General features: G+C 69.4%; 46 protein-coding genes. 28 read left to right on the top strand and 18 right to left on the bottom strand.

Translation table 11 applies throughout. From position 1 onward, the window contains the following. Positions 1-118: 118 nt before the first annotated feature. Genes ureC through ureA form a run of 4 tightly spaced genes read right to left on the bottom strand, consistent with a single transcriptional unit; the run spans position 119 to position 2,698 of the window. A complete protein-coding gene (ureC, locus tag E8D38_RS22515; protein ID WP_140635844.1) occupies positions 119-1,846 on the bottom strand; it encodes an urease subunit alpha in 1,728 nt (575 codons plus the stop codon). Then, positions 1,846-2,151, bottom strand: a complete 306-nt coding sequence (locus tag E8D38_RS22510; protein WP_140635842.1) for an urease subunit beta — start codon at positions 2,149-2,151, stop codon at positions 1,846-1,848. Before E8D38_RS22510 ends, ureC begins: the two co-directional genes overlap by 1 nt. Before the next feature lie 5 nt (positions 2,152-2,156). Further along, a complete protein-coding gene (locus tag E8D38_RS22505) occupies positions 2,157-2,336 on the bottom strand; it encodes a hypothetical protein (protein WP_140635840.1) in 180 nt (59 codons plus the stop codon). A 59-nt stretch (positions 2,337-2,395) separates the two neighbouring features. Next, positions 2,396-2,698, bottom strand: coding sequence for an urease subunit gamma (gene ureA, locus E8D38_RS22500; protein WP_140635838.1), 303 nt, complete (start codon positions 2,696-2,698; stop codon positions 2,396-2,398). Between the two features lie 131 nt (positions 2,699-2,829). Here ureA and E8D38_RS22495 point away from each other — a divergent pair, with 131 nt between their 5' ends. After that, the gene (locus tag E8D38_RS22495; RefSeq protein WP_140635836.1) at positions 2,830-6,327 is read left to right on the top strand and encodes a hybrid sensor histidine kinase/response regulator; all 3,498 of its coding nucleotides are present in this window, start codon (positions 2,830-2,832) and stop codon (positions 6,325-6,327) included. After that, positions 6,308-7,252: a response regulator transcription factor gene (locus E8D38_RS22490; protein WP_140635834.1), complete on the top strand. Its 945-nt coding sequence runs from the start codon at positions 6,308-6,310 to the stop codon at positions 7,250-7,252. The genes E8D38_RS22495 and E8D38_RS22490 overlap by 20 nt, the downstream gene beginning before the upstream one ends. 52 nt (positions 7,253-7,304) lie before the next feature. Here the strand turns inward: E8D38_RS22490 and E8D38_RS22485 are convergent, their stop codons facing one another. Together E8D38_RS22485 and E8D38_RS22480 are read right to left on the bottom strand one after the other, a co-directional pair. Next, a complete protein-coding gene (locus tag E8D38_RS22485) occupies positions 7,305-8,516 on the bottom strand; it encodes a Fic family protein (protein WP_140635832.1) in 1,212 nt (403 codons plus the stop codon). A 134-nt stretch (positions 8,517-8,650) separates the two neighbouring features. After that, positions 8,651-9,550, bottom strand: a complete 900-nt coding sequence (locus tag E8D38_RS22480; protein ID WP_140635830.1) for a LysR family transcriptional regulator — start codon at positions 9,548-9,550, stop codon at positions 8,651-8,653. A 99-nt stretch (positions 9,551-9,649) separates the two neighbouring features. Between E8D38_RS22480 and E8D38_RS22475 the strand changes: the two genes are divergently transcribed. The 4 genes from E8D38_RS22475 to E8D38_RS22455 all read left to right on the top strand — a co-directional run bounded on the left by E8D38_RS22475 (position 9,650) and on the right by E8D38_RS22455 (position 14,605). Then, positions 9,650-10,996, top strand: a complete 1,347-nt coding sequence (locus E8D38_RS22475; protein ID WP_140635828.1) for an acyclic terpene utilization AtuA family protein — start codon at positions 9,650-9,652, stop codon at positions 10,994-10,996. Next, positions 10,993-11,376 carry an AtuA-related protein gene (locus E8D38_RS22470; protein ID WP_140635826.1) on the top strand — a complete coding sequence of 128 codons (384 nt, stop codon included), beginning with the start codon at positions 10,993-10,995 and terminating at the stop codon, positions 11,374-11,376. Before E8D38_RS22475 ends, E8D38_RS22470 begins: the two co-directional genes overlap by 4 nt. 39 nt (positions 11,377-11,415) lie before the next feature. Then, positions 11,416-12,387, top strand: a complete 972-nt coding sequence (locus tag E8D38_RS22465) for a Bug family tripartite tricarboxylate transporter substrate binding protein (RefSeq protein WP_140635824.1) — start codon at positions 11,416-11,418, stop codon at positions 12,385-12,387. A gap of 94 nt (positions 12,388-12,481) precedes the next feature. Next, a complete protein-coding gene (locus E8D38_RS22455; protein ID WP_181179339.1) occupies positions 12,482-14,605 on the top strand; it encodes an alpha/beta hydrolase domain-containing protein in 2,124 nt (707 codons plus the stop codon). A gap of 82 nt (positions 14,606-14,687) precedes the next feature. Here E8D38_RS22455 and E8D38_RS22450 read toward each other — a convergent pair whose 3' ends face one another. The 8 genes from E8D38_RS22450 to E8D38_RS22415 all read right to left on the bottom strand — a co-directional run bounded on the left by E8D38_RS22450 (position 14,688) and on the right by E8D38_RS22415 (position 24,067). Continuing rightward, positions 14,688-15,491: a carbonic anhydrase family protein gene (locus E8D38_RS22450; RefSeq protein WP_140635817.1), complete on the bottom strand. Its 804-nt coding sequence runs from the start codon at positions 15,489-15,491 to the stop codon at positions 14,688-14,690. A 184-nt stretch (positions 15,492-15,675) separates the two neighbouring features. Next, a complete protein-coding gene (locus tag E8D38_RS22445) occupies positions 15,676-18,795 on the bottom strand; it encodes an efflux RND transporter permease subunit (RefSeq protein ID WP_140635815.1) in 3,120 nt (1,039 codons plus the stop codon). Between the two features lie 38 nt (positions 18,796-18,833). Next, the gene (locus E8D38_RS22440) at positions 18,834-19,982 is read right to left on the bottom strand and encodes an efflux RND transporter periplasmic adaptor subunit (RefSeq protein ID WP_140635813.1); all 1,149 of its coding nucleotides are present in this window, start codon (positions 19,980-19,982) and stop codon (positions 18,834-18,836) included. A gap of 27 nt (positions 19,983-20,009) precedes the next feature. Continuing rightward, a complete protein-coding gene (locus E8D38_RS22435) occupies positions 20,010-21,446 on the bottom strand; it encodes an efflux transporter outer membrane subunit (protein ID WP_140635811.1) in 1,437 nt (478 codons plus the stop codon). Between the two features lie 138 nt (positions 21,447-21,584). Then, positions 21,585-22,217, bottom strand: coding sequence for a LysE family translocator (locus tag E8D38_RS22430; RefSeq protein WP_140635809.1), 633 nt, complete (start codon positions 22,215-22,217; stop codon positions 21,585-21,587). Between the two features lie 13 nt (positions 22,218-22,230). Continuing rightward, positions 22,231-22,686 (bottom strand): GNAT family N-acetyltransferase, encoded by a 456-nt coding sequence (locus E8D38_RS22425; protein WP_140635807.1) that lies wholly within the window; start codon positions 22,684-22,686, stop codon positions 22,231-22,233. Between the two features lie 13 nt (positions 22,687-22,699). Continuing rightward, a complete protein-coding gene (locus E8D38_RS22420) occupies positions 22,700-23,071 on the bottom strand; it encodes a nuclear transport factor 2 family protein (protein WP_140635805.1) in 372 nt (123 codons plus the stop codon). A gap of 57 nt (positions 23,072-23,128) precedes the next feature. Next, a complete protein-coding gene (locus tag E8D38_RS22415; protein ID WP_140635803.1) occupies positions 23,129-24,067 on the bottom strand; it encodes a hypothetical protein in 939 nt (312 codons plus the stop codon). Positions 24,068-24,201: 134 nt separating this feature from the next. Between E8D38_RS22415 and E8D38_RS22410 the strand changes: the two genes are divergently transcribed. The 3 genes from E8D38_RS22410 to E8D38_RS22400 all read left to right on the top strand — a co-directional run bounded on the left by E8D38_RS22410 (position 24,202) and on the right by E8D38_RS22400 (position 26,612). After that, on the top strand, positions 24,202-24,906 hold the full coding sequence (locus tag E8D38_RS22410; RefSeq protein WP_140635801.1) for a response regulator transcription factor: 705 nt from the start codon (positions 24,202-24,204) through the stop codon (positions 24,904-24,906). Positions 24,907-24,913: 7 nt separating this feature from the next. After that, a complete protein-coding gene (locus E8D38_RS22405) occupies positions 24,914-26,218 on the top strand; it encodes an ATP-binding protein (RefSeq protein ID WP_140635799.1) in 1,305 nt (434 codons plus the stop codon). Between the two features lie 61 nt (positions 26,219-26,279). Then, positions 26,280-26,612, top strand: a complete 333-nt coding sequence (locus E8D38_RS22400) for a hypothetical protein (protein WP_140635797.1) — start codon at positions 26,280-26,282, stop codon at positions 26,610-26,612. A gap of 29 nt (positions 26,613-26,641) precedes the next feature. Here the strand turns inward: E8D38_RS22400 and E8D38_RS22395 are convergent, their stop codons facing one another. After that, on the bottom strand, positions 26,642-27,877 hold the full coding sequence (locus E8D38_RS22395) for an alpha/beta fold hydrolase (RefSeq protein ID WP_140635795.1): 1,236 nt from the start codon (positions 27,875-27,877) through the stop codon (positions 26,642-26,644). A 58-nt stretch (positions 27,878-27,935) separates the two neighbouring features. Between E8D38_RS22395 and E8D38_RS22390 the strand changes: the two genes are divergently transcribed. The 3 genes from E8D38_RS22390 (at position 27,936) to E8D38_RS22380 (ending at position 30,403) form a co-directional block, all read left to right on the top strand. Beyond that, entirely contained in the window at positions 27,936-28,559 is a 624-nt protein-coding gene (locus E8D38_RS22390) for a YdeI/OmpD-associated family protein (protein WP_140635793.1), read from the top strand. A 174-nt stretch (positions 28,560-28,733) separates the two neighbouring features. Further along, positions 28,734-29,090: a helix-turn-helix domain-containing protein gene (locus E8D38_RS22385; protein WP_181179337.1), complete on the top strand. Its 357-nt coding sequence runs from the start codon at positions 28,734-28,736 to the stop codon at positions 29,088-29,090. Continuing rightward, positions 29,084-30,403: a type II toxin-antitoxin system HipA family toxin gene (locus E8D38_RS22380; RefSeq protein WP_425462811.1), complete on the top strand. Its 1,320-nt coding sequence runs from the start codon at positions 29,084-29,086 to the stop codon at positions 30,401-30,403. The genes E8D38_RS22385 and E8D38_RS22380 overlap by 7 nt, the downstream gene beginning before the upstream one ends. 3 nt (positions 30,404-30,406) lie before the next feature. Here E8D38_RS22380 and E8D38_RS22375 read toward each other — a convergent pair whose 3' ends face one another. Next, positions 30,407-32,905, bottom strand: a complete 2,499-nt coding sequence (locus E8D38_RS22375) for a hybrid sensor histidine kinase/response regulator (protein ID WP_140635789.1) — start codon at positions 32,903-32,905, stop codon at positions 30,407-30,409. Between the two features lie 205 nt (positions 32,906-33,110). On the opposite strand from E8D38_RS22375, the gene E8D38_RS22370 reads away from it, so the two are divergent. The 6 genes from E8D38_RS22370 to urtE all read left to right on the top strand — a co-directional run bounded on the left by E8D38_RS22370 (position 33,111) and on the right by urtE (position 39,835). Continuing rightward, positions 33,111-33,308 (top strand): hypothetical protein, encoded by a 198-nt coding sequence (locus tag E8D38_RS22370; protein WP_140635787.1) that lies wholly within the window; start codon positions 33,111-33,113, stop codon positions 33,306-33,308. Then, positions 33,305-34,585: an urea ABC transporter substrate-binding protein gene (urtA, locus tag E8D38_RS22365; RefSeq protein WP_140635785.1), complete on the top strand. Its 1,281-nt coding sequence runs from the start codon at positions 33,305-33,307 to the stop codon at positions 34,583-34,585. The genes E8D38_RS22370 and urtA overlap by 4 nt, the downstream gene beginning before the upstream one ends. A gap of 148 nt (positions 34,586-34,733) precedes the next feature. Then, the gene (urtB, locus tag E8D38_RS22360; protein WP_246099611.1) at positions 34,734-36,326 is read left to right on the top strand and encodes an urea ABC transporter permease subunit UrtB; all 1,593 of its coding nucleotides are present in this window, start codon (positions 34,734-34,736) and stop codon (positions 36,324-36,326) included. Positions 36,327-37,113: 787 nt separating this feature from the next. Further along, positions 37,114-38,256, top strand: coding sequence for an urea ABC transporter permease subunit UrtC (gene urtC / locus E8D38_RS22355; RefSeq protein ID WP_140635781.1), 1,143 nt, complete (start codon positions 37,114-37,116; stop codon positions 38,254-38,256). Next, entirely contained in the window at positions 38,253-39,137 is an 885-nt protein-coding gene (gene urtD, locus E8D38_RS22350) for an urea ABC transporter ATP-binding protein UrtD (protein ID WP_140635779.1), read from the top strand. Before urtC ends, urtD begins: the two co-directional genes overlap by 4 nt. Before the next feature lie 5 nt (positions 39,138-39,142). Beyond that, a complete protein-coding gene (gene urtE / locus E8D38_RS22345; RefSeq protein ID WP_140635777.1) occupies positions 39,143-39,835 on the top strand; it encodes an urea ABC transporter ATP-binding subunit UrtE in 693 nt (230 codons plus the stop codon). Positions 39,836-39,845: 10 nt separating this feature from the next. Here the strand turns inward: urtE and E8D38_RS22340 are convergent, their stop codons facing one another. After that, positions 39,846-40,085, bottom strand: a complete 240-nt coding sequence (locus E8D38_RS22340) for a hypothetical protein (protein WP_140635775.1) — start codon at positions 40,083-40,085, stop codon at positions 39,846-39,848. A 207-nt stretch (positions 40,086-40,292) separates the two neighbouring features. Between E8D38_RS22340 and E8D38_RS22335 the strand changes: the two genes are divergently transcribed. From E8D38_RS22335 to E8D38_RS22295, 9 genes are all read left to right on the top strand, one after another. Continuing rightward, a complete protein-coding gene (locus E8D38_RS22335; protein ID WP_140635772.1) occupies positions 40,293-40,859 on the top strand; it encodes an ECF-type sigma factor in 567 nt (188 codons plus the stop codon). Further along, positions 40,856-43,582 (top strand): serine/threonine-protein kinase, encoded by a 2,727-nt coding sequence (locus E8D38_RS22330; RefSeq protein WP_140635770.1) that lies wholly within the window; start codon positions 40,856-40,858, stop codon positions 43,580-43,582. The genes E8D38_RS22335 and E8D38_RS22330 overlap by 4 nt, the downstream gene beginning before the upstream one ends. 16 nt (positions 43,583-43,598) lie before the next feature. Further along, positions 43,599-43,931, top strand: coding sequence for a hypothetical protein (locus E8D38_RS22325; protein ID WP_140635767.1), 333 nt, complete (start codon positions 43,599-43,601; stop codon positions 43,929-43,931). An 88-nt stretch (positions 43,932-44,019) separates the two neighbouring features. Then, positions 44,020-44,391 carry a GFA family protein gene (locus E8D38_RS22320; RefSeq protein ID WP_140635765.1) on the top strand — a complete coding sequence of 124 codons (372 nt, stop codon included), beginning with the start codon at positions 44,020-44,022 and terminating at the stop codon, positions 44,389-44,391. Positions 44,392-44,507: 116 nt separating this feature from the next. Continuing rightward, positions 44,508-45,536, top strand: a complete 1,029-nt coding sequence (locus E8D38_RS22315; RefSeq protein ID WP_140635763.1) for a PEP-CTERM sorting domain-containing protein — start codon at positions 44,508-44,510, stop codon at positions 45,534-45,536. A gap of 79 nt (positions 45,537-45,615) precedes the next feature. Then, on the top strand, positions 45,616-46,059 hold the full coding sequence (locus E8D38_RS22310) for a MerR family transcriptional regulator (RefSeq protein ID WP_140635761.1): 444 nt from the start codon (positions 45,616-45,618) through the stop codon (positions 46,057-46,059). Next, positions 46,056-46,502 (top strand): nuclear transport factor 2 family protein, encoded by a 447-nt coding sequence (locus E8D38_RS22305; protein WP_140635759.1) that lies wholly within the window; start codon positions 46,056-46,058, stop codon positions 46,500-46,502. The genes E8D38_RS22310 and E8D38_RS22305 overlap by 4 nt, the downstream gene beginning before the upstream one ends. Positions 46,503-46,628: 126 nt before the next feature. Then, a complete protein-coding gene (locus E8D38_RS22300) occupies positions 46,629-47,639 on the top strand; it encodes a hypothetical protein (protein ID WP_140635757.1) in 1,011 nt (336 codons plus the stop codon). Next, complete coding sequence (locus tag E8D38_RS22295) at positions 47,626-47,880, top strand: DUF7453 family protein (RefSeq protein ID WP_140635755.1); 255 nt, start codon at positions 47,626-47,628, stop codon at positions 47,878-47,880. The genes E8D38_RS22300 and E8D38_RS22295 overlap by 14 nt, the downstream gene beginning before the upstream one ends. Here E8D38_RS22295 and E8D38_RS22290 read toward each other — a convergent pair. Then, positions 47,877-48,536, bottom strand: coding sequence for a dihydrofolate reductase family protein (locus E8D38_RS22290; RefSeq protein WP_140635753.1), 660 nt, complete (start codon positions 48,534-48,536; stop codon positions 47,877-47,879). The two genes, E8D38_RS22295 and E8D38_RS22290, sit on opposite strands and share 4 nt — an antisense overlap. A 342-nt stretch (positions 48,537-48,878) precedes the next feature. On the opposite strand from E8D38_RS22290, the gene E8D38_RS22285 reads away from it, so the two are divergent. Beyond that, entirely contained in the window at positions 48,879-49,958 is a 1,080-nt protein-coding gene (locus tag E8D38_RS22285; RefSeq protein WP_219851830.1) for a M20/M25/M40 family metallo-hydrolase, read from the top strand. Positions 49,959-50,201 lie beyond the last annotated feature (243 nt).

Genomic DNA, 50,201 nt, shown 5'->3' with positions numbered 1-50,201 from the left:
CAGGGGCGCACTCGTTGTTGCGAAGCCTTGATGTGGGGCCTGCCACATCGGCGGCTTCGCGCCTAGATTGCGCCCCTGGCAGGCACTCACGGGGGTGCCATTTCACTGACGCAGTGGACTAGAACAGGAAGTAGCGCTGCGCCATCGGCAGCACCGTGGCCGGCTCGCAGGTGAGCAGCTGGCCGTCGGCGCGCACCTGGTAGGTCTGCGGGTCCACCTGCATCGCGGGCAGCCAGGCGTTGTGCACCATGTCGGTCTTGCGCACACTGCGGCAGCCCTTCACCACGGCCAGCTGCTTGTGCAGCCCGTAGGCCTCGGCCGCGCCGCTCGATAGGGCCACGTGGCTCACGAAGGTGAGCGAGGTGCGCGCCAGCGCGCCGCCGTAGCTGCCGAACATCGGCCGGTAATGCACCGGCTGCGGCGTCGGGATCGACGCATTCGGGTCGCCCATCGCGGCTGCGGCGATGAAGCCGCCCTTCAGGATGAGCGACGGCTTCACGCCGAAGAATGCCGGCTTCCACAACACCAGGTCGGCCCACTTGCCCACCTCGATGCTGCCCACCTCGTGAGAGAGGCCGTGCGAGATGGCCGGGTTGATCGTGTACTTGGCGACATAGCGCTTCACCCGCGCGTTGTCGTGGCGTTCGCTGTCGCCGGGCAGCTTGCCGCGCTGCTGCTTCATCTTGTGCGCCGTCTGCCAGCAGCGCAGGATCACCTCGCCCACCCGGCCCATGGCCTGCGAGTCGGAGCTGAACATGCTGATGGCGCCCAGGTCGTGCAGGATGTCCTCGGCTGCGATCGTCTCGCGGCGGATGCGGCTTTCGGCGAAGGCCAGGTCCTCGGCGATCGACGCATCGAGGTGGTGGCACACCATCAGCATGTCGAGGTGTTCGTCGAGCGTGTTGACGGTGTAGGGCCGGGTCGGGTTGGTCGAGCTCGGCAGCACGTTGGCTTCGCCCACCACCTTCAGGATGTCCGGCGCATGGCCGCCGCCCGCCCCTTCGGTGTGGAAGGTGTGGATGGTGCGGCCCTTGAAGGCGGCGATGGAGTCCTCGACGAAGCCGCTCTCGTTGAGCGTGTCGGTGTGGATGGCGACCTGGATGTCGGTCTCCTCGGCCACGCCCAGGCAGGTGTCGATGGCCGCCGGCGTGGTGCCCCAGTCCTCGTGCAGCTTGAGGCCGATGGCGCCGGCGTCGACCTGCTGGCGCAGCGCCTGCGGCCGGCTCGCGTTGCCCTTGCCGAAGAATCCCAGGTTCATCGGGAAGGCGTCGGCCGCGGCCAGCATGCGGGCGATGTTCTCGGGCCCTGGCGTGCAGGTGGTGGCGAAGGTGCCGGTGGCCGGGCCGGTGCCGCCGCCGATCATGGTCGTCACGCCCGACATCAGCGCCTCTTCGATCTGCTGCGGGCAGATCCAGTGGATGTGGGTGTCGATGCCGCCGGCGGTGACGATCATCCCCTCGCCGGCAATGATCTCGGTGCCCGGGCCGATCACGATGTCCACCCCCGGCTGCACGTCGGGGTTGCCGGCCTTGCCGATGGCGGCGATGCGCGAGCCGCGCAGGCCGATGTCGGCCTTCACGATGCCCCAGTGGTCGAGGATCAGCGCGTTGGTGATCACGCAATCGACCGCTTCGCCGGCGCCCGGGCCGTTGACGCGCTGGCTCTGGCCCATGCCGTCGCGGATGGTCTTGCCGCCGCCGAACTTCACTTCCTCGCCGTAGCCGCCGGCGCGCAGGGTGTGGTCGGCCTCGACCTCGATCACGAGGTCGGTGTCGGCCAGCCGCAGGCGGTCGCCGGTGGTGGGGCCGTACATCTCGGCATAGGCGCGTCGCTGGATCTTCGCCATCACAACGCTCCCTGTACCAGGCCGCGGAAACCCCACACCTCGCGCTCGCCGGCGTAGTCGACCAGGTCCACCGTGCGCTGCTGCCCGGGCTCGAAGCGCACCGCGGTGCCCGACGCGATGTGCAGCCGCATGCCGCGGGCGGCGGCGCGGTCGAACCTCAGCGCGCCGTTGGTCTCGGCGAAGTGGTAGTGCGAGCCGACCTGGATCGGCCGGTCGCCGGTGTTCTCGACCACCAGCGTGAGCGTGCGCCGGCCGGGGTTGAGGTCGTGCTCGCCGGGGTCGGTGAAAAGTTCGCCGGGGATCATGGTGCTCACTTCCTGCCGATCCACCAGGCCGCAGCGGCGACCAGGAGTGCCAGCGCGACGAAGCCGAACACGTCGGTCGCATGCCAGTGCGCCGCACCGGGTTGGTGATGTCCTTCATGGGCCTGGGCGGCCACGCTCGTGGCGAGCAGGGCGGCGCCTCGGAGGAGGGCGGCAGCTTGTTTCATGGGGTTCGCTCCGTTGAGGGTTCGTTGTCGTGCACCACGGCGGGTGGTGTGCCGGCAGCCTATGCAATCGGCTGGTGCACGGTCACCAACTTGGTGCCATCGGGGAAGGTGGCCTCGACCTGGATCTCCGGGATCATCTCGGCCACGCCTTCCATCACGTCGGCGCGGCTGAGCACGGTCTTGCCTTCGCTCATGAGGGCGGCCACCGACTTGCCGTCGCGGGCGCCTTCCATGATGGCCGCGGTGATCAGGGCCACCGCCTCCGGATAGTTGAGCTTGAGCCCGCGGGCCTTGCGGCGCTCGGCCAGCAGGGCCGCGGTGAAGATGAGGAGCTTGTCTTTTTCGCGAGGCGTGAGTTCCATGGCGCGTGGCTGTGCAAGTTCGCGGCCATCTTAGGCAAAGGCGGCAAAACGGCAATGCGCCCGAAGGCGTAGGCACAGGCTTTGCGATTCATGCCGGCCCCGTATCAACCCCAGGTCTTCGACCGCTCGGCATGGAATCCGCCTCGTTCACCGCCGAGTCCGCCCCCTCGCCCCCCGCGCCGGTCTCCGGCGAGGCGGTGCAGCGCGTCATCAAGATCCGCCGCGACTACAACAGCTGGGTCGCGCGCGAGACCATGGAGGACTACGCGCTGCGCTTCACGCCGCGCGCCTTCCGCAAGTGGTCGGAGCTGCGGGTGGCCAACACCGCCTTCGGCGCGGCCTCGTTCCTCGTGCTCGAGGCGGTGGGTGCGACGCTGCTGGTGCAGTACGGGTTCATCAACGCCTTCTGGGCCATCGTCGCCACCGGCCTCATCATCTTCCTGGCCGGGCTGCCCATCAGCCACTACGCGGCGCGCCACGGGGTCGACATGGACCTGCTCACCCGCGGCGCCGGCTTCGGCTACATCGGCTCGACCATCACCTCGCTCATCTACGCGAGCTTCACCTTCATCTTCTTCGCGCTCGAGGCGGCCATCATGGCCTACGCCCTCGAGCTGGCCTTCGACATCCCGCCGGCGCTGGGCTACCTGATCTGCGCGCTGGTGGTCATTCCACTGGTCACCCATGGCGTCACCGTGATCAGCCGGCTGCAGGTGTGGACCCAGCCGCTGTGGCTGGTGCTGCTGGTGCTGCCCTTCGTCTACGTGCTCAAGGAAGACCCCCAGGTGCTGGCCGGTCTGGTGGGCTACGGCGGCGACAACCAGCAGGGCGGCCGGTTCGACCTGCATCTCTTCGGCGCCGCCATGACGGTGGGCATCGCCCTCATCACGCAGATGGGCGAGCAGGTGGACTACCTGCGCTTCATGCCCGAGCGCACCGGGCGCAACCGCATGCGCTGGCTGGCCGGCATGCTGATCGGCGGGCCGGGCTGGGTGGTGCTGGGGGTGGCGAAGATGCTGGGCGGCGCGCTGCTCGCCTACCTGGCCATCAGCCACTCGGTGCCGCCTTCGCGTGCGGTGGACCCGAACCAGATGTACCTCGCCGCCTACGAGTACGTGTTCCCCACCGTCGGCTGGGCGGTGGCGGCCACCACGGTGTTCGTCGTGATCTCGCAGCTCAAGATCAACGTCACCAACGCCTACGCGGGTTCGCTCGCCTGGAGCAACTTCTTCTCGCGCCTCACGCACAGCCACCCCGGGCGGGTGGTGTGGGTCGTGTTCAACACGCTCATCGCGCTGATGCTGATGGAGCTCGAGGTCTTCCAGGCGCTGGGGGGCGTGCTGGGGCTGTATTCCAACATCGCCATCTCCTGGATGATGGCGGTGGTGGCCGACCTGGTGGTCAACAAGCCGCTGGGGCTGTCACCGAAAGGCATCGAGTTCAAGCGTGCGCACCTGTACGACGTGAACCCGGTCGGCGTGGGCGCCATGGGCATGGCCTCGGTGCTGTCGGTGGCGGCCCACCTGGGCGTGTTCGGCCCCGGCCCGCAGGCGTTCTCGGCGGCCATCGCGATGGTCACCGCGTTCGTGACCGCGCCGCTGATCGCGTGGTGGACGAAGGGCCGCTACTACATCGCGCGGCGGCCCGAAACCCCGGGCGGCGGCGCGCAGGACGGCCCCTACCTGCGCCTGCGCCAGTGCGTGATCTGCGATCGCGAATACGAAACCGACGACATGGCGCACTGCCCGGCCTACCAGGGGCCGATCTGCTCGCTGTGCTGCTCGCTCGACGCACGCTGCGACGACCTCTGCAAGCCCGATGCACGCCTGTCGGTGCAATGGAACGGCGCCCTGCGCGCGGTGCTGCCGCGTGCCATTTGGCCCTACCTCGACACCGGCCTCGGCCACTACCTGCTTGTGATGGCGGTGGTGGTGCCGCTGCTGGGCCTGCTGCTGGGGCTCATGTACTACCAGGAGCTGCGCGTGCTGGGCGAGCAGGCGGCTGCGCATGCGCCGGGACTCAAGCTCACCTTCGTGAAGGTGTATGCCGCGCTGCTGCTGGTGGCCGGCATCGTGGCCTGGTGGCTGGTGCTCACCCACAAGAGCCGGCAGGTCGCGCAGGAAGAATCGAACCGGCAGACCCACCTGCTGATGCGCGAGATCGAGTCGCACAAGCGCACCGACCTGCAGCTGCAGCATGCCAAGCGGGACGCGGAGCGCGCGCAGCATGCAGCCGAGCTCGCCAACCAGGCCAAGAGCCGCTACATCACCAACATCAGCCACGAGCTGCGCACGCCGCTCAACAGCATCCTCGGCTATGCCCAGCTGCTCGAGGAAGACGAGGCCATGCCGCCCAGGCGCCGGCAGGCGGTCGGCGTGATCCGCCGCGGAGGCGACCACCTGCTGTCGCTCATCGAGGGAACGCTCGACATCGCCCGCATCGAAGGCGGCAAGCTGACGCTCGACGTGAAGCCGATGCGCTTTCGCGAATGCGTGGAGGAGATCGCGCGGATGTTCGAGCTGCAGGCCTCGGCCAAGGCCATCGACTTCCGCCACGACCTGGGCGAGCTGCCGGCGGTGGTGCGGGCCGACGAGAAGCGCCTGCGGCAGATCCTCATCAACGTGCTCGGCAATGCGGTCAAGTTCACCGGGGCCGGCCACGTGGCCTTCCGAGTGCACTACTCGGGCGAGATGGCCCGTTTCGAGATCGAGGATTCCGGCCCCGGCATGAGCCCGCAGGAGATGGAGCACATCTTCGAACCCTTCGTGCGCGGCTCGGCCCACACCGGCGGCTCGCTTGCCGGCGGCTCGGGCCTGGGGCTCACCATCAGCAAGATGCTGACCGACCTCATGGGCGGCGAGATGACCGTGAGCAGCACGCCCGGCGTGGGCACGCTGTTCCGCATCAAGCTCTTCCTGCCGCAGGTGCGCGCGGCGGTGGCCGAACGCGAGCTGCCGCGTACCGGCCGCACCGGCTATGCCGGCGCGCGCAGGCGCGTGCTGGTGGTCGACAACGAGGAGGTCGACCGCGAGCTGCTGGCCAGCGTGCTGCAGCCGCTGGGCTTCGAGCTGCAGCAGGCCGCCAACGGCGAGGAATGCCTGGCGCTGCTGGAGGCGGGCCTCGCGCCCGATGTCATCCTGATGGACCTCGCGATGCCGGGGCTCGACGGCTGGGGCACCCTGCGGCAGATCCGCCTGCGCGGCCTCTCCAGTGCGCCGGTGGCCATCGTGTCGGCCAACGCCTTCGACAAGGGGCTCGAAAACGACGTGGGCATCCGGGCCGAGGACTTCATCGTGAAGCCGGTGCGCGTGAGCGAACTGCTCGACTGGCTGGGCGCCCGCCTGTCGCTGCAGTGGCAGCACACCGCGCCCCCGCCCCCGGCCGCGCCGGCGGTGGCGAAGCCGGCGGCGCAGGCGTATCCGCCGGCACAGCACCTGCGTGCGCTCGAAGAGCTCGTCAATCTCGGCTACTTCCGCGGCATCGTCAGCAAGCTCGACGAGATCGAAGCGGCCCATCCCGACAGTACTGACTTCGTGACCCGGCTGCGCCTGCTCGCCCGCGGGTTCCAGCTCGAAGCCATGAGTGCCCTCATCCAACAGGCCCTGCCCGATGTCGAACCGACTGCCTGACCGCTCGAGCGCCGACGTGGTGCTCATCGTCGACGACGTGCCGGACAACCTGTCGGTGCTGCACGACGCGCTCGACGAGTCCGGCTACACCGTGCTGGTGGCCACCAGCGGCGAAACCGCGCTGCAGCGTGCCGGGCAGGCGCTGCCCGACGTGGTGCTGCTCGACGCGGTGATGCCCGGCATGAGCGGCTTCGAGGTGGCGCGCCGGCTCAAGGGCGAGGCGGCCACCGCCCACATCCCGATCATCTTCATGACCGGCCTCACCGACACCGAACACGTGGTGGCCGCCTTCGAGGCCGGCGGCGCCGACTACGTGACCAAGCCGATCCGGCCCAAGGAGGTGCTCGCGCGCATCGCGGCCCATGTGCAGAGCGCCCGCCACACACGTCAGGCGCGCAATGCGCTCGACGCTTTCGGGCATGCCGCCGTGACGGTGCGCGCTTCCGACGGCCGCCTGGTCTGGCAGACGCCGCTGGCGCGCAGCCTGCTCACCCGCTATTTCGCGAGCGCCGAGCCGCAACTGCCGGAAGCGGCGACCGACTGGGTGCAGGCGCAGTCGCAGGCCCAGCTCGCCGGGCTGGCCACGTCCAGCTTCACCGTGGCCCACGGCGCCAACCGCCTCGTGCTGGCCCTGCATGAGCAGACCGGCGACGGCGAATGGCTGGTGGTGATGCGCGAGGCCTCGGACGCAGCGGTCGTCGAGGCCATGACCCACACCTTCCGGCTCACGCTGCGCGAGGCCGAGGTGCTCTACTGGGTGGTCAAGGGCAAGACCAACCGAGACATCGCCGACATCCTCGGCATGAGCGCGGCCACGGTGAAGAAGCACCTGGAGCATGTGTTCGACAAGCTCGGCGTGGAAACGCGCACCGCGGCGGCGGGGCTGGCGATCGGCAGGGTGCGGCAGCTGGCGGCGAACGGGTGAGAGTTGCCTTCAGTGGGGGGGCACGCGAGGCTCCAAATAGTGTCAACAGGCCCTAGTCCGCGGGCGGTGCCGTGGCTGCCTCCGGGTAGAGGTTGGGAAACAGGACGTTCAGCGCATCCATCGGAAAGCCGATTTCAAGTTCGCCCTTGGGGGTGCGGCTGAGCAGCAGGCCGTCCTTCAGCAGTCGCGACAGCAGCTTGCGCGCCGTGCGCTCACCCAGGCCGGTCATCTGAGCGAACTCGCCCCGTGACAAGGGACCGGCCGCGAGCAGGTGCAGCAGCGGCAGCACCGCCTCCTGGCGGTAGTCGGCATGTGCTGCACTGCGGCTGCGCAACAGCACGAGCCCGGCGATGCGCTCCTTGAGTTGCGCGATGTCGAGCATGCGACTCATGTAGCTCACCTGGTCAGCGCAAAGCTCGATGAAGAACAGGCACCACTGCCTGAGCATCTTCTCGCTGAGGTTGCCGCGTCCGTCGAGGTCGCCCTGGCGCGCCATGTCGGCATTGGCGAGGAGCTCGTAGTAGCGCTCTCGCTGACGCGCCAGGCCACGGCTGACCGACCAGAGCCCACCGCTCAGCGGCAGCAGCGCGCAGTGGGTCTGCAGGCGGCACGCTCGACCGTTGCCGTCCGAGAACGGGTGGGTCCAAGCCATGCGGTGGTGTGCCGCCGCCACGGCGTAGAGCGAAGCATCCAGCCCCCATTGCCGGCCATAGACGGCGTCGGCGCGATCAAGGAACCGGGGCAACGAAGCCCACGTCGGCGGTTGATGGCGACCGATGGAAACGTCCTCGATCCGCAGTGCTCCTGGCTCGACCAACCGGCCGTCAGGTGTGCGACGGTCGTCCTCGCTCAGTCGCCCGTACAAGCTCGCGTGCGCCTGACGCAGGAAGGCGCTGGTAAGTGCCGAAGACCCGGCGGCGATCTGCTGCTCCAGCTCCCGCTCTGCCTCTATGTGTGCGACGGCGATGCGTTGGCGGTGTGCGACGTCCGGCTTGGCGGAGAAGTCGCGCTTCAACGCCCGGTCAATGTTGACCGGGTGAGTGCCCTGCCCCTCGATGAGGTTGGAGTAGTACGAGTTCATCGTGCGCACGAGCTCGTGCAGCCGGGTTCGGCTCGTCGCGTGTACGGCCCCCTGCAACTGGAACGCCTTCTCGATCACCCCCCGTGTTTCGACCGCCAGCTGTTCAAGGCCCTGCTGAGGCAGCAGCGGCTCGAACTGATGGGCTTGGTCAAACACGCTCAGGGTGATGGGTTTTACGGACATGAGTTGCCGATCAGTAGATTGCCTTTGTGTTGTAAAAATTTCTTATTTGACAGTAGCTTATGTGAAAGATGCTGGGTCGGCAAGACAGCTTTCTGCCGGTGAAGTTGCCGATGTTTTTGCCGGTGGTGCGTTGCCTAGCCCACCTTCGGCCTGCGCAACATCACCAGCTCGAACAGCGCCTGCGCCGCCATCGAAAGCGACCGGTCCCGCCGGCGGATCAAGAACAGCTCGCGCTTGAGCCCGGGGGCGAACAGCGGGCGTGTCACCAGCGCCGGGTGCTCGAAGTGGAACAGCGTCAGCGCCGGCACGACGGTGATGCCCAGGCCCGCGCGCACCATGCCGGCCACCGTGCTGAGCTGCTCCAGTTCCAGCACCGAATGGATCTGCGCCGGCCGGATGGCGGTGTCGATGTGCTGGCGCACGCTGCTGTTGCGGGCCAGGTGCACGAAGGGCTGGCCCGGCAGGTCGGCCAGGGTGATGCGGCGCCTGTTCGCAAACGGGTGGTCGCCGCGGCAGACCACATGGAAGCGGTCTGAACAGAAAGGCTGCGCCAGCAGCTCCGGCGCACTGGCGCGCACGGCCGCCAGCGCGAAGTCGGCACGGCCCGCCCGCACCCGCTCGACGCACTCGTCGGACAACGCATCGGCCACGTCGAGCTCGATGTGCGGATGGTCCGCATGGAACTGCGCCAGCACCTCGGGCAGCCAGCCCGCGGCCAGCGCCGGCAGCGCGGCCAGCGACACCCGGCCGCGGCGCCGCGCCACGTGCTCGCCCAGGTCGGCCACCGTGACCTCCACGTCACGCAGCAGCCGCTGCGCACCGTCGAGGAAGAGGCTGCCTTCGGCGGTGAGCTCCACCGTGCGGGTGGTGCGGTCGAACAGCCGCGCGCCCAGCGCCGACTCCAGCGAGCGGATCAACGCGCTGAAGGCCGGCTGCGACAGGTGGCAGCGCGCCGCGGCCCGAGTGAAGTTGCGCGCTTCGGCCAGCGCCACGAAGGCGCGCAGCTGGCGCGTGGAAAGGTTCGGGTCACTCATCTGCGAAGCCGATCAATTCATCCAAACAAACGAATTCTCCTTTCAACGCGGCCCTCCTAGAGTGAGGTCCATCCCGCGCTTCCGCGGTGGAACGGACCCATGACAACGCCCTTGCTCGTCGGCAATGCGGCCGGCTTTTCCGGCGACCGCACCGACGCCGCCCGCCCCGTGGTGGACACGCTCATCGCCCGCGGCGGCCCGGCGGTGCTGATCTTCGAGACGCTGGCCGAGCGCACGCTGGCGCTGGCGCAGCTGGCCCGCCAGGCCGACCCCGAGGCCGGCTACGAGCCCCTGCTGGTCGACATGCTCCAGCCGGTGCTGGCCGACTGCCTGGCCCATCGCATCCGCATCGTCGGCAACTTTGGCGCAGCCAACCCGCAGGCCGCGGCGCGCCGGCTGCTGCGGCTGGCAAGCGAGCTGCGGCTGCGACGCCCCAGGGTGGCCGTGGTGAGCGGCGACGACCTTGCAGGGCCGGAACACGAAGCCCTGCTGCGCGAGGCCCTGCGCCCGGCCTCGGCCGGCCTGCAGATCGCCAGCGCCAATGCCTACCTGGGCGCGCAGGCCATTGCCGCCGCGCTGCGCGAGGGCGCCGACATCGTGGTCACCGGCCGGGTGGCCGACCCCTCCCTCACCGTGGGCCCTGCGCTCGCCCACTTCGGCTGGGCCGAAGACGACTGGGATCGGCTGGCCGGCGCCACCATGGCCGGCCACCTGCTCGAATGCGGCGCGCAGGTGTGCGGCGGCTACTACGCCGACCCCGGCTTCAAGGACGTGCCGGACCTGGCCCATGTGGGCTATCCGATCGCCGAGCTGTTCGACGACGGCAGCTGCCTCGTCGGCAAAGCGGCGGGTACCGGAGGCTGCGTCGACGAGCACACGGTCAAGGAGCAGCTGCTGTACGAGCTGCACGACCCGCGTGCCTACCTCACGCCCGACGTGGTGGCCGACATCGGCGAGGCGCGTGTCGAAGCGGCCGGCCCGGACCTCGTGCGCCTGTGTGGCGTGCGCGGCCATGCCCGGCCGGCCACGCTGAAGGTCAACGTGTTCCATCCGCACGGCTGGCTGGCCGAAGGCGAGATCTCGTATGCCGGCCGCGGCGCAGAGGCGCGGGCCCGGCTGGCCGCAGACGTGCTGCGCTCGCGGCTTGCCGGCTGCGGGCCGCTGCGGGTGGACTTCATCGGCGTCTCCAGCGTGTTCGCCGACGACGCCGGCCGCTGGCTCGCGGCGCAGCCCGAAGGCGACGCACGCGACGTGCGCCTGCGCATGGCGATGAACCACGACGACCGGCGCACCGCCGAGCGCCTGCTGCGCGAGGTGACGGCGCTCTACACCTGCGGCCCCGCCGGCGGCGGCGGCGTGCGCACCGCGCTGCGCCAGCGGCTGGGCACGGTGTCGTGCCTGGTGCCGCGCGAGCGCGTGCCGCAGACCTGGGAGTTCATCGGATGAATGCGAACGACACGCTGGCCGTGCCGCTGCACTGCCTCGCCCACGGCCGCACCGGCGACAAGGGCGATCGCTCCAACATCAGCGTCATCGCCTGGCATCCGGCGCTGTACCCGCTGCTGGTGGAGCAGGTCACCGAGCAAGCCGTGGCCCGCCAGTTCGCCCACCGCCGCCCGCAACGCGTGATGCGGCACCTCCTGCCTCACCTGCAGGCGATGAACTTCGTGCTCGACGGCGTGCTCGACGGCGGCGTGAACGATGCGCTCAACCTCGACAGCCACGGCAAGGCGCTGTCGTTCCTGCTGCTCGACCTGCCGGTGGCCGTGCCGCAGGCGCTGCAGCCGCTGCTCAGGAACCCCTCGCCGCTTTCCCCGCCCCCCTGATCCTGATCCCCCGCTCGACATTACAACGGAGACAAACGCATGACCTCTCTCACCCGCCGCCCGCTGCTCGCGCTGGCCGCTGCCATGGCCTTCGGCCAGCCCTTCGCCGCGCAGGCCGCCTACCCCGAGAAGCCGATCACCTTCGTCGTGCCCTTCGCGGCCGCCAGCGCCACCGACCAGCTCGCACGGGCACTGGGCCAATCCGTCGCCGCGCAGACGAAGCAGTCCGTGGTGGTGGACAACAAGGCCGGCGCCAGCGGCATGCTGGCCGCGCAGCAGGCCGCCCGCGCACCGGCCGACGGCTACACGGTGCTCATCACCACCAACACCACGCAGGCGGCCAACCAGCACCTCTACAAGAAGCTGGCCTACGACCCTGTGAAGGACTTCGCGCCGGTCACCGGCCTGGGCAAGGGCGGGCAGGTGATGGTGGTACGCGCCGATGCGCCCTTCAAGAGCGTGGCCGACGTGGTGGCCCGCGCGAAGCAGCAGCCTGGCAAGCTCAGCTTCGGCAGCGGCAGTTCGTCGAGCCGGGTGGCCGGCGAGATGTTCCAGCAGCTGTCGGGCACCGAGATCCTGCACGTGCCCTACAAGAGCAACCCGCAGGCCCTCACCGACCTCATGGGCGGCCAGTTCGACTTCATGATCACCGACACGGCGACCGGCCTGCCGCAGGTGAAGGCCGGCAAGCTGAAGGCGCTGGGTTTTTCGACGCAGAAGCGCAGCCCGCTGCTGCCCGACGTGCCCACCATCGCCGAAGCCGGCGTGCCCGGCTACGACATGGGCTACTGGTTCGCCGCCTACGTGCCGGCCGGCACGCCGCAGCCGGTGGTGGCGCGGCTGAACGAACTGCTCACCCAGGCCGCCAGGAGCGCCGAGGCCCGGGCCTTCTTCGAGGGCAGCGGCGTCGAGGCGTGGACCACCACGCCCGACGAGCTGGCGAAGTTCCAGGCGGCCGAAACCCAGAAGTGGGGCAAGGTCATCAAGGCCGCGGGCATCGAGCCCGAGTAAGCCGGCGCCTGACCCCATTCCTTGAAAAGCCGGCGGCACAGCCGGCGGGGCGCAGCCGTGCCCGAACCGTCCTTCGAGAACACAGGAGACAACCATGAAGACACTGCATCGCAGCTCGGCCGGCGCCGCAGCGCTGGCCCTCATGCTGGCCGCCTGTGGCGGCGACGACGACGCCCCCGCCACGCCAGCAGCGACCCCGCGCGTCACGCTGGCGATCACCGCGACCGAGGACTTTGCCGGCAGCTACGGCACCGTGGGCGCCTATGAGCGCGTCACCGGCACGCTGAGCGGCGAGGTGGATCCTCACGAACCGAAGAATGCGGTGATCCAGGACCTCGAGCTCGCGCCGGTCAACAGCCGCGGCATGGTGGAGTTCAAGGCCGACTTCGTGATGCTCAAGCCCAAGGACATGAGCCGCGCCAGCGGCGTGCTGCGCTACGACGCCCCCAACCGCGGCAACATCCTCACCATGCCCAACCCCACCGCCGTGCCGGGCGATGCGGTGTACCTCGAGCGCGGCTATGTGCTGCTGTATTCCGCCTGGCAGGGCGACGTGCCCAAGAGCAACCCGAACCGCCTCACCGTCACCGTGCCGGTGGCAAAGAACCCGGACGGCTCGTCGATCACAGGCCCCTACAAGACCGAGCTCGTGCCGGCCGCGGCCACGCCGGTGATGAGCCTGCCCGGCGGGGTGTTCAACGGCAGCATGATTCCCTACGAGCCGGCCAGCCTCGACAACACCTTGCCCGGCTATTCGCTCACCCGCCGCCGCAACGAGACCGACCCGCGCATCGTCATACCGGCGGGCGACTGGAAGTTCGCCGCCTGCGATGCCGCGGCCAACCCCTTCCCGGGCACGGCCGATGCAACCAAGGTCTGCCTGAAGGGCGGCTTCGACCCGCAGTACCTCTATGAGCTGGTGTACGTGGCCAGGGACCCCAAGGTCATGGGGGTGGGCCTCGCGGCGCTGCGCGACACGGTGAGCTTCTTCCGCGGCAAGGCGGCCGACAGCGACGGCAACCCCAACCCGCTGGCCGGTCGCATCACCCATGCCATCGGGCAGGGCACCTCGCAGTCGGGCAACGCGATGAAGACCTTCCTGCACCTGGGCTTCAACCAGGCGCTCGACGGCAGCAAGGTGTTCGATGGCGTCTATGCGCATGTGGCCGCACGCCAGACGCATATCAACACCCGCTTCGCCGTGCCGGGCGGCGGTGGCGGCCTGCGCACCGACCACACCGCGTTCGGCCAGACCGCACCGCGGGCGCTCGCGGCGGACTATGTGGACGAGCTCACCGGCCGGCAGGGCGGCGTGATGAAGCGCTGCGCCGCCAGCAACACCTGCCCGAAGTTCTTCCTCGGCCTGTCGGGCACCGAGTTCTGGCAGCTGCAGGGCTCGCCGGTGCTGACCGATGCCTTCGGCCAGCGCGACCTCGTGCAGCCCGACAACGCGCGCATCTACTACTACGCCAGCACGCAGCACGGCGGGCCGGGCGGCACCGCGAGCATCAACTACACGCCCGGCCGCAACCTGTACCCGGCCGGCACGGTGGTGCACTTCAACGACACCTTCCGTGCGCTGTTCATGGCGCTGGAAGACTGGGTGGTGCGCGACGTCGCGCCACCCGCCAGCCAGGTGCCCAGGCTCGCCGACGGCACGCTGGTGCGGCCGGACCAGCTGGTGTTCCCGGTCATGCAGGGCCTGGAGTGGCCGGTGAACGGCACGCCCACCGCGGTGCCGGCGTTCAACTACCTGGCGCGCTACAACGGCTTCCCGCTGCTCGACTTCGGACCGGAGTACCGCCCGCAGGACGAGTCGGGCATCGCGACGCTGCTGCCGCCGGCCTACCTCAACAAGGACTACGCCATCCTCGTGCCGCAGGTGGATGCGACCACCGGCCTCACCGTGGCCGGCATCCGCAGCGTGGAGGCGAGGGTCCCGCTGGGCACCAGCATCGAGTTCAACTACCCGGCTGCAGCCGGCGTGGTGGACCTGTCCAACCTCACCGGCGCCTTCATTCCCTTCCACAAGACCGAGGCGCAGCGCCTCGCAGCGGGCGACACCCGGCCTTCGCTCGAAGCGCTGTACGGCGACCAGGCCGGCTATGTGGCGGCCGTGACCGCCGCGGCAGACGAACTGGTGGCGCAGCGGCTGCTGCTGAGGCGGGATGCGGACGCCATCGTGGCGCGGGCGGCGGGGCAGGTGGTGTTGCCGTAGGAGGCGGTTGAAACACCGGACCGCTCAAATGACAAAGGCCCTCTCGAGGGCCTTTGTCTCTCTGTCAGGGAAAGCAGGCGGCTCAGTGGTGAACGTGGTAGACCTTGCGCCCGTTCAGCGGCTGCGTCTCGCGGGAGTTGCCTTCCTCGAAGAGCCGCTTGAAGGTGTTGATCTGCTGCCGGGTCAATTCCACCGGCTTTGTCAGCACCACCCACTGCACGTTCTCGGGGAAGACGTCGGCGCTGAGCTGGTCTTCGATCGAGCCGCCTTGCGCGCTGCAGTTGGTGAAGGTCGAAGGAGCGGTCAGCGAGCCGGAGTAGCGCCAGGAGGCGTCCAGCTTCGGCAGCACCTTGTTCAGGTCGAAGTTGGTGATGCTCACCGCCGACTTCGTGGAATCCTCCGGCAAGTCCTTGCGGTCGAAGATCTTGCTCAGCTCGTTGTGAGCGTCGGAGTCCGGCTTGATCATCGCGCCGATCACGAGCAGGGCCTCGGGGTCGCAGGGCAGCGCACCGGTGCGCAGATGCACGAAGTGCACTTCCATCGGCGCCCCCTTGTCGTTCACCTTGTGCTCCGAAGGCGTGTGGAAGTGGAACTGCAGCAGGTCGTACTGCTGATGTCCGACCATCACGTATGAAGAGCCCGACGGCGTGGCACGCAGCGTGGCCCATTCCTTGTGCACCAGGGGCACGCGGTTCGGGTTGTACGTGTTCACCACGTTCAGCGTGGCGCTGGACTGGTAGACCGCCGTGATCTGCGGTGCGTGGTGGACATCGACGACGTCCTTCTTGTCGATGTTGATCGGGCTCTGGCGAACGCCTTCCGCGTATGCGCCAGCTGTCAGTGCCATCGCGACGGCCAGGACCGTCGAGCGGAATTTGATGTTCATGTCTGTGCGTAGATGAGTTGAAAGAACCGTCGCTCAGCAGGACTCTTGCGGATCCGGTCAGTGCAAGGCCGACTCCCTTCGCATGCCATTTTTGGCGAGGCTCAATTGGCGGTCATGACGCTTGTCTGACCAGTCGATTACCCTGGCATGGCCGGCAGCAGATGCTTCGCGGTGAGATGCATCGCTACGTGGTCGAGCCGGCCAGGGGGGCGGGCTGAGCCGCCGCGGCCTGGGCCCGCCTGCCGCGCAGCCCCAGCCGCGCCGCCAGCCGCCCGATCCAGGCCTGCAGGTCGTCCACGTAGGTGAACACCGCAGGCACCACCAGCAGGCTCAGCAGCGTGGAGGTGATGAGGCCGCCGATCACCGCAATCGCCATCGGCGAGCGGAACGCCGGATCGGCGCCCATGCCCAAGGCCAGCGGCAGCATGCCCGCACCCATGGCGATGGTGGTCATGATGATCGGGCGACTGCGCTTGTGGCAGGCATCCACCAGTGCATCGAAGCGGCCCATGCCCTGCTGGCGCGCGACGATGGCGTATTCCACCAGCAGGATGGAGTTCTTCGTCACCACGCCCATCAGCATGATGAGGCCGATCATCGAGGGCATCGACATCGCGTTGTTCGTGACCAGCAGCGCCACGAAGGCACCGCCGATGGACAGCGGCAGCGCGGCCAGGATGGTGGCCGGCTGCATGAAGTCCTTGAACAGCAGCACCAGCACGCCGTAGATGCAGAACACGCCGATCGCCATGGCGATGGAGAAGCTTTCGAACAGCGCGTTCATCTCCTGCGTGTCGCCCAGTTCGGCCAGCTTCACGCCCGGCGGCAGGTTGCGCAGCGAGGGCAGCTGCAGCGCCTCCTCGTACGCCTCGCCCAGGCTGCGGTTGCCCAGTTCCACGTCGAGGGTGACGTTGCGGCTGCGGTCCAGGCGGTTGATCTGGGCCGGGCCGCTTTCCATGGTCACGCGGGTCACCGTGCCCAGCATCACCGGCTGGCCGTTCTTGCCCGGCACGGTCAGCCGCTCGATGGCGGCGAGGTCGCCGCGGGTCGCGTCGGGCAGCTTCACCCGCACCGGGATCTGCCGCTCGCTCAGGTTGAGCTTGGGCAGGCCCTGGTCATAGTCGCCGGCGGTGGCAACACGCACCGTCTCGCCGATCTTCGAGGTCGTCACGCCCAGGTCGGCGGCCCGCGCGGTGTCGGGCCGCACGATGATCTCCGGCCGCACCAGCGCGGCGCTGGAGCTCACCGCGCCCACGCCCTTGAGCGTGCGCAGGTCGCGAACCGCGGCCTGGGCGGCCGCGTCGAGCGCCCTGGCGTCTTCGCTGCGCAGCACGATCTGCATCTTCACGCCGTTGTCCATGGCACCGATCTGGAAGCGCGCGCCTGGCAGCTCCGACAGCTCATGGCGGATCAGGGCTTCGATGTCCTTGATCGACTCCCTGCGCTGGTCGCGGTGGGCGAGCGTCAGCGTGAGCACCGCGCGGCGCGGCTCGGCAGCGGCGCCCTGGGTGAAGGCATTGCCGGTGGAGCCGCCGCCGATCGAGCTGAACACCGACTTCACCTGCGGCGAGGTCAGCGCGGCGAGCCGGGCCTTTTCCGCCACGCTCCAGGTCTCGGCCAGGGTGCTGCCCGGTGGCAGCTCGATGTTGATCTGCGTCTGGGCGCGGTCGCTGGCCGGCACGAAGCCGGTGGGCAGCAGCCCGATCAGCGACACCGAGCCGGCAAAGAAGGCGGCAGCGCCGATGGCGGTGGCGCGGCGGTGATGCAGGCACCACCGCATGGTGCGCATGTACAGCGCCATCAGCCAGCCGTCCTCGCCCTGTTCGTGCTTCACCGGCTTGAGCAGGTAGGCGGCCATCATCGGCGTGAGGAAGCGCGCCACCACCAGCGATGCGAGGATGGCCACCACCGCCGTCCAGCCGAACTGCTTGAAGAACTTGCCCGGGATGCCGCCCATGAAGGCGGTGGGCAGGAACACCGCCACCAGCGCAAAGGTGGTGGCGATCACCGCCAGGCCGATCTCGTCGGCCGCCTCCGTGGCCGCCTGCTTCGGCGTCTTGCCCATCTGGAGGTGGCGCGAGATGTTCTCGATCTCGACGATGGCGTCGTCCACCAGGATGCCGACCACGAGTGCGAGCGACAGCAGCGTCACCGTGTTGAGGGTGAAGCCGAAGTACTGCATGCCCAGGAAGGCCGGGATCACCGACAGCGGCAGTGCGGCCGTGGCCACCAGGGTGGCGCGCCAGTCGCGCAGGAACCACCACACCACCAGCACCGCCAGGATGGCGCCCTCGTAGAGCAGGTGCATCGAGCCGTCGAAGTTCTCCTGCACCGGCGTGGCGTTGTCGATCACCTCGTCGATCTGCACGTTGCGGTGTTCGGCAGCGAGCTCGGCGATCGCCTTGCGCGCGCCCTTCATCACGTCGATCTCGCTGGCGCCCTTGGAACGGAAGATCTCGATGCCCACCACCTTGTGGCCGTCCTGCAGCGCGACGCTGCGGCGCTCGGCGATGGTGTCGCTCACCCGGGCCACCTGGTCGAGCCGCACGCTGCGGCCGTCGGACAGCGGCACTTCCATGGCGGCCAGTTCGGCGGCCGAGCCGGCGGTGGCGATGGTGCGCACCGTCTGCTCGGCGCCGCTCACGTCGCCGCGGCCGCCGGGCGCTTCCTGCTGTACCTGCCTGAGGCGCTGCGACACGTCGAGCGCGCTCACCTTGAGTGCGGCCATGCGTGCGGCGTCGAGCTCCACCAGCACCTCGCGGTCCACGCCGCCCACGCGCTTGACCGAGCCGATGCCGGGCACGCTGAGCAGCTTCTTGGTCAGCGTGTTGTCGACGAACCAGGAAACCTCCTGCTCGTCGAGCTGTTGCGAAGAGGCGGTGTAGGTCATCACCACGCGGCCGGCCACGCTGGCCTTGCTGACGGTGGGCTCGCGCAGGTCGGCCGGCAGGTCGGAGCGGATGTTGGTGACCGCATCGCGCACCTCGTCCAGCGCCTCGGCCGGGTCCTTCTCGATCTCGAATTCGACCGCGAGGCTCACCGTGCCGTCGCGCACCGTGGTGTGCATGTGCTTCACGCCGGCCACGGTGGCGATGGAGTCCTCCATCTTGCGCGCCACCTCGGTTTCGAGCTGCGCGGGAGCGGCGCCCTCGAGCGTGGCCGAGACGTTGACGATGGGCAGCTCGATGTCCGGGAAGTCCTGCACGGCGCTGGACTTGAACGACATCACGCCGGCCAGCGTGAGCAGCGCGAACAGCATGATCACCACCACCGGGTTGCGGATGGCCATTGCCGAGACGTTCATGTGTGTCCCCTGGGGTTGGGTGGAACGATGTCGTGTGTTCAAAGCGCAGTGCGCGGCCGGGCCGGCAACGGTGCGGCGCCGGCCGCCGCAGGGGCCTGCGTCACCTTCACCAGGTCGCCGTCGCTCAGGAAGCCGGCGCCCGCGGCCACCAGCATCGCGTCGGGCTGCAGGCCTTCGACCACCTCGACGCGCTGGCCGCTGCGGCGCCCGGTGGTCACGCGGGTCTGCACCACGCGGTGGTCCGGGCTCACGCGAAAGAGGTAGCTGAAGCCGTCGCGCACCACCAGCGCCTGCTGCGGCACGGTGAGGGCCGGCGTCTGGCCGAGCAGGAATTCGCCCTGCGCGAACATGCCGGCCTTCAGCGGCGTCTTCGCGGGCAGGTCCACGTACACCAGGCCGGAGCGCGTGTGCGCATCGACGGTGGGCGCCACCATGCGCACGGTGCCCTCCACCTGGCTGCCGTCGGCCGCGGCGATGCGCGCGGGGGTGCCGGGCGACAGCCGCGTCAGCTCCGCCGACGTGACCTCGGCGCGCCATTCGAGCCGGCCGCCGCGGATGAGCCGGAAGAGTTCCTGGCCGGTGCCGGTGACCGCCCCCACGGTGGCGTTGCGGGCCGAGATCACGCCGTCGTCCGGCGCCAGCACCTGCGTCCTGGCCAGGCGCAGCGCCTGCGCACGGGCCGCAGCGCGCTGCGCTTCGACGCGGGCCTGGGCCGTCTGCTCGGCGGTGAGGTACTGGTGGATCTGCTGCGCGCTGAGGGCGCCGCTTTCCTGCATCGACCGGGCGCGTTCGGCATTGGCCTGTGCGTCGGCCGCGGCGGCTTCCGCCTCGGCCACCGCCGCCCGGATCTGCGCCAGCTCGGCCGCCGTGGTGTCGGCGTCATAGGTGGCGAGCACCTGGCCGCGGCGCACCACGTCGCCCACGTTCACATGCACCGCCACCAGGCGCAGGCCCGGCACTTCGGCGCCGATGCTGGCTTCCTGCCAGGCGGCCACGCTGCCGTGGGCGCTGAACTGCTGCGCCAGCTGCAGCCGCTGCGGGGTTTCAAGGGTCACGGTCAGTGCCGGCCTGGCAGGCTCGGGTGCCTCTTCCTTCCTGGAGGCCCGGGCGTTGATGAGCAGGCCGGCGGCGGCCAGCAGCGCCACCGACACGGTGGCGGCGACGAGGATGCGTTTCGGGTATTTCATGGTGTCGTTCCGGTGGGGGTGTTGGGGTCAGCGCGGGGTGCCCTGCGCCAGCGGCTCGGGCCGGTCGGCCCAGCTGCCGCCGAGTGCGCGGTACAGGGAGATCCAGGCGACCACGCGCTCGCGCTGCAGCTCGGTCAATGCGTTCTGCGCCTGCAGGTCGCTGCGTCGCGCGTCTTCCAGCTCGAACAGGCTGGCCAGCCCGCCGCGCTGGCGCGTCTGCGCCGCCACGAACGAGGTGCGGAAGCCCTCGGCCGCGATGCGAGCGTCTTCCGCACGTTCGGCCGTGCCCTGCAGCGTGACCAGCGCCTGCTCCACTTCACGCACGGCCATGCGCAGCCGTGCGCGGTACACGGCGCCGGCTTCGTCGTAGCGGGCGCGCGCGGCCAGCAGGTTGGCGCGGCGGGTGCCGCCGTCGAAGAGCGGCAGCGAGACCGTCAGCGGCCCCAGGCTCCACAAGGTGCCGTCGCTGGTGCCGAAGCCGGTCTCGATGCGGCTGGCGCCGATGCTGCCGCCCAGGCTCACCCGCGGGTAGCGGGCCGCTTCGGTCTGCGAGAGGTCGGCGCTGGCGGCCACCACGTCGCGGGCGGCGGCCAGCAGGTCGGGCCGCTGGGCCAGCGCCTGTGCCGGCACGCTGTGCACCGCAATGGCGGCCGGCTGCGGCACGCGGGCGGTGGCGCCGGCCAGCTGCGTGCGCAATGCCGGCTCGTCCAGGCCGGTGAGCGCCACCAGCGACTTGACGTTGAGTTCGCACTGCGTGCGCTGCTGCGTCACGTTGTTGCGGCCCTGGGCCGCCGTGGCGCGCGAGAGCGCCGCGTTCGCTGCCGGCTGAAAGCCGCCGCGTGCACTCTGTTCGGTCAGGCGGGCCGTCTCTGCGCGCGAGGTGGCGTCGGCTTCGGCCTGCTGCAGCTGTGCTTCGCAGGCGCGGTGGTTCACATAGCTGGTGGCCACCTCGGCAGCCACCGACACGCGGGCGTCATGCCACTGCGCGTGAGCGGCCTCGAGCCGTGCCTGCGCGGCCGAGGCACCGGCCCGGTTGCCGCCGAAGAGGTCGATCTCCCATGCCGCCTGCAGCCCGGCCGACTGCGTGTTGGCCAGCGGCGCGCCGAGCTCCTGGCGGCCGCGGGCGAAGCTGCTGCTGGCGTTCAGCGTGGGGCCGAGCGCGGCGCCTGCGGCGGTGCGCGAAGCCCGCGCCTGCTCGATGCGCGAGGCGGCCTGGGCGACGCTCGGGCTGGCTGCCTGCGAGGCGGTGATGAGCCGCCCGAGCAGCGGGTCGTCGAACTGCTGCCACCAGGCGTCGAGTTCGCCGAGCTGGCCGCCATGCGGCAGCGGCGCATGCCATTGCGGCGGCAGCGAGGCCGCCGGAGCCGGGGCCTCGCTGTTGGAGCCGGCGAACAGGGCGCAGCCCTGGAGGCAGGCCGAAGCGGCCAGGCCTGCGACGTGGCGGCGGTTGAGCTTGAAGGGCATGGGGCCTCCTCGTGGTGGGACGGGAGGCAGTGTGGGCAGCGCTCATATCAGCCTGGCTTCAGCCGCGGCACGCGCGCATTTCATCGGTAGCCGGCGCCTTCCTGGCTGCAATACAGCCGGCGCGCGGTCGATCGCGGCTCAGGCGTTGCGGCGATACAGCGCCAGCGAGCCCGCCAGCGCCAGCAATACGCCGCCGCACAGGCGGTCGAGCCAGAGCACGCCGTTGGCACGCAGCGCGCGGATCGCCTGGGCACCTGCGGCAGCGTAGGCCAGCATCACGAGGAAGTCGATGCTGCCGAACACGACGGCCAGCGCGAGGTACTGCGGGACCTGCGGTTCGGAGGTGGCGATGAACTGCGGCAGGAAGGCCGAGAAGAACAGGTAGCCCTTCGGGTTGGTGACGGCGACCAGGAAGCTGCGCAGGAAGATGGACTTGCGCGAGGCTGTCCGGCCTGTGGCTGCGGCGTCGTCGGCAGGCAGCGTCAATGCGCCCCTGGAGCGCAGCATGCGCACACCCAGCCAGGCCAGATAGGCCACGCCCACCCACTTGACGGCCGAGAACCAGAACTCCGAAGCCGCCAGCAGGGCACCCAGGCCGAGGGCCACCGCCGAGATGAGCACGAAGTCCGACAGCACCGCACCCACCATGCCGGGCAGCGATGCCCTCACGCCGTAGCGCGAACCGTTGCTCAGGGCCAGCAGCACGGTGGGCCCGGGCGTGGCGATCCCGATGAAGGCGACGACGGCAAAGACGAGAAGGGTCTGCGACATGGCGGCGGGGTCCTCAGGCGGCGATGGACTTCTGCATGAACACGCTGAACGGGTCGTCTGGGTAGTCGCCGAACGGCGGCCTGCGGCGGAAGCCCCGGCTCTCGTAGAAGGCCAGGGCCGCGGGCTGCTTCGGCCCGGTTTCGAGCATCAGCAGCCGGCAGCCGCCTTCCAGGGCGTGAGCCTCCAGGAGCGCGAGCAACTGCCCGGCAACGCCTTGGCCGCGGCTTTCCGGGTGCACGTACATGCGCTTGACCTCGCCGTATTCCGGGCCCAGCACGACCGCCCCGCAGCCGACCGCGCGGCCCGAGGGCAGGCGTGCCACGGCAAACAGGACGTTGGGTTGCTTGAGCGAGGCGAGGTCCAGGGCATACCGGCTTTCGGGCGGGTACAGGGTGTCCTGGTAGGCGTCCAGCTCGGCAATGAGCTGCAGCACCTCCGGCTGGTCGGGCGATTCGAGGGTCGTGCGCATGGCGGCGGCGACGCTACCACGGCTCGGCGGCCGGCGTGCCCTGGTGATAGCGCAGCTGCCAGCGGCCGTCGACCCGCATCCACACCGAAGCGCGCAGGGTGTGATTCGACAGGCTGCCATCCGGCTGGCGATGCGCCGAGCGGTAGGTGAGCAGTGCCACCTCCGGAGCCAGCTGGCTGACGGAAAAGTCGCTCGGGACGACCGAGGGCGGGGCGAGCTGCTCCGACAAGAACTTGAGGACGATGCCGAAGTCGTAGTGGCGGCCCGACCGACCGACCTCGCGAAACTCGGCATGAAGAAGCTGCTCCAGCCGCACGGCATCGCAGCGGACGCCGGGGTGGTGCAGCTCCACTTCAAGGGCTTGAAGTTCCGAAAGCAGTGTCATGGGCCTCGGACTGTACGGCCTCGATCGCGCCCCGGGGCATCAACAAGCAACCTCGGCTCAGCCCGCCTCGGCCGCCAGCCCGCTCACGGTGAACACCCAGGTCTGGTCGATCGTGCCGTCGGGGCCGCGATCCAGTGTCACCGTCACGCTCGGCAGGGTCACGTTCACGCCGACGCGGTTGTGCGGCAGCGTCATCGTCCATTGCCCGTCGGTCAGCGCGCCGCCGGCGTCGTAGACGAGGGGCCGCTGCGTCTCGACGGTGATGCTCCAGTCGAGGTTCGGCAGGTCGGCGCTCATGGTGTAGCGGCCGCTGGCGGTGCTGCCGGTGAGCGTGCCGCCGCTGGTGGCGACCACGCGGGTCAGGTCCACGTCGCTCAAGGTGTAGCGGCTGGTGCGGAGCTCGCGCTGGCTGGTGAGCTGCACCTGCGCCGACTGCCAGCGTTGTGTCGTGGTGGTCGCGGCGCCGTTGGTGGCCACCGTTTCGGTGAAGGTGGAGCTGCCTTCGTGCGTGAGCGTGCGGTGCGGCAGGGCCACGGTGAGGCCCTGCGTGGCGGTGGCCACCTGGGTGGTGCCGCCGCCGGCGGCCAGCACCGTCAGCGTCGCCTGGCCGTTCACGCTGGCCGCGCCGGCACTGCCGCGGCATTGGGTGAAGCTCACGCTGTAGACCTCGCCGGTGTCGAGCACGCCGTTGCCCAGCGTGCCGGCGTTGCCGCTGGCGGTGAAGACGGCGGTGCCGCCGCCGGCGCAGTTCACCGTCACGCTGGCCTGGCCGGTGGCCACCACCGCCTTGGCGGCCTGCAGCACGACGGCTGATGCATCGGTGCCTTCGGTCGCGATGACGGCGCTGTTGGCGCTCATCGATTCGGCGCTGGCCTGGCTCACGGTGGTGTCGGGCGGGGCCGGGGTGTCGCCGCCCCCGCCGCCGCAGGCGGCAAGCAGGGCGGCCGCGGCGGCCATCGACAAGGTGGTGGGCAGGCAGGCGGGACGGGTCTTCATGCAAGGCTCCTCGGTTGGATGTGGTGCTCATTCAACGCGCCGGCCGCGGTGCGGCCACAGACATTGCATGACGAATTGCGACAGTCCTGCAATGTGGCGGAACCGGATGTTTCCGGCGCCTACACTGCGGCGCCATGCAGTCCAGCTCGACTTCGCGGCCGCTGATCCTCATCGTCGATGACGACGCCGAGCTGTCGGCCATGGTGGCCGCGCTGCTCGGACGGGAAGGCTGGGAGGTGCAGGCTGCGCTGACCGGCGGCGACGGCGAACGCCTGCTGGCCGAACGCCGGCCCGACGCGGTGCTGCTCGACGTGATGCTGCCCGACACGAGCGGCTACGAGCTGTGCCGCCGATGGCGCGCCGCGCAACCGCACCTGGGCCTGCTGATGTTCACCGCCAGGGGCGACCCGATGGACCGCGTGCTGGGCCTGGAGATCGGCGCCGACGACTACCTGGCCAAGCCGTTCGAGCCGCGCGAGCTGGTGGCGCGCGTGCGCGCGCTGCTGCGCCGCCAGGCGCCCGGCCGGGGCGACGCGGTGCTGCTGCGCTTCGAGGGCCTGTCGGTCGACCTGCTGCGGCGCGAGGTGCTGGCCGGCGACCGCGCCGTGGCCCTCACCAGCGTCGAATACAAGCTGCTGGCCGCGCTGGCGCGCACGCCGGGCCGCGCGATCTCGCGCGAAGCGCTGAGCGACGCGGTGCAGGCCGGCAGCTACAAGCCGCAGGACCGCACCGTCGACGTGCAGGTGGCCAGGCTGCGCCGCAAGCTGCGCGAGGCCAGTCCGGGCAAGGAATGGATCGACACGGTGCGCGGCGAAGGCTACGTGTTCGTGCCCCGGTAGTCCGTGCATGTTCAAGCTCAAGCGCTTCGACAGCCTCTTCGCCCGTTTGCTGCTCCTGCAGGCCGTCCTGGCCAGCGCCGTGCTGCTTGTGTTCGGCGCGCTGCTCTACGTCGAGCGCAACGTCACCATCGCGCGGCTGGTGGGGCAGCGCCTGGCGCCGGTGCTGCGGCAGGCCGCGGGCTGGCCTGCGGTGCCCGACAGCACCGCGCCGCCCATGGTGCTGCGCGGCGCCGGCCGGCCGCAGGACGAGCGGGTGGCCGGCCAGAACGCCCCGCGCCTGCGGGCGCTGGCCGACGAGCTGCGCCGCCGCGGGGTGCCGCTGCAAGACTCGGTGCTGGCGCGTGGCGACGGCGGGCCGGTGCTGTGGCTGCAGGTCGGCACACCGGGCGGTGAGGCGGTGTGGCTGGGCGTGGCCGACCCGGCGCTGGCCGCGCGCCTGCCGGGGCGCTTCCTGCTGGCGGTGCTGCTGGCCACGCTGCTGGTGGCCGGCGTGAGCTGGGCCTTCACCCGCCGCCTGACGCGGCCGCTCGAGCAATTGCGCACGCGCATGCTGTCGCTGCGCCCGGGCGAAGCGCTGCCCGCGGCGGGCCAGCCGAAGCACCGCAGCGCCTCGCCCGAGATCGCCGCCATGGAAGCCGCGTACGACGAGCTGCTGCAGCGCTTCGAGCGTCACGAACGCGAGCGCTCGCTGCTGCTGGCGGGCGTGTCGCACGACCTGCGCAGCCCGCTCGCGCGCATCCGCACCGCGGCCGAGCTGCTGCCCGAATCGCCTGATGCCGCGCCGTGGCGCGATGCCATCGTGCGCAACACGCAGGCGGCCGACCGGCTGATCGGCAGCTTCCTCGACCACGTTCGGGCCGGCGAGCTGGCGCTCGACCAGGCCGCGGACCTGGCGGCCGTGGCGCGCGCCGCCGCCGCCGCCACCGGCCGGCCCGCGGAAGAGCTGGTCGTGCACGCCGAGGCGCCGGTGCTGCTGGCGCAAACCCATCCGTTGCTGCTCGAGCGGCTGATCGACAACCTGCTCGACAACGCCTTCAAGCACGGCCGCGCGCCGGTGGAGCTGTTCGTGGCCGACCGCGGCGACGGCTTCGCGCTCGTCGAAGTGAGCGATGCGGGCGAAGGCCTGCCCGATGCGCGCCGCGAAGCGCTGCTGCAGGCCTTCGCCCGCGGCGATTCGGCCCGCGGCACACCGGGCACCGGCCTGGGGCTGGCCATCGTTGCGCGTACGGTGGCGCGCATGGGCGGCACCCTCGCTTTCGAGCGGCGCGAAGGCCGGCACGTGGTGAGCGTGCTCTTGCGGCGAACGGGCTGAGCCGGAACCGACACCGCTTTTCCGGCGATCGGCCGGCGCCGTTCGTGGCGAAGATCGCCCCATGTCCCTCCAGGCCATCGCCATCGTCATCCACTTGCACCCGGGCGCCCCGCCCAAGCCTCCCGAAGGCAGGCCGTGCAACGGCTGCGGCGTCTGTTGCGCGAGCGAACCATGCCCGGCGGGCCGGCTGGTGAGCCGGCGGCGCAGCGGCCCCTGCAAGGCGCTGGTCTGGCAGGCGCCCGCCGGCCGCTACCGCTGCGGGCTCGTCGAGCAGCCGCGGCGCCATCTGCCGGCCGCTCTGGGCTGGGCCGCTCCTTGGGCCGCTCGCCTGGCCCGGCGCTGGATTGCGGCAGGCCGGGGCTGCGATTCGAGCGTGAGCGTCGAGCGCGGCTGATCGGCGCGGCCGGCAGCCGTGGCCGGGCCCTAGCTTCGGACCATCTCGATGAGCCGGCCGAGCACCTTGCCCGAGTGGAGGCCGTCGTGCTGGAACTCGTTCGTGATCCAGGGGCGCAGTCCCCGGATGTGGCGGGCCGTCTGTTCCGAGAACGCCCGCGGGACGTACATGTCATCGACATAGATGGCCGCGGCGCACGGCACCTCGTTGAGGGCCAGCACCCGGGGGTCGTACAGCGGGCCCCAGTGCCGGTGTGCCAGCAGTCCTGCGGCGTCGCGAAACGGTGCCAGGCCTGCGAACTCTTCGAACATCCACGGAAAGACATGCTCGCCGGTGAGCGCTGTGGGATCGTCGGCCAGCTCGGCGGGCATGACACGCTGCGCCGACCAGGCGCTGACCTGGCCGTTGGCATAGCAGGACTCGTGGATCACCGCGTACAGAGGGTTGCGCACGAAGGGTGACGCTCTCTCCACGTCGTGCAGGAAGGCCGGGCTTGCGCAGGGGAGTTCCAGCAAGTGGTGCAGCTTCTCCGAGCCCGTGCCCGTGCCCAGCATCAGGCCGAGCTGGCGCAGGCGGTGCGGCGTCAGGCGGTCGCCGCCGGGCAGCCGCACGTCCTCGGCCGCCAGGCGGGCCATCAGGCTGCGCAGGCGATCGCGGTCCTGCGGATAACGCTCATGGTGCTGGCCGGTTCTTTCCAGCGTCGTGCGGTAGGTCTCCCGGTACACCTCGTCGATGCCGCGGTCCAGCGGCGGCAGGCCGCCCGTGATGAAGGCTTCGCGCAACGAGCCCGGAAAGGTGGACAGGTAGGTCACCGCGCAGAAGCCGCCGAAGCTCTGGCCGAGCACGGACCAGCGGTCGACACCCAGGGCCTCGCGAAAGCACTCTGCGTCGCGCACGATCGCGTCGGCGCGGTACAGGGCCAGGCGGTCGGCCAGCACCTGCGGTGCTGCGGCCCCGGCGTCGGCCGGGCCGACCGGCGTCGAGCGCCCCATGCCGCGCTGGTCGAGCAACAGCACGCGGTAGTCGGCCAGCGCCCGCTGCAGCCAGGCCGGCGAGTCGGGCGATGCCGGTCGCGGGCCCTCGAAGCCCGGCCCGCCCTGCAGGAAGACCAGCCAGGGCTGGTTGGCGTCGGCCTTCTCGGCCAGGACGACCGCACGCCCGAAGACTTCGATGCGCTCGCCGTCGGGCTGCGCATGGTCGAGCGGCACCTCCAGGGTGTGCTCGGTCACCCGCAGGCCGGGCTGGCGGTAGGTGGTGGATTGCATGGGGGCTCCAGGGTTGTCGGCAGGGAAGATGCTATCGACCTGCGGCACACTCGACGCGATGCCTGCCACCCGATCCACGCTCCGATCCGACGCTGAGCCGAGGTTGTTCAAGAGCGCCACGGCCTTCGAGTCCTGGCTCAGGAAGAACCACGCCGTTTCCGACGGCCTCTGGCTGAAGATCGCCAAGCGGGGGGCCGACCAGCCCAGCGTCACCTACCCCGAGGCGGTGGAGATCGCGCTCTGCTGGGGCTGGATCGACGGCCAGAAGAAGGGCCTTGACGATCAGCATTTCCTCCAGCGCTTCACGCCGCGGCGTGCTCGCAGCGTCTGGTCGAAAACCAACGTCGACAAGGTCGCGGCGCTCATCGAGGCGGGCCGCATGCAGGCGCCGGGGCACGCGCAGATCGAGGCCGCCAAGGCCGACGGCCGCTGGGCCCGGGCCTACGACGGACCGCGCACGTCCGAGGTGCCCCGGGACCTGCTGGCCGCGCTGGAGGCGCAGCCCAGGGCCAAGGCCTTCTTTGCGACGATCAACGCGACCAACCGCTACGCGGTGCTGTGGCGCATCCAGACGGCGGTGAAAGCCGAGACGCGCGCCAGGCGCATCGCCCAGCTGGTGGAGATGCTCGCGCGCGGCGAGACCGTCCACATCTTCAAGCCCAAGCCCACGACCAAGGCGTGATCGCGAGGCCATGCCTTGCCGGGTCTTGCGCCTCATGGCGCCCTATCAGCCACGGCCTGTATTCGGGTGGTACAAGCTTTGGCCTATACGGGAACATCTGCCAAAGCTTGTATGTTGACGATATTGGTCATGGCTTGTATCCTGCGGGCGTGCTCCTGCACAGGAGAACTCCCCGTGATCTACCCGCTCAAGATCTCCAGCCAGCTCACGCCCTACCTCAAGGCCCTGCGCATGAACCGCGGCATGACCCAGGCCCAGCTCGGGCAACTCCTGGGCGTCACACAGGCGCGCGTCGCAGAAATCGAGGCCAATCCCGGCACCGTCAGCCTGCAGCAGATCCTGCGCATCCTCCATGCGCTCGACGCCTCCCTGGCCATCCATGACGACATCTCGGCGGCCGGCGCTTCGCAGCCTCGTGCCGCGGAGCCCGCCGCGCCGGCACGCAAGAAAGCCAAGCCGGCAGAACCCGCCAAGGGGTCGGGCGCCGGCACGGCAGGCCCTCGCACCCCTCCCCGCAAGGGGACCTGGTGAGCTCGAGGCTCGCCGCATGGATGAACGGCCACCTCGTCGGCACCTGGACCGACGACCGCGGCCATCACCGCTTCGAGTACGACCCATCGTGGCTCGAGTCGCCCAAGCGACGATCGCTTTCGCTGTCGCTGCCCATCACCGCCAACATGGATGTGCGCGGGCAGGCGGTGAAGAACTACTTCGACAACCTGCTGCCCGACAACGACAGGATCCGCGAACGTATCGGCAGGCGCTTCAAGCTCAAGCAGCACGATGCCTTCTCGCTGCTCGAGGCCATCGGCCGCGATTGCGTCGGGGCGGTGCAACTGCTGCCCGTCGGCACGGAGCCCGCGGGCTGGAACCGGTTGCACAGCGATGCACTGTCCGAAGCCGACGTGGCCGAACTGCTGCGCGCGGTGCCCTCCGAGGCTGTGCTGGGCAATGCCGCCGACCGTGAGCTGTTTCGCATCTCGATCGCCGGAGCACAGGAGAAGACCGCACTGCTGCAAGTCGACGGCGCCTGGCGGCGCCCGCACGGTGCCACGCCCACCACCCACATCCTGAAGCTGCCCTTGGGCCTGGTCGGCGGCTCCAGACGGGTCGACCTCGGCGATTCAGTCGAGAACGAGTGGCTCTGCGCGCAGATCCTGGCCGGGCTGGGCCTGCCCGTTGCAGAAACCCGGATGGGTCGGTTCGAGGATCAGAAGGTCCTCATCGTCACGCGCTTCGACCGTGAGTGGCAGGACGGCGGCCGCTGGATCGCACGCATCCCTCAAGAGGACTTCTGCCAGGCCCTGGGCAAGGCGCCGGGCCAGAAGTACGAGAAGGACGGCGGGCCGGGCATGGCTGCCTGCCTGAGCCTGCTCCAGGGCAGCAACGAGCGCAACGATGGCCAGTACTTCGCGCTCGTGCAGCTGGCGTTCTGGCTGCTGGCCGCCACCGACGGGCACGCCAAGAACTACTCGATCTTCCTGCTGCCCGGCGACGAATACCTGGCCACGCCCCTGTACGACGTGCTGTCCATCTTCCCGTACGTCGGCGAGGCGCCGAACAGGATCCGCTGGCGCAAGGCGGAGCTCGCCATGGCCCTGCGCTCGAAGAACCCGCACTACGACCTGCATGGCATCCGGACCCGACATTGGCAGGACTTGGCGCACAAGGCGGGCGGCCCGACGACGTGGGCGTCCATGCAGGGTCTGGTCGAGCGGGTTCCGGCAGCGCTGAAGGCAGTCGAGGCCCGGCTGCCCGCCAGCTTCCCGGCACCTACCTGGGAGGCGATCCGCTCCGGAATGCTCGCGCAGGCCAGTCGATTCGAGGCCGGCCAGGCCGACTGATCCTCATCGGTTGCGCCTCAGGACTTCGCTCACCCGCGCCAGCACGTCCTGCGGCACGAAGGGCTTGTCGATCACCATGATCTGCGTGGCCGCCACGAAGTCGCGCGCGCCGGTGCCGAGCGTGTCGCCGGTGATCACGATGACACGCGACGCGAGTTGCGGGTGCCGCTTCTCGATCTCGTGGTACAGCGCCGGGCCGTCGATGCCGGGCATCTTCAGGTCGGTGAGCACCAGATCGAAGGAGCCGTCCGCCAGGGTGCGCAGCGCGGCCTCGCCGCTGTGGGCCAGTGTCACCGCGTGGCCGGCCGGCGTGAGGATCTCCTGCAGGATCTCGGCGATCTCGACCTCGTCGTCCACCACCAGGATGCGGGCGCTGCCTGGAGATGCGGCGCCGGCGCCGGCCTGCGCGCGGGCCGGCGGGGCCGGCTCGCGCAGCGCCGGCAGCCTGAGCTCGAAACGCGCGCCGCTGCCGGGCTGCTGCGGCAGCAGGCGCAAGGAGCCTCCGTGGGCCTGCATCAGCCCGAGGCTCACCGACAGCCCCACCCCCGTGCCTTCGCCGACCGCCTTGGTGGTGAAGAAGGGCTCGAAGATGCGCGGCGCCATCTCGACCGGCACGCCGGGGCCGCTGTCGGCCACCTCCACCAGCACCGTCGCGCCGTCGTCCGCCAGGCGAGTGCAGACCTCCAGCCGCCTCGCGCCGGCGTGGCTGGCCATCGCCTGCTGCGCGTTGGCGAACAGGTTGAGGAACACCTGGCCGAGCTGGCTGGCGTCGGCCATGACCAGCGGCAGGTCCTGCGCGAGCCGGGTGTCCACCTCGACGCCGCTGCTCCGCAGCGTGTAGCCCAGCACGTCGAGCGCGTCGAGGATCACCTCGTTCACCGAGGTGGGCGTGCGCGGCGTTTCCTGCCGTCGGGCCATCGCGAGGAAGGTCCTCACGATGCGCGAGCAGCGCTCGGCGGCCGCGCTGATCTTGGCCGCCACCTCCCGGTCGGCGGCGCTGGCGGCGCGTTCCTGCAGCTGGATCGCGCGGCCCACCACCACCGACAGCGGGTTGTTCAGCTCATGGGCCACGCCGGCCAGCAGGCCGCCCAGCGCCGAGAGCTTCTCGCTCTGGTGCAGCGACTCGCGCTGCCGCGCCAGCTGCTGCTCGGCATGCAGCAAGGAGGTGAGGGCGGCCTCGATCTCCTGCTTGTCGCGCCGCAGTGCCGCATCGCGCTCGGCCACCTTGCCGGCCATGTCGTTGAAGGCCAGCGCCAGGCGGCCGAGTTCGTCGTCGCGCCCGGTGGGCAGGCGCACCGAGGTGTCGCCGGCGGCCACCTGCTCGGCTGCGCGGGTGAGGTCGCCGAGCGGCGCCGCCACATGGCGCCGCAGGATCACCGCCAGCAGGGCCAGCAGCACCAGCAGGATGCCCACCCGCGCGAGCGAGGCCCACAGCGCCACGCTCCAGGCGTCGGCTCGCACGGCCGCGCCCGGCTGGGTGGCGGCCACGAACCAGCCGGGGCCGTCGATGCGGGCCACCGCGTAGTAGAGGTCGCTGGCGGCGGCATGGCCGGGCTGCGGCGCATCGACCACGGCCATGCCCGACTTCACCAGCGCCGCCTGCAGGTCGCCGCCCTGCTGGAGCAGCGTGGCCCGCGCGACGCTCGCCGCCGTGAGGTCGGCGTCGCCCGTGTCGGCGATGAGCCGGCCGTCGGCATGGAACACCAGGTAGCGCTGGGCGGGCGAGGTGCGGGCGAAGGTGCGCGCGAGGAAGTCCTTCAGCAGCAGGCTGCTGCCCACGCTGGCGATGTGGCGGTCGCCCACGTGCATCGGCGTGAGCACGGTGAACATCGGCCCGAGCGTGGGATCCACGTCGTCGACGTAGGGCATGGTGTAGCGCGAGCGGTCGCCGGGCCTGGCGCTCTGGTAGGCGAGCCGGCCCCATTCGTAGTCGAGCTGGTTGTAGTTCTCCGGGATGTCGAACACCCAGTTCGGGAAGAGGTAAGGGTCGTAGCCCACGTTGCCCTGCTCGGGCACCGGCGTGAAGAACAGGTTGTCGTGGCGGATCGCCGCGCCCGGGCCGTAGTGCCGGGACAGGTCGAAGAACAGCACCATGCGCTGCTTCACGCTGTCGGACAGCGGCGTGCTGCGCGGCACCCAGCCGGTGGGGTGGATGCGGCCGTCGGAGATCTCCTTGCGGTTGCGCCAGTGCCCGTCCGGGTAGAGCGAGAGCAGCGTTTCGAAGCGGCGCGCGGTGGCACTGTCCTGGTAGGCCGGCCACTTGTCGGCGAACGCCAGGCGCACGGTTTCGTGGGTTTCGACGGTGTAGCCCAGCACCCGCTCGGCGACGCGCGCGCGTTCGCCGGCGGCCGCCGAGAGCCGCAGCAGCGTTTCGTCCTCGTACTGGCGGTACAGCAGGTAGCTGCTCAGGGCCGCGCCGGTCAGGAGCAGCACGCTGCCGGCAATGGCCAGGCGCACCAGCGTCTTGCCGGTGAGCGTGCGCAGGAAATCCGGCCGGGTCATCGGGAACGCCCCTCACTCTTCTCTGTGCTCTGTGCTTGCCCCGCTGCCTGCTCTGGACAGGCCAGCGAACGATAAGCACCGCGGCGGCCTGCGACAAGGGCGGCCGCACTACATCTGCAACGCCCGCCATACAAGCCGGAAACGCAAGCGACACCAACGGCGCCGATGCTGGCAGCCATCGAAGACCCGCCAGGTGAGCGCCGCCATGAACCGTCACGTTGCCGTTGCCGTTGCTGTTGCTGTTCCCGTCACCTATGGCCGGATGCTGGTGCTCTCGCAGAAGCGCCACGAAGCCCGGCGGGCGCTGGCGGCGCCTACGCCAAGTGGCGTATTGGCCGTCGAAGGGGCCTTGCCTAACCTGCGTGTGTCCCGTCGGACCCAGATCAAGGAGCACCTTCCGTGAAACACACAGCCACCCGTCGTACCTTCACCCATGCGCTCGGCGCCGTCGCGCTGGGCGTCACCGCCCTCGGCTTCTCGCTGCAGGCGCAGGCCGCCGACACCATCAAGGTGGGCGTGCTGCACTCGCTGTCGGGCACCATGGCCATCTCCGAGACCGTGTTGAAGGACACGGTGCTGATGGCCATCGACGAGATCAACGCCAAGGGCGGCGTGCTGGGCAAGAAGCTCGAACCGGTGGTGGTGGACCCGGCCTCCAACTGGCCGCTGTTCGCCGAAAAGGCCAAGCAGCTGATCAGCCAGGACAAGGTGGCAGTGACCTTCGGCTGCTGGACCAGCGTGAGCCGCAAGTCGGTGCTGCCGGTATATGAGGAGCTCAACGGCCTGCTGTTCTACCCGGTGCAGTACGAAGGCGAGGAGCTGAGCAAGAACGTCTTCTACACCGGTGCCGCGCCCAACCAGCAGGCCATCCCCGCGGTGGAATACCTGATGAGCAAGGACGGCGGCGGCGCCAAGCGCTTCGTGCTGCTGGGCACCGACTACGTGTACCCGCGCACCACCAACAAGATCCTGCGCGCCTTCCTGAAGAGCAAGGGTGTGGCCGACGCCGACATCATGGAGGACTACACCCCCTTCGGCCACAGCGACTACCAGACCATCATCGCCAAGATCAAGAAGTTCTCGGCCGAAGGCAAGAAGACGGCAGTGATCTCCACCATCAACGGCGACTCCAACGTGCCGTTCTACAAGGAACTGGGCAACCAGGGCCTGAAGGCGACCGACGTGCCGGTGGTGGCCTTCTCGGTGGGTGAAGAGGAACTGCGCGGCGTGGACACCAAGCCGCTGGTGGGCCACCTGGCCGCCTGGAACTACTTCATGAGCCTGAAGAACCCGGAGAACTCGGCCTTCACCAAGAAGTGGGCCGAATACGCCAAGGCCAAGAAGCTGCCGGGTGCCGACAAGCCGCTGACCAACGACCCGATGGAGGCCACCTACATCGGCGTGTACATGTGGAAGCAGGCGGTCGAGAAGGCCAAGAGCACCGACACCGACAAGGTGATCGCGGCGATGGCCGGCCAGACCTTCAAGGCGCCCTCGGGCTTCGTCGCCAAGATGGACGAGAAGAACCACCACCTGCACAAGCCGGTGTTCATCGGCGAGGTGAAGGCCGACGGCCAGTTCAACGTCGTCTGGAAGACCAAGGGCCCGGTGCGCGCCAACCCGTGGAGCCCCTACATCCCGGGCAACGACAAGAAGAAGGACGAGCCGGAGAAGAAGTAGCCCACCCCCGTAGCGGCTTCGCCGCTCCCCCTCAAGGGGGCAACGCCAGCGGACCGGCGGAGCCGGATCCGCGGCGTTCGCTCTGATCCGGGGCAAGTGCCTGGCACTTGCCCCGTCCGCTGGCGCGAATTCCGGTGTGTGGATGGATATGTCGTGGGTGTTGTTTAGGCGCGGTCTGTTTGCTTTGTTGGCGTGGTGGTCCTGTGCCGCGCACGCGCTGACCCCCGAACAGGCCTTTGCCATTGCGGGGGGCGACAGCGACGAACGTATCGAGGCGCTGGGCAAGGCGGTGGCCGCGGCCGACGAACGCCTGCCGGTGCTGGTGCAGGCGTTGCTCGACGACGAGGTGAAGGTCGCGGGCCAGCGTGCCTACATCTTGAAGGGCGAGGAGGTCACCGATGCCGCGAGCGGCGCCGCGGTGGCGAAGCTGCCCGACGATGCCGAAGACGTGGTCAACAACAACCGCATGCGCCGAGAGCTCGAGGCGGCGCTGGCGGGCCTGAAGCTGCTGTCGCCGGACGTGCAGGCGCGCCGTGGCGCGGTGCGCGACCTGCGCGAGGCGATCGACGAATCGAAGCTGCCCTTGCTCGACAAGGCGCTGGCTGCCGAGACGGATGCCGGCCTGAGGGCCGAGCTGGAGGCCTTGCGCGCCATTGCGCTGGTGACGGCCGGGGACGCGGCCAAGCGCATCGACGCCGCAAGAGCGCTGGGTGCCAGCACGCAGGCCAGTACCCGTGTGCTGCTGATGGAGCGGCTGCAGCCGGGCGGTGAAGACGACCCGGCGGTGCGCGCCGAGCTGCAGCGTGCGCTCGATGCGGTGAATTCCCGGCTGGCCTGGGGCGAGCGGGCCGGCGTGGTGTTCTCCGGCGTGAGCCTCGGCTCGATATTGCTGCTGGTGGCGCTGGGGCTGGCCATCACCTATGGCCTCATGGGCGTCATCAACATGGCCCATGGCGAGCTGATGATGATCGGCGCCTACGCGACCTATGTGGTGCAGAACCTGTTCCGCGCCTACCTGCCCGGCGCGTTCGACTGGTACATCGTGGCGGCGATTCCTGCTTCGTTCCTGGCGGCCGGGCTGGTGGGGGCCGGCCTCGAGCGCAGCGTGATCCGCTGGCTGTACGGGCGCCCGCTGGAAACGCTGCTCGCCACCTGGGGCATCAGCCTCGTGCTGCAGCAGGCGGTGCGCTCGCTGTTCGGCGCGCAGAACGTGCAGGTGGAGAACCCGTCGTGGCTGTCCGGCGGCGTCGACGTGTTGAGCAACCTGACGCTGCCCTACAACCGCATCGCGATCATCGTGTTCGCGGTGCTCGTGCTGGCCGGCATGGCCTTGCTGATCGCCCGCACCCGGCTGGGCCTGTTCGTGCGCAGCGTGACGCAGAACCGGCCGATGGCGTCGTGCATGGGGGTGAACACCGCCAGGGTCGACACCCTGGCATTCGCACTGGGCGCCGGCATCGCCGGCCTGGCCGGCTGTGCGCTGTCGCAGGTGGGCAATGTGGGGTCCGACCTCGGCCAGGGCTACATCGTGGACTCGTTCATGGTGGTGGTGCTGGGCGGGGTGGGGCAGCTGGCCGGCACGGTGTATGCGGCGCTGGGGCTGGGTGTGGTGAACAAGCTGCTGGAAGGCTGGCAGGGAGCGGTGCTGGCGAAGATCATGGTGCTGCTGTTCATCGTGGCCTTCATCCAGAAGCGGCCGCAGGGGTTGTTTGCGGTGAAGGGACGGAGTGCCGAGGCATGAGGTGGGTGCCCCTTGTGCGCGTTGTTGTCGCCCCGGTGGGGCGATGCGGCCTTCGGCCTTGGTCGGGAGTCCGTCCCGACAGCCGGGTAACTTTCTTTTGCGTGCCCAAAAGAAAGTCACCAAAGAAAAGGGCACCCTGCCGTGCACGGTCGGCCCTGAACGGGCCGACTTCCCTGCGCAGCTGGTGTCATGAGGGCAGGCAAAGAACTCGCCCCGTTGGGGCTCAGACAGCTTTGCCTGACCGCTTCGCGGCGACCCTCATGCCACGACGCTGCGCAGGCGGCACAGAAGGGGACCCAAAAAACGGATGGACGAGCCGGCCTAGGGCCGGCTGCCAGTGTGAGGGCGTAGCGAACAGCCTCCATCGGATCACCTCGAAGAGCCAAACGAGCGCGCGGCTGCGCGCTGGGCTTCGCTCCCTCAGGCCTAACGAAGAGTTCCCGAACAGGAAAGCCTGCGCAAGACGGCCGGCCCTGAGCCGGCTTGTCGAACTGGCCTTTGGGTCCCCTTCTGTGCCGCCTGCGAGGCGAAGTGGCATGAGGGTCGCCCGCGAAGCGGGTCGGGCAAAGCTGTTTGAGCCCGCAGGGCGAGTTCTTTGCCCGCCCTCATGTCACCAGCCTCGCAGGGAAGTCCGCCCGTTCAGGGCGGACCGAGCACAGCAGGGTGCCCTTTCTTTTGGTTCCTTTTCTTTGGGCACGCAAAGAAAAGGGACCCGGCTGTCGGGACGGACCCCCGACCAAGGCCGGCAGGCCGCATCGTCCCGCAGGGGCGAAAACAAGGCGACCCTATGAGCGCAGTCCTCCCTTCCCCCACGCTGCCACCCACGGCACCACCGCTCAAGAGCCTCCTCGGCCCCAAAGGCTGGAGCGCCGTCATGGCGGCCGTCATCGCGATCACCATTGCCGCGCCGGTGCTGAACCTGCTGGTGCCCCAGCAGAGCGCCTTCCACCTCAGCGACTACGCCGTGTCCCTCATCGGCAAGATCATGTGCTACGCCATCTGCGCGCTGGCCATGGACCTGATCTGGGGCTACACCGGCATCCTGTCGCTCGGCCACGGCCTGTTCTTCGCGCTGGGCGGCTATGCCATGGGCATGTACCTCATGCGCCAGATCGGCCGCGACGGCAACTACCAGTCGGACCTGCCGGACTTCATGGTCTTCCTCGACTGGAAGGCGCTGCCCTGGCACTGGACCTTCAGCGACTCCTTCATCGCGCAGCTGTTCTTCGTGGTCGCCGTGCCGGGGCTGCTGGCCTTCGTGTTCGGCTACTTCGCCTTCCGCTCGCGCATCAAGGGCGTGTACTTCTCGATCATCACCCAGGCGCTCACCTACGCCGCGATGCTGCTGTTCTTCCGCAACGAAACCGGCTTCGGCGGCAACAACGGCTTCACCGACTTCAAGCGCCTCCTTGGCATCACCATCACGCTGCCCACCACCCGCATGGCGCTGTTCGTCATCACCGGGCTCACGCTGGTGGGCTTCTACCTGCTGGCGCGCTGGCTGGTGAACACCCGGTTCGGACGGGTGCTGCAGGCGGTGCGCGATGCCGAGAACCGGGTGCTGTTCTGCGGCTACGACACCCTCTGGTACAAGCTCGCGATCTGGACGCTCTCGGCCGTGATGTGCGGCATTGCAGGCGCCCTGTACGTGCCGCAGGTGGGCATCATCAACCCGGGCGAGATGTCGCCGGCCGCCGGCATCGAGATCGCCATCTGGACGGCCGTGGGCGGCCGCGCCACCCTCATCGGGCCCATCGTCGGCGCGTTTTTCGTCAATGGCGCCAAGAGCTGGTTCACCCAGGCCTTCCCGGAGTTCTGGCTGTACTTCCTGGGCGCGCTCTTCATCGCCGTGACGCTGTTCCTGCCCGACGGCATCGTGGGCGGCGTGAAGCGGCTGCTGGGCAAGGCCGGCAAGGAGGAGCGCGCATGACGCCCGAACTGCTGGAAGCCGGCGCGCGGGTGCGCCAGGCCTATGTCGAGCGCGAGCAGGAGCGTTTCTCCGGCGGTCGCACGGCCAGCTATGGCCGGGTGGTGCAGCCGGGCGAACTCGACCTCACCCACGGGGCCATCCTCTACCTCGACGACATCACGGTCAGCTTCGACGGCTTCAAGGCGCTCGATGCGCTGTCGCTGAGCATCGACGCGGGCGAGCTGCGCTGCATCATCGGCCCCAACGGCGCGGGCAAGACCACGATGATGGACGTGATCACCGGCAAGACCCGGCCCGATGCCGGGCGCGCCCACTTCGGCTCCACCATCGACCTGCTGCGCCTGCGCGAAAGCGAAGTCGCGCGCGCCGGCATCGGCCGCAAGTTCCAGAAGCCCAGCGTGTTCGAGCACCTCACCGTGTTCGAGAACCTCGAGCTGGCGCTCAAGGCCGACCGCCGCGTTCGAGCCTCGGTGTTCTCGCGGCTGTCGGGCGCGCAGCTCGACCGCATTGGCGAGGTGCTCACGCTCATCCACCTGAAGGACCAGGCCGAGCGCACCGCCGGATTGCTGTCGCACGGGCAGAAGCAGTGGCTCGAGATCGGCATGCTGCTGATGCAGGACCCCCGGCTGCTGCTGCTCGATGAACCCGTGGCCGGCATGACCGATGAGGAAACCGAGCGAACCGCCGAGCTGTTCCTCTCGCTCGAAGGCGAACATTCGCTGGTGGTGGTGGAACACGACATGAAGTTCATCCACGAACTCACGCGTGACAACCCCAAGAAGAAGGTGACGGTGCTGCACGAGGGCAGCGTGCTGGCCGAAGGTTCGCTGGCGGAGGTGCAGGCGAACGACAAGGTCGTCGAGGTCTATCTCGGAAGGTGACGCGAATGCTCAAGCTCGAAGGCGTCAACCAGTACTACGGCGGCAGCCACATCCTGCGCAACCTCGGCTTCGAGGCGAGGCTTGGCGAGGTGACGGTGGTGCTGGGCCGCAACGGCGTGGGCAAGACCACGCTGCTCAAGAGCCTCATGGGGCTCGTGCCCATCAAGACCGGCTCCATCCAGCTCGACGGCCGCGAGATCCACAAGCTCACGCCCTACGAACGGGTGCGCCTGGGCGTGGGCTACGTGCCGCAGGGCCGCGAGATCTTCGGCCGGCTCACCGTCGAGGAGAACCTGCGCATGGGGCTGGCCAGCAAGCCGGGCGGCACGCCGGTCCCGGCCGAGCTGTACGAGCTCTTTCCTGTGCTCAAGCAGATGACCGGCCGGCGCGGCGGCGACCTTTCCGGCGGGCAGCAGCAGCAGCTGGCCATCGCCCGCGCGCTGGCCGCCGGCCCCAGGCTGCTCATCCTCGACGAGCCCACCGAAGGCATCCAGCCGTCGATCATCAAGGACATCGGCCGCGTGATCCGGCGCCTGGCCGAGCGCAAGACCATGGCCATCGTGCTGGTGGAGCAGTTCTACGACTTCGCCGCCGAGCTGGCCGACCAGTACCTCGTGATGGAGCGCGGCGAGATCGTGATGCGCGGCCGCGGCGCCGACATGGAAGCCGACGGCGTGCGCCAGCGCATGTCGATCTGAGGTTCCGAAGTCAGCAGCCGCACCAGTCGGGCGCCGGCAGCCCCGGCTGCACGGGCGGGTATTCCGGCAGCGGGTTGTAGACGGCCGGCACCGTCTGCAGGTCTTCGAACGAAGGCCTCGACGGCTGCGGCTCGATGGGCAGGTCGGCGTCGGCCGGCGGCCCGCTGTCGGGTTCTTCATGCGGCTGGTGCGCGCGCAGCAGCTGCAGGATGGCCGAACGAAAGGTGATGGCGGGAGCGAGGGTGGACATAGGCGGCACTCCATGGGATTCGGGTGACCGGCGGATCGACATTCCGGCCTCAGCCCTACATACGGAATCCCTCGGCCAAACCCGACATGCCGCCCGAGAAAAAGTTGATGTGCCGCATGATCGGCCGCCCGAGGGCGCCTTGATGCCGCCATGGGGCGCGGTTAGAGTCGCGGCTTCCCGGCACACGCCCGAGACGGCGGCGGCTTCATGAACGACATGGCGGACATCACGAGCTTGCTGCGCGCCGCCGCGACGGGCGACCGGCAGGCCGCCGACCTTGTCGTCCACCTGCTGTATGCCGACCTGCGCCAGGTGGCGCGCGCGCGCCTGCGCGCCAGCGGCGAGCTCACGCTGCTGGACACCACCGCGCTCGTGCATGAGTCCTACCTGCGGCTGCAGCGCGTCGGCGGCGTGGAATTCGCCGACCGCAAGCATTTCCTCGCCTATGCCGCCAAGGTGATGCGCAACGTGGTCGTCGATGCGGTGCGCGAGCGCGCGGCCGAGCGGCGCGGCGGCGAGACGCCCCACGTCACCTTGAACACCGAAGTCGGCACCGCGGTGCCCGGCCATGCCGACGACGACGTGCTGCGGGTGCACGAGGCCCTGGAGGAGCTGGCCGCCCTCGACGAGCGCCTCGCCCAGGTGGTCGAGATGCGCTACTTCGCCGGCCTGTCGGAGGCCGAGATCGCCGGCTGCCTGGGCGTCACTGAACGCACCGTGCAGCGCGACTGGCGCAAGGCTCGCGCGCTGCTGTCCACAGCACTTCTGAAATGACGGGCAACGGCATAGGCCTGGACCGCAACCGCTGGCTGCGCCTGAGTCCCTTGCTCGACGAGCTGCTCGACCTGGAGCCGGCCGCCCGCACGCAGCGGTTGTCGTCCCTGAGGCTCCAGGAGCCGGAACTCGTCGATGAACTGGCGGCGCTGCTCGACCGTGCCGAGGCGGTGGAGCGCGAGGGCTTCCTGCAGGAGCCTCCGCGCCTGTCGTCGGCCGCGGCCAGCCTGGCCGGCGAAAAGGTCGGCGCCTACACCGTCGAGCGCAAGCTCGGGCAGGGCGGCATGGGCAGCGTGTGGCTGGCGCGGCGCCACGACGGCCGCTTCGAAGGCCACGTGGCCATCAAGTTCCTGGCGGCGGCGGGCGCCCTGGCCGGCAGTGCCGAGCGCTTCGCGCGCGAAGGCAGCATCCTCGCGCGGCTGTCGCACCCCAACATCGCCCGGCTCATCGATGCCGGCGTGACCGGCCCCGAAGGCTCGCAGCGCTACCTGGTGCTCGAGTACATCGACGGCGAACCGATCGACCGCCATTGCGCGCTGCGCGGGCTCGACGTGACCGCCCGCGTGCGGCTCTTCCTCGACGTGCTGGCGGCGGTGGCGCACGCGCACAACCGGCTGATCCTGCACCGCGACCTCAAGCCCGGCAACATCCTCGTCACCCGTGCCGGCGAGGTGAAGCTGCTCGACTTCGGCATCGCCAAGCTGCTGGACGACACCACCGCGAGCGGCGCCGAAACCGAGCTCACGCAGCAGGCCGGCCGGCCGTTCACGCCGGCCTATGCGGCGCCCGAGCAGGTCGAAGGCGGCGAGGTCACCACCGCCACCGACGTGTATTCGCTCGGCGTGCTGCTGTACCTGCTGCTGGCCGGAACCCACCCCACCGCGCCGGAGACCGGCACGCCGCTGGCGCAGATGCGCGCGCTGGTGCACACCGAGCCCAGGCGCCTGTCCGAGGCCGCCGCCCGCACCCACGCAGGCGAACCCGACGCCGCGCGGGCCGCCCGGCTGCTGCGCGGCGACCTCGACAACATCGTCGCCAAGGCACTGAAGAAGGCGCCTGCCGAGCGCTATGCCAACGCCGAGCGCATGGCCGACGACCTGCGGCGCTACCTCAACAACGAACCGGTCAGCGCGCGTGCCGATGCGCCGGCCTATGTGCTGGCGAAGTTCGTGCGGCGCCACCGCGCGGGCGTGGCGGCCGGTGCGCTGGTGGTGGCGGCGCTCGCCAGTGGCCTGGGCGTGGCCCTGTGGCAGGCGCACGAGGCGAAGCAGCAGCGCATCCAGGCCGAAGGCTTGATCGAGTTCATGCTGGGCGACCTGCGCAGGAAGCTGGAGCCGGTGGGGCGCCTGGACGTGCTCGATGCGGTGGGCGAGAAGGCGCTGGCCTACTACGCGGCACAGGACGCCAGCCGGCTCGATGCCGACTCGCTGGGCCGTCGCGCGAGCGCCCTGCATCTCATCGGAAAGATCGCCGAGCTGCGCGGCAACCTGGGGGAAGCCTCTTCGGTGTTCAGCCGTGCGGCAGACAGCACGGGCGAGCTGATGCAGCGCTTTCCGAACGACGGGCAGCGCGTCTACGACCATGCGCAAAGCGTCTACTGGTCCGGCTACATCGCCCGGCGGCGCGGGGAGACGGCCGAGGCCGAGGCATCGTTCCGGCAATACCTGGAACTCACGCAGAAGCTCACCGTCCTCGACCCCGACCATCTCGACTGGCGTACCGAACGGGCCCACGCCGGCATCAACCTCGGGGTCGTCTACCTCGAGAGCGAGCGCCTCGCGCAGGCGCTGCAGTGGTTCGACGATGCGCGCCAGCGCTGGCTCGGGCTCGTCGGCGCGCGGCCCGAGCTCAACGTCGAGCTGGCGAACACCTTCGGATGGATCGCGAAGACGCGGGAGCTGCTGGGCGAATTCGATGCGGCCATCGCGGCCCAGCGGGCCAAGATCGAGGCGTTGGGCAGGATGCCCGGCGCCCAGAGCAACCGGCGGGTGCAGCACCTGCTGGCGAACGCGGCCTATGAAGTCGGCCGGCTGCAGCTGTGCCTCGGGCAGCAGGCGCAGGCGGTGCGGGCCGGGCGAGGCGCGCTCGGCCAGCTCGAGTCGCTTCATGCGCTCGATCCGTCGAACATGGAATGGCTGGCGCACCTGGCATTTGCCCGAGTGAGCCTGGCCGAAGCCCAGCTGGCCGCCGGCGATCGCGCTTCTGCGCGTGAAGGCCTGGAACGCGCGGGCGCTGAAACAGCGCAGCTCATGTCCACCAATGCGATGCAGCGCAAATGGCGCATCACGCTGCGCGGCGGCTTGCTGGCCATGCAGGCGAAACAGGCGCTGGCCGAGGCGCGGTCGTTTCCCCGGCAGGAGCTCGAGGACTACCTGGCCGCGGTCGAGCGCGCCGAGACCGCCGGCAGCCGGCTCGAGCCGGACCAGGTCCGCATCGTCGCGAGCGTCGAGCTGATGCTGGGCGACCTGCAGGCGCACGGATCCGGGCAGCCCGCGACGCGGCGGCCATGGGAAGCCGCGGCCCGGCGCCTGCAGTCCCTTGCCGACCGCGGCGAGGTGGGTGCCATGACGCTGCTGGCCCATGCCCACCTGCGACTGGGTGCGCTGCCGCAGGCGCGCACGCTGGCCGAACGGATCGAGTCCACCACCTATCGGCACCCCGCATACGCCGATCTTCGTCAACGGCTGAAGCACGCAGCGGGGGCAGCGGCAGTCCAACAATGAGCAAGAAGGAAGCGACATGGAACCCGACGTCACGGTCACCGTCACGGAAGTCAACGGCAAGCGCAAGATCCACTGTCACCCTCACCATGTGAAGGTCACCGAGCAGGACACGACTCTCACCTTCGCCCTGGCGACCGACGGCTATGTGTTTCCGCCGAACTGTGCGGTGGTGGTACACCATCCCGGCAGTCAGTTCCCCAACCCCCCGGTCACCGAGCCGGACGGCAAGACCGTGAACCTGTACGACGTGTGCACCGAGATCGGCGACTTCAACTACACCGTGTTCGTCGTCAACGAAAGCGGCACCGAGCGCCTGTCGGAAGACCCGTCGATCCAGAACGAACCCTGAGACTCGTCCCGAGCAAGGCTCCTGACAACTCGTTGTCAGGAGCCGGCGCGTATGGTCCCCGGTCAATCACCAGCCACCGGAGACGACCATGACCATCCTCCAGGGCAGCTGCCACTGCGGCGCCACGAAGTTCGAGGTGCAAGAGGCGCCTGAGAGCGTCACTTGCTGCACCTGCTCCTACTGCTCCAAGCGCGGCAGCCTGTGGGCCTACTACACGCCCGATCAGTTCCGCCTCACCACGCCGGTGGAGGACGTGGCCACCTACCAGTGGAACTCGCGGCTCATCAAGCATCACTTCTGCGCCACCTGCGGCTGCAGCACTTACTGCGAGTCGCCGGACTTCCGCTCCGGCGCGCCCGACTTCGAGCACCCGCGGCTGAGTGTCAACGCCCGCCTGTTCGACGACTTCGACCTCGACGCCGTGCCGCTCGAGACGATCGACGGCAAGAACCTCTGGTAGCCGTGTGCAGGCATCCAGCCTCGGCCGTGCTCCGGGCTGGAATCGTTACCACATCGGCGTAAGACTTTGCTAACGCCCCCCTGTTGCCGTCTCGTGAGCCGTCCTAGATTTCGGCGGTGCCCGGCGTTGCCGGGCGCACCGTGCTGCCCGAGGCGGGCTTGACCCTCGCGATACGCATCAACAACGCGGGCACCGTTCTCGGCACGCAATACCGTACGTCCGAGTCGTCACGCACCTTCACTTACGCCAACGGTGGCCTGACGCTTCTGTCCGCGCCAGATGAGATCCGTGGGAATGCCGTCGATCTCAACGAACGCGGCGACGTGCTGCTGACTTCCACCAACCGGACCGGCTACAGCAGCTGGCTGTTCGACAGCAGCGGGCGGGGATCCCAGCTCACCGCGCCAGGGTGGAGTGTCGTCATCGGGCAGCAGCTCAACGACTCGGGCCAGGTGCTGGCGAGGGCCACACGCTTCGATCAGTGGGGCACCACAGCGGATATCGTCATGCACAACGGCACGATGAGCGAACTGGGCAACGCCTCCGTGGTCGCGCAGGGGTTCGTGCTCAACAACCGTGGTCAGGTCGGCGGCATGTACTGGCCTGAAAGCGCTCCCAACAACAACAGGGCGGCCATCTTCGAGCCCGACGGATCCATCACGACCATGCCCACTCAGTCGTACATCCAGGGGACCACCCTTCTCAATGATCGGGGCCAGGCGGTGGTCCACACGCGCACCATGTACTACGGGTCCACGTCTACCGTTCCCACCGCGCATTTCTATGACGGGGGCGTGTTGACGGAACTCGATGCGGGCATGGGCCCCGGCACCATGGCTGTGGATCTCAATGAGCTGGGGCAGGTGCTCTTCTGGCGCAATCGCTCGAACGACCTGCTGCTTTGGGACCATGGCGTCGTGACCAGCCTGACCGGGTTGCTGCGCGCGCACATGCCCGTCGGTACGACGTTCGGACTGTCGAGTGAATCGGCGGGGATCAACGACGCCGGGCAGATCCTGGTCAATGTCCAGGTCGGCAATACGTGGAGCCCGTATGTCATCACGCCGGTGCCCGAGCCGGAGGTGATGGCACTGATGCTGGCCGGCCTGGGGATGCTGGCCGTGCGGCGCCGGCGCGACGTCTAGGCGTTGCAAGGAACTTGCCGTTCCCCTTGACCTGGAGTGCACTCCAGGTGGCCCAATGGGCCCCGGCAAGGAGAACGGCATGAGCGAACTGCTGATGATCGGCGGCCTGGCGCAGCGCACCGGCCGCAGCATCGACACCATCCGCTGGTACGAGGCCCAGGGCCTCGTGCCCGGCGTCGCGCGCGACCCCGGCGGGCGCCGCCGCTACACCGAGCAGCATGTCGGCTGGCTGCTGCTGATGGACCGGCTGCGCAGGACCGGCATGTCGATCGCCGAGATGCGCCGCTACACCGCGCTCGTCAAGCAGGGCAGGAGCACGCTGCAGGAGCGTCAGGACATGCTGCGCGAGCACCGAGAGCGTGTCGAACGCACCATCGCCGAATGGACCGAGGCGCTGGCCCTGCTCGACGGAAAGATCGACTTCTACGGGCAGTGGCTGCACACCGGGAGGCGACCCGCGCTCGACATGCTCGGCTCCTTTGCGAACCCCGTCCCAACCCCACGCCAGAGGAGCCGCAAATGAAAGACGAGACCCAACGCAACAAGCTGCTGATGCAGGCCATCTTTGCCGAGATGGCCAAGGGCAACGGCCGTCCGTTCATCGATGCCATGGCCGACGACTTCGTGTGGGTCATGCCGGGTGGCGGCACCTGGTCGGGGGCATGGCGCGGCAAGGAGGTCGTGCGCAAGCAACTCCTGCAGCCGCTCTTCGCGCGCTTCGCCGACACCTACACCAACGAGGCGCAGCGTTTCATCGCCGACGGCGATCACGTGGTGGTGCAGTGCCGCGGCCATGTCACCACAACCGACGGCCAGCCCTACAACAACCACTACTGCTTCGTGTGCCGGCTGGCGGGCGGGCAGCTGCGCGAGCTCACCGAGTACATGGACACCGAACTCGCCGCCAAGGCGCTCGGCGCGCCTACGTTCGCCGCGGCTTCCGCTGCAGTTACGCAGCCAACGTAAGACTTTGCAAGCACTCCATTTACGCGGACTCCGGCGAGTTCTAGATTCCATCGCACCCGCCGCGCGGTATGTCCCGCCCCCGATGTCATCGAGTCGGCCCGCGCGGACCGTGTTGCGAAGGGAGTGATGATGAAGCGCATGCAGCAATGGCTTCTGGCGATGGCCTGCGTGGCCGGCTCATTTCAGCCGTCACAGGCGCAGGAGCCTGACTGGACGGCGGTGCGGCTGCCGTGGAAGGCCGAGAACCATTGGGATGCGGTCGTCCTTGGCGGAGTCGCAAGGGTGACGGACATCAACAACGCCGGTCAGGTCGTGGGCTGGTCCTCCTCGGGCGTGGACCCTCAGTCCTTCCTCTACGACCCTCAATATGGCCGCTTGCGCAGCATCGGCCTGGGAGGCACGCAGAGCCAGGCCACCGCCATCAACAACGCCGGCCAGGTGGTGGGGTGGGGCAACTTGCAGGGCGGCGCCACACGGCATGCCTTCATCTATGACCCGCTCGTCGGTACTGCGCGGCAGATACCCGACCCGTATGGCGTTGAAACGCAAGCTGTGGGCATCAACGAGCGCGGCCACGTCATATCGCGCGCGCCGATCCTTCCCCATCTCGGCTACACCTCCTACGGTACGGTGTACGACGGCAGCACCGTTGCAGCGCTGCGCGGAGCGCCGCTGGCCATCAACAACTCCGGCCTCGTGTTCGGTCAGTACATCTCGGGCACGAGCCGCCCGCCGTCGCTGTGGCTCCATCCTTCCGACGAGGAGGTTCTGTCTGTCGGCATCGGCGGCGGCTGGGGGACCTTTGGGGTCGACCTGAACGACTCAGGGCAGGTTGTGGGATTCAGGGGGGCAGGCCACGCTTTCATCCATGCCGGCAGCCAGACGGTGGATCTCGGCACCCTCGGCGGCTCCTACAGTACGCCCAAGGATCTCAACAATGCGGGACAGGTGGTGGGCGAAGCCAGCCTCGGCGACGACAACAGCAACCACGCTTTCCTGTGGGACGACGGCGTGATGACCGACCTGGGCACGCTCGGCGGCCGCAACAGCGTGGCCACCGCCGTCAACGAACTGGGCCAGGTCGTCGGCTTCTCGGAAGTGGCACCCGGCAGCAGCGAGCGTCATGCCTTCTTCTAAAAGCGACGGCCAGATGATCGACCTGACCGAATGGCTGGAGCTGTCGTTCAACGAGGCGGCCGGCCTCAACTCCGCCTCCATCGTGCTCAACGACCTGGGTCAGATCGCGCTGGACACCATCATGGACGACGGCACCCGCGGCATCTTCCTGCTCACGCCGATCCCGGAGCCGTCGCTGTATGCGCTGATGCTGGCAGGCTTGGGCGCGCTGGCCATGGTGAGGCAGCGCCGCAGGTTCTAACCCCTTCGCAGCACCACATGCATCGCGTTCGGCGTGGCAACGTGCTCGCGGCACGAGAGGCCGAGCGCGGTGAGGTCGATGCCGCCGAGCAGGTGCTCGCCCCGGCCCAGCACCGTGGGTGACACGGCCAGGTGCATCTCGTCCACCAGGCCGGCCTGCAGGTACTGCCGCACCGTGGCCACGCCGCCGCCCACGCGCACGTCGCGTCCGCGCGCTGCCTCGCGGGCCAGCCGCAGGGCCTCGTGAATGCCGCCGGTCACGAAGTGGAAGGTCGTGCCGCCCCGCATGACGATGGGCTCACGGGCATGGTGCGCGTGATGTGTCAGCACGTACACCGGCACATGGAAGGGCGGCTCGTCGCCCCACCAGCCTTTCCAGCCGTCATCCGGCCAGGGGCCGCGCGAGTGCGCGAACATGTTGCGGCCCATGATCCAGGCGCCGATGTTGTCGAAGCTGCGTCGCGCGAAGGTGTCGTCCACGTCGGCGCTGCCGGCTTCCTGGCTGCCAAGCACCTCCTGCTTGAAGGTGCGTGTGGGAAACATCCATTCGTGCAGCGCCATGCCGCCCACGCCGAGCGGGTCCTGCTGGCTCTGGTCGGGCCCGGCGCCGAAGCCGTCGATGGACACCGCAAACGCCAGGACCTTGAGTTTGGACATGCTGCTCTCCGTTGAGTGGTGATGCCAGGACGACGGACGACGGGCCCCCCGATCGACATGGCCGCCGCAGAAATCTGTGACAGCATCGCGGCTCCGTGGTTGCCTCGCAAGGGAGTCCCATGCGCCACCTGCTTGCCGCCCTGGCCCTGCTCGGTACGTTGTCGGCCGCGGCCCAGGCCTCCCCTCCGGTACCGCTGCGCGAGCTGGCCGAGGGCGTGCAGCCGGCCGGGCTGCGCGCCAGTCTCGACAAGCTGGTGGGCTTCGGCACCCGCCACACCCTGTCGGACACGGTGTCCGACACGCGCGGCATCGGTGCGGCACGCCGCTGGGTGCAGGCCCGCTTTGCCGCCATCGCAGACGATCACCGACCAGCGCATCCCAAGGCCCACCGAGGTGGTGAACTTGGTGGCGGTGCAGCGCGGCACGAGCGACTCGCAGCGTGTGATCGTCATCACGGGGCACCTGGACTCGCGTGCCGGCGACGTGATGAACGCGACCATCGATGCGCCCGGCGCCAATGACGACGCCTCCGGCGTCGCGGCGGTCATCGAGGCCGCCCGCGTCCTGTCGCGCCACAGGTTCCGCGCCACGCTGGTGTATGCCGCGCTGTCGGGCGAAGAGCAGGGGCTCTACGGCGGCAGGATCCTGGCGGCCTACGCCCGTGCGCAAGGCTGGCAGGTCCAGGCCAACCTCAACAACGACATCGTCGGCAACAGCCGCGGCGGCAACGGCGTGCACGACAACGCCACGGTGCGCGTGTTTTCAGAAGGCACCAGGACGACCGAAACGCAACAGCAGGCCAACCGGCGCCGCTACAACGGCGGCGAGGTGGATTCGCCCTCGCGCAACATCGCCCGCCTGATGGCCGCGCTGGCCGAGCGGCACCTCGACAACCTGCGGGTGAAGATGGTCTACCGCACCGACCGCTACGGCCGCGGCGGCGACCAGGTGGCGTTTCTCGAAGCAGGCTTCCCGGCGGTGCGCATCACCGAGGCCAACGAGGACTACACCCGGCAGCACCAGGACGTGCGGGTGGAAAACGGCATCCGCTACGGCGACACGATCGACGGCGTGGACTTCGACTACCTCGCCCAGGTCACGCGGCTCAACGTCGTCGCGATGGCGGCGATGGCCCGTGCGCCGGCGCCGCCGTCGGGAGTGACGATCGAAGGCGCGGTGAGCCCGCACACCACCTTGCGCTGGAAGGCGGTGCCCGGCGCGGCGGCCTACCGCGTGTGGTGGCGCGACACCACGGCGGCGCAATGGACGCATTCGCGCGACGTGCCTGCCACCCCGGGGGAGGCGCAGGCGGCCATGCTGCGCAACATCACCATCGACGACTGGTTCTTCGGGGTTTCGGCGGTGTCGGCCGACGGGCATGAGTCGCCGGTCGTGTTTCCGGGCGACGCGGGTGCGTTCTAGCAGGGGGCGTGGTTTCGTGCTTGTCGGTCGGGTGTCTTGTCGAGGAGGCAGCCCGCCGGGATGTGCGCCCGGCAGCGCAGTACCTTTCTTTTGCTTGCCCAAAAGAAAGGCACCAAAGAAAAGGGCACCCCGACTGTGCTCGGTCGGCCCTGAACGGGCCGACTACCCTGCGCAGCTTGCGTCCCGAGGGCGAGCAAAGAACTCGCCCTCAGCCTGCGGCTTCGGAGCTCAGACAGCTTTGCT

The sequence above is a fragment of the Methylibium rhizosphaerae genome (assembly GCF_006386545.1).
In the GTDB taxonomy this organism is placed as follows: domain Bacteria; phylum Pseudomonadota; class Gammaproteobacteria; order Burkholderiales; family Burkholderiaceae_C; genus Pseudorivibacter; species Pseudorivibacter rhizosphaerae.
The sequence above is the reverse complement of the archived record's forward strand: the minus strand, read 5'-3'. Positions and strand labels throughout refer to the sequence as shown.

What these genes read in the sequence shown, in the direction of transcription:
- ureC (WP_140635844.1), bottom strand. Translation starts at nt 1,846, where the DNA reads ATGGCGAAGATCCAGCGACGCGCCTATGCCGAGATGTACGGCCCCACC.
- E8D38_RS22510 (WP_140635842.1), bottom strand. Translation starts at nt 2,151, where the DNA reads ATGATCCCCGGCGAACTTTTCACCGACCCCGGCGAGCACGACCTCAAC.
- E8D38_RS22505 (WP_140635840.1), bottom strand. Translation starts at nt 2,336, where the DNA reads ATGAAACAAGCTGCCGCCCTCCTCCGAGGCGCCGCCCTGCTCGCCACG.
- ureA (WP_140635838.1), bottom strand. Translation starts at nt 2,698, where the DNA reads ATGGAACTCACGCCTCGCGAAAAAGACAAGCTCCTCATCTTCACCGCG.
- E8D38_RS22495 (WP_140635836.1), top strand. Translation starts at nt 2,830, where the DNA reads ATGGAATCCGCCTCGTTCACCGCCGAGTCCGCCCCCTCGCCCCCCGCG.
- E8D38_RS22490 (WP_140635834.1), top strand. Translation starts at nt 6,308, where the DNA reads ATGTCGAACCGACTGCCTGACCGCTCGAGCGCCGACGTGGTGCTCATC.
- E8D38_RS22485 (WP_140635832.1), bottom strand. Translation starts at nt 8,516, where the DNA reads ATGTCCGTAAAACCCATCACCCTGAGCGTGTTTGACCAAGCCCATCAG.
- E8D38_RS22480 (WP_140635830.1), bottom strand. Translation starts at nt 9,550, where the DNA reads ATGAGTGACCCGAACCTTTCCACGCGCCAGCTGCGCGCCTTCGTGGCG.
- E8D38_RS22475 (WP_140635828.1), top strand. Translation starts at nt 9,650, where the DNA reads ATGACAACGCCCTTGCTCGTCGGCAATGCGGCCGGCTTTTCCGGCGAC.
- E8D38_RS22470 (WP_140635826.1), top strand. Translation starts at nt 10,993, where the DNA reads ATGAATGCGAACGACACGCTGGCCGTGCCGCTGCACTGCCTCGCCCAC.
- E8D38_RS22465 (WP_140635824.1), top strand. Translation starts at nt 11,416, where the DNA reads ATGACCTCTCTCACCCGCCGCCCGCTGCTCGCGCTGGCCGCTGCCATG.
- E8D38_RS22455 (WP_181179339.1), top strand. Translation starts at nt 12,482, where the DNA reads ATGAAGACACTGCATCGCAGCTCGGCCGGCGCCGCAGCGCTGGCCCTC.
- E8D38_RS22450 (WP_140635817.1), bottom strand. Translation starts at nt 15,491, where the DNA reads ATGAACATCAAATTCCGCTCGACGGTCCTGGCCGTCGCGATGGCACTG.
- E8D38_RS22445 (WP_140635815.1), bottom strand. Translation starts at nt 18,795, where the DNA reads ATGAACGTCTCGGCAATGGCCATCCGCAACCCGGTGGTGGTGATCATG.
- E8D38_RS22440 (WP_140635813.1), bottom strand. Translation starts at nt 19,982, where the DNA reads ATGAAATACCCGAAACGCATCCTCGTCGCCGCCACCGTGTCGGTGGCG.
- E8D38_RS22435 (WP_140635811.1), bottom strand. Translation starts at nt 21,446, where the DNA reads ATGCCCTTCAAGCTCAACCGCCGCCACGTCGCAGGCCTGGCCGCTTCG.
- E8D38_RS22430 (WP_140635809.1), bottom strand. Translation starts at nt 22,217, where the DNA reads ATGTCGCAGACCCTTCTCGTCTTTGCCGTCGTCGCCTTCATCGGGATC.
- E8D38_RS22425 (WP_140635807.1), bottom strand. Translation starts at nt 22,686, where the DNA reads ATGCGCACGACCCTCGAATCGCCCGACCAGCCGGAGGTGCTGCAGCTC.
- E8D38_RS22420 (WP_140635805.1), bottom strand. Translation starts at nt 23,071, where the DNA reads ATGACACTGCTTTCGGAACTTCAAGCCCTTGAAGTGGAGCTGCACCAC.
- E8D38_RS22415 (WP_140635803.1), bottom strand. Translation starts at nt 24,067, where the DNA reads ATGAAGACCCGTCCCGCCTGCCTGCCCACCACCTTGTCGATGGCCGCC.
- E8D38_RS22410 (WP_140635801.1), top strand. Translation starts at nt 24,202, where the DNA reads ATGCAGTCCAGCTCGACTTCGCGGCCGCTGATCCTCATCGTCGATGAC.
- E8D38_RS22405 (WP_140635799.1), top strand. Translation starts at nt 24,914, where the DNA reads ATGTTCAAGCTCAAGCGCTTCGACAGCCTCTTCGCCCGTTTGCTGCTC.
- E8D38_RS22400 (WP_140635797.1), top strand. Translation starts at nt 26,280, where the DNA reads ATGTCCCTCCAGGCCATCGCCATCGTCATCCACTTGCACCCGGGCGCC.
- E8D38_RS22395 (WP_140635795.1), bottom strand. Translation starts at nt 27,877, where the DNA reads ATGCAATCCACCACCTACCGCCAGCCCGGCCTGCGGGTGACCGAGCAC.
- E8D38_RS22390 (WP_140635793.1), top strand. Translation starts at nt 27,936, where the DNA reads ATGCCTGCCACCCGATCCACGCTCCGATCCGACGCTGAGCCGAGGTTG.
- E8D38_RS22375 (WP_140635789.1), bottom strand. Translation starts at nt 32,905, where the DNA reads ATGACCCGGCCGGATTTCCTGCGCACGCTCACCGGCAAGACGCTGGTG.
- E8D38_RS22370 (WP_140635787.1), top strand. Translation starts at nt 33,111, where the DNA reads ATGAACCGTCACGTTGCCGTTGCCGTTGCTGTTGCTGTTCCCGTCACC.
- urtB (WP_246099611.1), top strand. Translation starts at nt 34,734, where the DNA reads ATGTCGTGGGTGTTGTTTAGGCGCGGTCTGTTTGCTTTGTTGGCGTGG.
- urtC (WP_140635781.1), top strand. Translation starts at nt 37,114, where the DNA reads ATGAGCGCAGTCCTCCCTTCCCCCACGCTGCCACCCACGGCACCACCG.
- urtD (WP_140635779.1), top strand. Translation starts at nt 38,253, where the DNA reads ATGACGCCCGAACTGCTGGAAGCCGGCGCGCGGGTGCGCCAGGCCTAT.
- urtE (WP_140635777.1), top strand. Translation starts at nt 39,143, where the DNA reads ATGCTCAAGCTCGAAGGCGTCAACCAGTACTACGGCGGCAGCCACATC.
- E8D38_RS22340 (WP_140635775.1), bottom strand. Translation starts at nt 40,085, where the DNA reads ATGTCCACCCTCGCTCCCGCCATCACCTTTCGTTCGGCCATCCTGCAG.
- E8D38_RS22335 (WP_140635772.1), top strand. Translation starts at nt 40,293, where the DNA reads ATGAACGACATGGCGGACATCACGAGCTTGCTGCGCGCCGCCGCGACG.
- E8D38_RS22330 (WP_140635770.1), top strand. Translation starts at nt 40,856, where the DNA reads ATGACGGGCAACGGCATAGGCCTGGACCGCAACCGCTGGCTGCGCCTG.
- E8D38_RS22325 (WP_140635767.1), top strand. Translation starts at nt 43,599, where the DNA reads ATGGAACCCGACGTCACGGTCACCGTCACGGAAGTCAACGGCAAGCGC.
- E8D38_RS22320 (WP_140635765.1), top strand. Translation starts at nt 44,020, where the DNA reads ATGACCATCCTCCAGGGCAGCTGCCACTGCGGCGCCACGAAGTTCGAG.
- E8D38_RS22310 (WP_140635761.1), top strand. Translation starts at nt 45,616, where the DNA reads ATGAGCGAACTGCTGATGATCGGCGGCCTGGCGCAGCGCACCGGCCGC.
- E8D38_RS22305 (WP_140635759.1), top strand. Translation starts at nt 46,056, where the DNA reads ATGAAAGACGAGACCCAACGCAACAAGCTGCTGATGCAGGCCATCTTT.
- E8D38_RS22300 (WP_140635757.1), top strand. Translation starts at nt 46,629, where the DNA reads ATGATGAAGCGCATGCAGCAATGGCTTCTGGCGATGGCCTGCGTGGCC.
- E8D38_RS22295 (WP_140635755.1), top strand. Translation starts at nt 47,626, where the DNA reads ATGCCTTCTTCTAAAAGCGACGGCCAGATGATCGACCTGACCGAATGG.
- E8D38_RS22290 (WP_140635753.1), bottom strand. Translation starts at nt 48,536, where the DNA reads ATGTCCAAACTCAAGGTCCTGGCGTTTGCGGTGTCCATCGACGGCTTC.